47 protein-coding genes and 1 tRNA gene (1 of these 48 running past the window's edge) are annotated in these 57671 nt (G+C 59.6%); 24 read left to right on the top strand and 24 right to left on the bottom strand.

All coding sequences use genetic code 11. From position 1 onward, the window contains the following. A protein-coding gene (locus CAL20_RS10515) for a glycosyltransferase (protein ID WP_094837829.1) crosses the window boundary here: on the top strand, nucleotides 1–1050 show its 3' portion. It extends 105 nt beyond the left edge of the window; only the last 1050 of its 1155 coding nucleotides appear in the window; its start codon lies off the left edge, out of view; it ends in the stop codon at nucleotides 1048–1050. Nucleotides 1051–1119: 69 nt separating this feature from the next. Here CAL20_RS10515 and gspE read toward each other — a convergent pair whose 3' ends face one another. Beyond that, complete coding sequence (gene gspE, locus CAL20_RS10510; protein WP_094820947.1) at nucleotides 1120–2550, bottom strand: type II secretion system ATPase GspE; 1431 nt, start codon at nucleotides 2548–2550, stop codon at nucleotides 1120–1122. After that, nucleotides 2547–5147 carry a type II secretion system secretin GspD gene (gspD, locus tag CAL20_RS10505; protein WP_094837828.1) on the bottom strand — a complete coding sequence of 867 codons (2601 nt, stop codon included), beginning with the start codon at nucleotides 5145–5147 and terminating at the stop codon, nucleotides 2547–2549. Before gspD ends, gspE begins: the two co-directional genes overlap by 4 nt. 336 nt (nucleotides 5148–5483) lie before the next feature. Here gspD and gspF point away from each other — a divergent pair, with 336 nt between their 5' ends. Further along, nucleotides 5484–6692: a type II secretion system inner membrane protein GspF gene (gspF, locus tag CAL20_RS10500; RefSeq protein WP_094837827.1), complete on the top strand. Its 1209-nt coding sequence runs from the start codon at nucleotides 5484–5486 to the stop codon at nucleotides 6690–6692. Nucleotides 6693–6757: 65 nt separating this feature from the next. Here the strand turns inward: gspF and CAL20_RS10495 are convergent, their stop codons facing one another. From CAL20_RS10495 to CAL20_RS10485, 3 genes are read right to left on the bottom strand one after another with little or no spacing between them, the layout of a single operon-like run. Beyond that, nucleotides 6758–7096, bottom strand: a complete 339-nt coding sequence (locus CAL20_RS10495; RefSeq protein ID WP_094838362.1) for a P-II family nitrogen regulator — start codon at nucleotides 7094–7096, stop codon at nucleotides 6758–6760. Between the two features lie 25 nt (nucleotides 7097–7121). Beyond that, complete coding sequence (locus tag CAL20_RS10490; RefSeq protein WP_094838361.1) at nucleotides 7122–8771, bottom strand: NAD+ synthase; 1650 nt, start codon at nucleotides 8769–8771, stop codon at nucleotides 7122–7124. Nucleotides 8772–8809: 38 nt separating this feature from the next. Then, nucleotides 8810–10159, bottom strand: coding sequence for a mechanosensitive ion channel family protein (locus tag CAL20_RS10485; RefSeq protein WP_094837826.1), 1350 nt, complete (start codon nucleotides 10157–10159; stop codon nucleotides 8810–8812). Nucleotides 10160–10294: 135 nt separating this feature from the next. Between CAL20_RS10485 and argH the strand changes: the two genes are divergently transcribed. Both argH and CAL20_RS10475 read left to right on the top strand, forming a co-directional pair. Beyond that, complete coding sequence (argH, locus tag CAL20_RS10480) at nucleotides 10295–11719, top strand: argininosuccinate lyase (RefSeq protein ID WP_094820943.1); 1425 nt, start codon at nucleotides 10295–10297, stop codon at nucleotides 11717–11719. 105 nt (nucleotides 11720–11824) lie between these two features. Continuing rightward, nucleotides 11825–13825, top strand: a complete 2001-nt coding sequence (locus tag CAL20_RS10475; RefSeq protein ID WP_094837825.1) for a PEP/pyruvate-binding domain-containing protein — start codon at nucleotides 11825–11827, stop codon at nucleotides 13823–13825. A 113-nt stretch (nucleotides 13826–13938) separates the two neighbouring features. On the opposite strand, the gene CAL20_RS10470 is transcribed toward CAL20_RS10475, so the two are convergent. Both CAL20_RS10470 and cadR read right to left on the bottom strand, forming a co-directional pair. Next, on the bottom strand, nucleotides 13939–14523 hold the full coding sequence (locus tag CAL20_RS10470; protein ID WP_094821383.1) for a nitroreductase family protein: 585 nt from the start codon (nucleotides 14521–14523) through the stop codon (nucleotides 13939–13941). A gap of 227 nt (nucleotides 14524–14750) precedes the next feature. Then, entirely contained in the window at nucleotides 14751–15185 is a 435-nt protein-coding gene (gene cadR, locus CAL20_RS10465) for a Cd(II)/Pb(II)-responsive transcriptional regulator (RefSeq protein ID WP_094820941.1), read from the bottom strand. Between the two features lie 137 nt (nucleotides 15186–15322). Here cadR and CAL20_RS10460 point away from each other — a divergent pair, with 137 nt between their 5' ends. The 4 genes from CAL20_RS10460 (at nucleotide 15323) to CAL20_RS10445 (ending at nucleotide 20215) form a co-directional block, all read left to right on the top strand. Further along, nucleotides 15323–17740: a heavy metal translocating P-type ATPase gene (locus tag CAL20_RS10460; protein ID WP_179266650.1), complete on the top strand. Its 2418-nt coding sequence runs from the start codon at nucleotides 15323–15325 to the stop codon at nucleotides 17738–17740. Between the two features lie 179 nt (nucleotides 17741–17919). Beyond that, a complete protein-coding gene (locus CAL20_RS10455) occupies nucleotides 17920–18702 on the top strand; it encodes an amino acid ABC transporter substrate-binding protein (protein ID WP_094820939.1) in 783 nt (260 codons plus the stop codon). A 92-nt stretch (nucleotides 18703–18794) separates the two neighbouring features. Further along, nucleotides 18795–19475, top strand: a complete 681-nt coding sequence (locus CAL20_RS10450; RefSeq protein ID WP_094820938.1) for an amino acid ABC transporter permease — start codon at nucleotides 18795–18797, stop codon at nucleotides 19473–19475. Further along, nucleotides 19472–20215: an amino acid ABC transporter ATP-binding protein gene (locus tag CAL20_RS10445; RefSeq protein ID WP_094820937.1), complete on the top strand. Its 744-nt coding sequence runs from the start codon at nucleotides 19472–19474 to the stop codon at nucleotides 20213–20215. Before CAL20_RS10450 ends, CAL20_RS10445 begins: the two co-directional genes overlap by 4 nt. Before the next feature lie 86 nt (nucleotides 20216–20301). Here the strand turns inward: CAL20_RS10445 and CAL20_RS10440 are convergent, their stop codons facing one another. Together CAL20_RS10440 and CAL20_RS10435 are read right to left on the bottom strand one after the other, a co-directional pair. Beyond that, the gene (locus CAL20_RS10440; protein WP_094837824.1) at nucleotides 20302–21264 is read right to left on the bottom strand and encodes a Bug family tripartite tricarboxylate transporter substrate binding protein; all 963 of its coding nucleotides are present in this window, start codon (nucleotides 21262–21264) and stop codon (nucleotides 20302–20304) included. A gap of 62 nt (nucleotides 21265–21326) precedes the next feature. Further along, nucleotides 21327–22121, bottom strand: a complete 795-nt coding sequence (locus CAL20_RS10435; RefSeq protein ID WP_094837823.1) for a GntR family transcriptional regulator — start codon at nucleotides 22119–22121, stop codon at nucleotides 21327–21329. 129 nt (nucleotides 22122–22250) lie between these two features. Here CAL20_RS10435 and CAL20_RS10430 point away from each other — a divergent pair, with 129 nt between their 5' ends. From CAL20_RS10430 to CAL20_RS10405, 6 genes are read left to right on the top strand one after another with little or no spacing between them, the layout of a single operon-like run. Next, entirely contained in the window at nucleotides 22251–23453 is a 1203-nt protein-coding gene (locus CAL20_RS10430) for a CaiB/BaiF CoA transferase family protein (protein WP_094820933.1), read from the top strand. Continuing rightward, nucleotides 23450–24253, top strand: a complete 804-nt coding sequence (locus CAL20_RS10425) for an enoyl-CoA hydratase/isomerase family protein (RefSeq protein WP_094820932.1) — start codon at nucleotides 23450–23452, stop codon at nucleotides 24251–24253. The genes CAL20_RS10430 and CAL20_RS10425 overlap by 4 nt, the downstream gene beginning before the upstream one ends. A 23-nt stretch (nucleotides 24254–24276) precedes the next feature. Continuing rightward, nucleotides 24277–25218, top strand: coding sequence for a hydroxymethylglutaryl-CoA lyase (locus CAL20_RS10420; RefSeq protein ID WP_094837822.1), 942 nt, complete (start codon nucleotides 24277–24279; stop codon nucleotides 25216–25218). A gap of 32 nt (nucleotides 25219–25250) precedes the next feature. Then, nucleotides 25251–26444 (top strand): acyl-CoA dehydrogenase family protein, encoded by a 1194-nt coding sequence (locus CAL20_RS10415; protein WP_094820930.1) that lies wholly within the window; start codon nucleotides 25251–25253, stop codon nucleotides 26442–26444. Nucleotides 26445–26470: 26 nt separating this feature from the next. Further along, entirely contained in the window at nucleotides 26471–27850 is a 1380-nt protein-coding gene (locus tag CAL20_RS10410) for an MmgE/PrpD family protein (RefSeq protein ID WP_094837821.1), read from the top strand. 3 nt (nucleotides 27851–27853) lie between these two features. Next, nucleotides 27854–29353, top strand: coding sequence for a class I adenylate-forming enzyme family protein (locus tag CAL20_RS10405; protein ID WP_094820928.1), 1500 nt, complete (start codon nucleotides 27854–27856; stop codon nucleotides 29351–29353). Between the two features lie 7 nt (nucleotides 29354–29360). Here CAL20_RS10405 and CAL20_RS10400 read toward each other — a convergent pair whose 3' ends face one another. Together CAL20_RS10400 and CAL20_RS10395 are read right to left on the bottom strand one after the other, a co-directional pair. Then, nucleotides 29361–30329 (bottom strand): Bug family tripartite tricarboxylate transporter substrate binding protein, encoded by a 969-nt coding sequence (locus CAL20_RS10400; protein WP_094820927.1) that lies wholly within the window; start codon nucleotides 30327–30329, stop codon nucleotides 29361–29363. 208 nt (nucleotides 30330–30537) lie between these two features. Then, nucleotides 30538–31503 carry a Bug family tripartite tricarboxylate transporter substrate binding protein gene (locus CAL20_RS10395; RefSeq protein WP_094820926.1) on the bottom strand — a complete coding sequence of 322 codons (966 nt, stop codon included), beginning with the start codon at nucleotides 31501–31503 and terminating at the stop codon, nucleotides 30538–30540. Nucleotides 31504–31992: 489 nt separating this feature from the next. On the opposite strand from CAL20_RS10395, the gene CAL20_RS10390 reads away from it, so the two are divergent. After that, complete coding sequence (locus tag CAL20_RS10390; RefSeq protein ID WP_176456481.1) at nucleotides 31993–32823, top strand: tripartite tricarboxylate transporter substrate-binding protein; 831 nt, start codon at nucleotides 31993–31995, stop codon at nucleotides 32821–32823. Here the strand turns inward: CAL20_RS10390 and CAL20_RS10385 are convergent. Then, nucleotides 32810–33769, bottom strand: coding sequence for a LysR family transcriptional regulator (locus CAL20_RS10385; protein ID WP_094837820.1), 960 nt, complete (start codon nucleotides 33767–33769; stop codon nucleotides 32810–32812). The genes CAL20_RS10390 and CAL20_RS10385 overlap by 14 nt on opposite strands. A gap of 244 nt (nucleotides 33770–34013) precedes the next feature. Here CAL20_RS10385 and CAL20_RS10380 point away from each other — a divergent pair, with 244 nt between their 5' ends. Both CAL20_RS10380 and CAL20_RS10375 read left to right on the top strand, forming a co-directional pair. Then, on the top strand, nucleotides 34014–34958 hold the full coding sequence (locus tag CAL20_RS10380) for a Bug family tripartite tricarboxylate transporter substrate binding protein (protein ID WP_176456480.1): 945 nt from the start codon (nucleotides 34014–34016) through the stop codon (nucleotides 34956–34958). A 76-nt stretch (nucleotides 34959–35034) separates the two neighbouring features. Then, on the top strand, nucleotides 35035–35694 hold the full coding sequence (locus CAL20_RS10375; protein ID WP_094820922.1) for an isochorismatase family protein: 660 nt from the start codon (nucleotides 35035–35037) through the stop codon (nucleotides 35692–35694). 83 nt (nucleotides 35695–35777) lie between these two features. On the opposite strand, the gene CAL20_RS10370 is transcribed toward CAL20_RS10375, so the two are convergent. Next, nucleotides 35778–37055, bottom strand: coding sequence for an amidase (locus CAL20_RS10370; RefSeq protein ID WP_094820921.1), 1278 nt, complete (start codon nucleotides 37053–37055; stop codon nucleotides 35778–35780). A 179-nt stretch (nucleotides 37056–37234) separates the two neighbouring features. Beyond that, nucleotides 37235–38200 (bottom strand): LysR substrate-binding domain-containing protein, encoded by a 966-nt coding sequence (locus CAL20_RS10365; RefSeq protein ID WP_094820920.1) that lies wholly within the window; start codon nucleotides 38198–38200, stop codon nucleotides 37235–37237. A gap of 165 nt (nucleotides 38201–38365) precedes the next feature. Between CAL20_RS10365 and CAL20_RS10360 the strand changes: the two genes are divergently transcribed. From CAL20_RS10360 to CAL20_RS10345, 4 genes are read left to right on the top strand one after another with little or no spacing between them, the layout of a single operon-like run. Next, a complete protein-coding gene (locus CAL20_RS10360) occupies nucleotides 38366–39376 on the top strand; it encodes a tripartite tricarboxylate transporter substrate binding protein (protein ID WP_094837819.1) in 1011 nt (336 codons plus the stop codon). A 40-nt stretch (nucleotides 39377–39416) separates the two neighbouring features. Further along, on the top strand, nucleotides 39417–39887 hold the full coding sequence (locus CAL20_RS10355; protein ID WP_094837818.1) for a (2Fe-2S)-binding protein: 471 nt from the start codon (nucleotides 39417–39419) through the stop codon (nucleotides 39885–39887). A gap of 1 nt (nucleotide 39888) precedes the next feature. Beyond that, nucleotides 39889–42792 (top strand): c-type cytochrome, encoded by a 2904-nt coding sequence (locus CAL20_RS10350; protein WP_094837817.1) that lies wholly within the window; start codon nucleotides 39889–39891, stop codon nucleotides 42790–42792. Then, the gene (locus CAL20_RS10345; RefSeq protein WP_094820916.1) at nucleotides 42789–45020 is read left to right on the top strand and encodes a xanthine dehydrogenase family protein molybdopterin-binding subunit; all 2232 of its coding nucleotides are present in this window, start codon (nucleotides 42789–42791) and stop codon (nucleotides 45018–45020) included. Before CAL20_RS10350 ends, CAL20_RS10345 begins: the two co-directional genes overlap by 4 nt. 76 nt (nucleotides 45021–45096) lie before the next feature. Here the strand turns inward: CAL20_RS10345 and CAL20_RS10340 are convergent, their stop codons facing one another. From CAL20_RS10340 to CAL20_RS10300, 9 genes are all read right to left on the bottom strand, one after another. After that, a complete protein-coding gene (locus tag CAL20_RS10340) occupies nucleotides 45097–45795 on the bottom strand; it encodes a class II aldolase/adducin family protein (RefSeq protein ID WP_094820915.1) in 699 nt (232 codons plus the stop codon). Nucleotides 45796–45859: 64 nt separating this feature from the next. Beyond that, nucleotides 45860–46807, bottom strand: a complete 948-nt coding sequence (locus CAL20_RS10335) for a helix-turn-helix domain-containing protein (protein WP_094837816.1) — start codon at nucleotides 46805–46807, stop codon at nucleotides 45860–45862. A 145-nt stretch (nucleotides 46808–46952) separates the two neighbouring features. Then, entirely contained in the window at nucleotides 46953–47945 is a 993-nt protein-coding gene (locus CAL20_RS10330) for an NADPH:quinone oxidoreductase family protein (RefSeq protein WP_094820913.1), read from the bottom strand. Then, entirely contained in the window at nucleotides 47945–48379 is a 435-nt protein-coding gene (locus CAL20_RS10325; RefSeq protein WP_094820912.1) for a PaaI family thioesterase, read from the bottom strand. The genes CAL20_RS10330 and CAL20_RS10325 overlap by 1 nt, the downstream gene beginning before the upstream one ends. Next, a complete protein-coding gene (locus CAL20_RS10320) occupies nucleotides 48376–50070 on the bottom strand; it encodes a class I adenylate-forming enzyme family protein (RefSeq protein ID WP_094820911.1) in 1695 nt (564 codons plus the stop codon). The genes CAL20_RS10325 and CAL20_RS10320 overlap by 4 nt, the downstream gene beginning before the upstream one ends. 54 nt (nucleotides 50071–50124) lie before the next feature. Then, nucleotides 50125–50925, bottom strand: coding sequence for an SRPBCC family protein (locus CAL20_RS10315; RefSeq protein ID WP_094820910.1), 801 nt, complete (start codon nucleotides 50923–50925; stop codon nucleotides 50125–50127). Nucleotides 50926–50933: 8 nt separating this feature from the next. Continuing rightward, complete coding sequence (locus CAL20_RS10310; RefSeq protein WP_218830705.1) at nucleotides 50934–53348, bottom strand: xanthine dehydrogenase family protein molybdopterin-binding subunit; 2415 nt, start codon at nucleotides 53346–53348, stop codon at nucleotides 50934–50936. After that, nucleotides 53335–53829 (bottom strand): (2Fe-2S)-binding protein, encoded by a 495-nt coding sequence (locus CAL20_RS10305; protein ID WP_217903920.1) that lies wholly within the window; start codon nucleotides 53827–53829, stop codon nucleotides 53335–53337. Before CAL20_RS10305 ends, CAL20_RS10310 begins: the two co-directional genes overlap by 14 nt. A gap of 3 nt (nucleotides 53830–53832) precedes the next feature. Next, complete coding sequence (locus CAL20_RS10300; protein WP_094820908.1) at nucleotides 53833–54717, bottom strand: FAD binding domain-containing protein; 885 nt, start codon at nucleotides 54715–54717, stop codon at nucleotides 53833–53835. A gap of 111 nt (nucleotides 54718–54828) precedes the next feature. Here CAL20_RS10300 and CAL20_RS10295 point away from each other — a divergent pair, with 111 nt between their 5' ends. The 3 genes from CAL20_RS10295 (at nucleotide 54829) to CAL20_RS10285 (ending at nucleotide 56993) form a co-directional block, all read left to right on the top strand. Next, a complete protein-coding gene (locus tag CAL20_RS10295; RefSeq protein ID WP_094820907.1) occupies nucleotides 54829–55728 on the top strand; it encodes a polysaccharide deacetylase family protein in 900 nt (299 codons plus the stop codon). A 246-nt stretch (nucleotides 55729–55974) separates the two neighbouring features. Then, nucleotides 55975–56757, top strand: a complete 783-nt coding sequence (xth, locus tag CAL20_RS10290) for an exodeoxyribonuclease III (RefSeq protein WP_094820906.1) — start codon at nucleotides 55975–55977, stop codon at nucleotides 56755–56757. Nucleotides 56758–56917: 160 nt separating this feature from the next. Next, nucleotides 56918–56993 (top strand) — tRNA-Ala (locus tag CAL20_RS10285). An 84-nt stretch (nucleotides 56994–57077) separates the two neighbouring features. On the opposite strand, the gene CAL20_RS10280 is transcribed toward CAL20_RS10285, so the two are convergent. Further along, nucleotides 57078–57671 (bottom strand): transposase (locus CAL20_RS10280; RefSeq protein ID WP_143277046.1); only part of this gene is annotated, 594 nt, incomplete at its 5' end.

Raw genomic sequence — 57671 nt, 5'->3', positions numbered from 1 at the left:
GTGGCGGTTCCTGATGGCTGCGGCCTGGCGCGCATGGCGGGCGATATAGCCAATGTGCGAATCATTGCACAAGAGTATCCCAGCCGCTTTTTCAAGCGCCTGCGTGCCGCCCGGCAACTGCGGCGCGTGATTCGGGAACAGCAGATCGACGTTATTCACGTCAACGGTTCGGCCGATCACCGTACCGTGATGCAAGCCTGCGCAGGTTTAGGCCGCAAGCGGCCTCGCGTCGTCTTCACCAAACATAACGATCTGCCTATCTCGGCCATCGGCGCGGCTTGGCGCGCCCGCCTCTGCACTGACCATGTGATCGGCGTATGCCGCTATATCGAGCCCATGCTGCGCCAGTCACCCTATGCGCGCCGGCCTATCAGCATCATTGCCAATGGAGTATGCCAACAACGGTTTCACCCCTGGTCCACAGACGGCGCACTTTCGGCCAGGCAGGCACTGTTGGGGTCACGCGCAGCCGATTGCCGATTGCTGGTGGGCAGCAATGCCGGCACCAATGACTACAAAGGCTGGATGGACATGGTGCATGGCCTCGCCTTGCTAGGCGAACAGGCTCGAGGCGTATACGTAGCGTTGGCGGGCGCCTACCCGGATGCCGAGCAGATGCAGGCATTACAGGCAACCGGGCTGGCGGACCGCGTCATTTTTACGGGACCGCTGGATGATGTACGGCCTTTCCTGGCGGCACTGGATCTAGGCTTTGTCCTGTCGTATCGGGTCGAAACCATTTCGTTTGCGTGCCGCGAGATGATGGCCATGGGCTTGCCCGTCATCGTGTCCGATCAGGCCGGTCTGCCGGAAAATATTACGCCCGGCCACGATGGCTGGATTGTGCCCCGCCGCGACCCGCAGGCCGTGGCTGAAGTGATGCGGGGCGTGTTGCAAGACCATGCCAGTCTCAAAGCCATGGGCCAGGCTGCGCGGCGCAAAAGCATTGAGGAGTTCAGCGTCGAAGCCTTTTCCCGGCAGACCGAGCAGGTTTATCTGAGCTTGGCACGTGCCGCCGAAACGCCCAAACTGCAACCGCGCCTGAATTAATCGTTTCCGCTCGACGTGGGAGTCGGCAGGGTAACTCTGCGCCCGGCCTACGCACCCGTCAAGCCACTTTTATGACTCTCGGGTCACGCGCAAGATTTCCTCCGGCGATGTAGCGCCCGCTTCCACCCAGCGCTGCCCGTCATCGCGCAGTGTCCGCATCCCATTGCATAAAGCCTGCTTGCGTATGGCCTGCTCATCACGCCCTTCGTGAATCAAACGGCGTACATCCTCGTCCACCGTGAAGAGTTCATGAATCCCGGACCGTCCGCTGTACCCAGTGTGATTACACGCTTCGCAACCGACCGGTCTATACACTACCGTTCCATCGGGCAAGGTCTCTGGAGTACGACACTCTGGGCAGAGCTTGCGTATCAAACGCTGCGCCAACACCCCCAGCAACGACGACGCCAGCAAGAACGGCTCGACACCCATATCGACCAGACGCGTCACCGCCGAAGTCGCATCGTTCGTGTGCAGCGTCGCCAGCACCAAGTGCCCCGTCAATGACGCCTGCACCGCAATCTGCGCTGTTTCCAGATCCCGGATTTCCCCGATCATGATTACATCCGGGTCCTGGCGCAAAATTGCACGCAGGGCCAGCGCAAATGTCATATCGATCTTGGCGTTGACTTGCGTCTGGCTGATGCCTGGCAAGTCATATTCGATGGGGTCCTCCACCGTCAAAATATTGCTCGTCGAAGCATCCAGCCGCGCCAGGGCCGCATACAAGGTCGTCGTTTTACCGCTACCCGTAGGCCCCGTCACCAACACGATACCGTGCGGCTGGCGGATCAGATGATCCAACTGCGCCAGCACCGATGGGCTCATCCCCAGTTTTTCCAGCTGCAGACGCCCCGCCTCTTTATCCAGCAGACGCAGCACCGCACGCTCGCCGTGCCCGGTCGGCAAGGTCGATACCCGTACATCAATCGGACGCCCGCCTACACGCAACGCAATACGCCCGTCCTGCGGCAAACGCTTTTCCGCAATATCGAGATGCGCCATGATCTTGATACGCGAGATCAGTGCTGAATGCAGCGCTTTGCGCGGACTGACGACATCGCGCAGAACGCCATCTACGCGGTAACGCACCACCGAATGCGTCTCATAAGGCTCGATGTGCATATCGCTCGCACCGTCACGTGCCGCCTGCGCAAACAAGGCATTGATCATGCGGATGACAGGCGCATCGTCCTGGGTTTCCAGCAGATCGGCGACCTCTGGAATGTCCTGCATCAGACGATCCAGATCGATCTCGTTTTCCGCCACGCCCATCACCGAGGCGGCATCGGCTGTATCGCTATAGGCGGCATTCAGCAAGGTTTCCAGAACATCGTCTGACACCTCGGTCACAGGCACCTCACCGTGACAACGCAGGATTTCGCGTATTGCCCACGACGGCGTACGCGCACTCGTCGTCAGTTTCGACGCTCCTGGACGCAGTAGCAGCACCGCACGCTGCGCGCGGGCCCAACTGTAAGGCAAGGGATAAGCGTTCACAGATGCGTCACCAACTCGGCGCGATAACCCAGTTCCTTCAACAACGCGACAGCGGTATCCACCGTCGTTGCGTCGCGCGCCAGTTCTGTGCGTACCACGTATCCCTGCCCGCCAGGCCCCACCTGGCTATAGGCGTTCAAGCCGCTCGTGCGTACACGCTGCACAATGCGATTCGCTTCCGCCTCATCCTGGACCGAGGCGAATTGCAGAACGGTGGTGTTCGAATCCTTTTCTGCGTAGAGTGCGGAAGGATCCGTCGCGATACTGACGCCCAAAGGCAGGCTCGCCCGAATAGGCAAGCTCGGATCCGAGCCGCCAAAGGGCTCCGGAAATTGACGCACGGCAAATGTCTGCACCGTTGTCGGCGGCTCACGGCGCATCGTGGTAGCCAGCGCTTCCGGGCGCATGTCGTAATCGGCGCCACCTACCGCCGGCACATTCGCCGGCGGCAGCAGCGGCGCTTGCATATCAGGCAGGAGCCAATGTTTGCCGGGCTGCGCCTGACTTTGCAGACGGCGCATATAGTCGTACCGGTTGACCGTCACATTCGCGCTATCGCGCTTGTCACGCACCACATAGGGCCGCAAGAACACCATCAGATTCTTTTTGGTGCGCGCCCGCGAGTCATAGCGGAACAATGCGCCCAGTAAGGGAATCTCGCTCAAACCCGGCACGGCGTTGGTCGACGTCGTGACGCTATCCTCCAGCAAGCCTCCCAGCACAATGATCTGGCCATCGTCGACCAGCACGCTGGTATCGATGGCGCGCTTGTTCGTGACGATGCCCGTGGTCGCGCTGGAGCTGGCTTGGTCAATGCTGCTGACCTCTTGATAGATGTCCAGCTTCACCGTTCCGCCTTCGGAAATCTGCGGACGGATATTGAGCTTCAGACCGACGTCCTCGCGTTCGATCGTTTGGAACGGATTGCTGCTGCCGTCGCTGCCAGAGGTGACATATTGACCGGTCACAAACGGCACAGTCTGCCCGACCAGAATACTGGCGGACTCGTTGTCCAAGGTCAGCAGATTCGGCGTGGACAGAATATTGGCTTTACCCGTATCGTTCAGCGCCCGTGCCAACACCCCCAGATTGATGAGCTCATTCCCCAGCACATCCACGGTGCCCTTGACGACGCCGAGCGTGAGACCGCCTGCCAACTGGTCAATCGTGGTCGCACCCGTCGACGATGTACCGATGCCGCTGCCACCGAGGTTGGTACCGCCGACAAACCCGCTGCCATCGTTCAGATTGCCGCTGCCCGTCATCCACTGGATACCGAACTCTGCCGCGGCTTCATCGTTGACCTCGACAATCAAGCTTTCCACCAGCACCTGCGCGCGACGCTGGTCCAGCTGATCGATCACTTCGCGCAGGCTGCGATACAGCGGCTCGGGCGCCGAAATGATGAGAGTATTGGTTGACGGGTCCGCCTGGATCGTGGCGCCCCCGCCAGAATACGACACTGCCTGAGATGAGCTCGTATCGCGCTCAATCTGTTCCATGCTCAGCGAATTGCCAGACGAACTGCTGGAGCCGCTTCCCGTCGAACTACGGTTCAACGACGTATTGCGCGATGAGGCATTGCGATTGCTGCTGGTGCTCGTGTTGTTGCCCTGCGCCGTCGTCTGACCTGCCATCGCATTGGCTGCATTCGCCGCATTCAAAGACTGGCTGTTCAGCAACCCGCCCAGGACCTCGGCCAGGCGCGCGGCCTGCGCGTTGCGCAGATACACCACGTGCAGATTTCCGGGGCGTGATTGTTCCGAATCCAGCTTGTTGATCAAATCGCGTGCCAATTTAGTACGTGCCGGGCTGCCGGAGCGAATCAACACGCTGTTCGTGCGCGGATCCGCCACCATGGAGATACGCTGCGTCTGATCGCTGTTCTGCGCATCCAGCAACTGCGTCGCCAGCGATGCCAGATCGCTCGCCACGCCATATCGCACGGCCACGACGTCCGTATCAATTGCACTCGGGACATCCACACGCGCGATCACCTGCGCAATGCGGTCGAGATTGTCCGCGTAATCCGTCACGACCAGCGTATTGTTGCCGGGATAAGCATTGATCGGATTGTTGGGCGGCACCAACGGGCGCAGCACCGGCAACAGATTCGCGGCGTTCTCGTATTTCAACGAAAACACGCGCGTCACGATCTCACTGCGTTGCGCCCCACGCGCGAACTCGGCCACGGACACTGGGGCAGGCGCACCCGAGCGACGCAGCGCATCGGTAACGACCGGACTGCCCTGCAGTTTGGCATCGGACTCCGGCACCACACGCGTCACGCCGTCGACCTCCACAATCGCATAGCCCTGCATACGCAATGAACCCGCCAACATATTCAGCGCGGTCGTACGATCAACGGGGCGGTCCGACACCAGCGTCAACTTACCCTTGACGCGCGGATCCACCAGATAATTGCGTTGCGTGAACAACGACAAGGCACGCAATACGGCGGGAATATCCGTATCGACAAAATTCAAACTCACCTTGTCATTAGTGGCCTGCGCCTGAGCGTAGACGACCGGCAAAGGCATCGCGACTTGAGCGATGGCAAGCAGACAGGCCAGAGTAGTTTTTCGAACGCGACGCATGAACTCTCGGTGACTAAAAGCGTAAAAAGACAACGATCAGCAGCAACAAACATGCAACAAATCAACGGGTGAAACCCACCTGAAAACAATGAACGAACCATCTGTCCATCGCTATCCGACCGCAAGACAAAACGCCCGACATTGCGCCTTGGACATGACACTTTCATGACAGGCAATGTGATTACTTCGACTACGGCAACGTTTCCGGAGGGCAAACAGATAACTCGCGACAATGAATTTCGCGGCCGAGTATACGGGGTACCTCTGCAACACTATTGTCATAATTCGGCGTCAATCTGGCGGCCTATAAATTCAAGAAATTCCAGACTTTTTTGCATGCCCTCATTTCGCTACGAAGCCACCGATCTGGTGGGAAAGATCGTCCACGGCACACTCGATGCTGAAACCGAACGCGGTGCACGCAACCAATTGCGCGCCCGCGGATTGTTGCCCTTGTCTACAACGCTCGCCGCCTCTCGCCATGCAGCGGGTACCAGCGTCCTGCAGCGTCGCCTGTCCGATGGCGAACTGGCATGGTTGACTCGGCAGTTGTCCAGCCTGCTCGCGGCCCGCCTGCCGCTGGACGCTGCACTCAGCGCAACGTTGGAGCAAGCCGAAAGCCGGCACGTCGCCGGCGCGCTGACGGGGGTGCGCGACGAAGTCCGTGCAGGATTCCGCCTGGCGGATGCGCTGGCCACCCGCCCGCGCGATTTTCCAGAAATTTATCGAGCGCTAGTTGCCGCCGGCGAAGAGTCCGGTGATCTGGCACAGGTCATGGAAAAACTCGCCGATTACATCGAGGAACGCAATGCCCTGCGCGGCAAGGTGATGACGGCTTTCATATACCCCGTCGTCGTGGCCTGCGTATCAGTCGTGATCGTGGCATTCCTGTTGGGCTACGTCGTACCGCAGGTGATCACCGCGTTTGACCATGCGCACCAGCAACTGCCGTTGTTGACACGAGTCATGCTCACGCTCAGTGATTTCGTGCGCGACTGGGGGCTGATTACCGGCGTGGCTGCTGTTGCCCTGTTTGCGTTATGGCGGCTGACATTGCGCTCGCCTGCGCGCCGCATCGCCTGGCATGCCCGCTTGCTGCGGATGCCGATGGCGGGCCGTTTCGTGTTGGGTGTGGATGTGGCGCGTTTCGCCTCCACGCTGGCGATCTTGAGCGGCAGCGGCGTCAGCCTCCTGGGCGCGTTAAATGCGGCGCGCCGCACCCTGGGCAATGATCGCCTGCGTAGCGCCGTCGACGAAGCCACAGAGCGTGTGCGCGAAGGCGCGCCGCTGGCTGCCGCGCTCGCCGCGCAAAAAGTCTTTCCGTCTTTGTTGATTCACCTGATTGCCAGCGGCGAGAAAACCGGCCGTCTGCCGGAACTGCTGGAGCGCGGTGCGCAGAACCTGTCGCGCGATCTGGAACGCCGCGCCATGGCGATGACCGCCCTGTTGGAACCCATGCTGATCCTTATCATGGGCGGCTTTGTGCTGCTGATTGTGCTGGCAGTGATGATGCCGATCCTGGATATGAATCAGCTCGTGCGTTAAAGGAGGGAGCTCATCCCTCCCCACCAACATTGCGCCGGGCTCATCTCAGCCCAGGCGACTGTCACTTACAGGGCTTGTTCACCGTTCTCACCAGTACGGATACGAATAGCCTGTTCGACCGGCGAGACGAAAATCTTGCCGTCACCGATCTTGCCGGTACGGGCGGCCTTGATGATGGCCTCAATCGCGGGCTCGACCATCTCGTCGCCCAACACCACTTCGACACGAATCTTGGGCAGGAAATCGACCACATATTCAGCCCCTCGGTACAACTCGGTATGCCCTTTCTGGCGGCCAAACCCCTTGACCTCGGTAACCGTCAGGCCGCTGACGCCGACTTCGGCGAGGGCTTCGCGCACCTCGTCGAGCTTGAATGGCTTGATGATGGCAGTGACTTGTTTCACGTTATTCTGATCCTGAAGAAAAAACTTAAACGGTTTCCCGAAATCCATTGGTGACAGGATAGCGCCAATCCCGGCCAAACGCCCGCGGCGTAATACGGGGCCCCGGAGGCGCCTGGCGGCGCTTGTATTCGTTGATGCGAATCAAACGCACGATCTGCTCGACGGCAGGCTGCGGAAAGCCTGCGGCAACGATCTCGGCCGCCGACTCATTGCGCTCCATATAGCGCTCCATGATGCCGTCCAGAATGTCATACGGCGGCAAACTGTCCTGATCGGTCTGGTCCGGGCGCAGTTCGGCCGAAGGCGGACGCGTGAGAATGCGTCGCGGAATGACCTCCGTTTCACGGTTGCGCCACTCGGCCAGGCGATAGACCAGGGTTTTCGGCACGTCCTTGATCACCGCGAAACCGCCCGCCATATCGCCATACAGCGTGCAATAGCCCGTCGTCAGCTCGGATTTGTTGCCAGTGGTCAGCACCAGACGGCCCGTCTTGTTCGACAGCGCCATCAACAAGGTCCCACGCACGCGAGCCTGGATGTTCTCCTCAGTCGCATCGATGGGCAAACCGGCAAACTGCGGCGCCAGCATGCTCTCGAATGCCTCAAAGGCCGGAGCAATGGCGATATCGTCGTGTTGCACACCCAGCCGCTGCGCCATATCAGTCGCGTCCGTCTGGGAAATATCGGCGGTATAGCGCGACGGCATCATTACTGTACGCACGTTTTCCGCGCCCAGCGCATCCACCGCCACGGCCAGCACCACGGCCGAATCGATCCCGCCGGACAGGCCGATGATCGCGCCAGGAAAACCATTCTTGCCCAGATAATCCCGCACGCCCAGCACCAGCGCGTTCCAGACTTGTTCTTCGAGGCAATAGGGCTTGACGTCGGCATGGGCGGATATCGGCCGTACTGCGCCCGCGGCATCCACCTCGACCACATTCACGCCTTCGGTGTAATCGGGCAGGCGTGCGGCCGATTGTCCCTGGGCATCCAGGGCGAACGATGCGCCGTCAAATACCAGCTCGTCCTGCCCGCCCACCATATTCGCGTAGATCACCGCACAACCGGTGTCCTGTACGCAGCGGCGTGCAACTCGCAGACGCTCGTCCTGCTTGCCCGTGTTATAGGGCGAGGCGTTAGGCACCAGCAGCACCTGAGCCCCGGCCTGCGCCGCCGCCCGTGGGGCGCCTTCGAACCAGATGTCTTCGCAGATGTTGACACCGAAACGCACGCCTTTGACCTCAAAGACCAGCGCATCATCAGCGGCAATGAAATAGCGTTGCTCGTCGAAAACCGAATAATTCGGCAATTCGCGCTTGCGATACACCCCAACCACGCGCCCTTCGCACAGCACCGTGGCTGCGTTGTACAGGTTTTCACCCTCAGCCAGCACATGACCGACCACCAGATGCAGTCCAGCCAAGCCGGCCGCATCCCGGCGCAACTGATCCAGCGCAGCCTCCTGGCTATCGACAAAATGCGGCCGCAGCAGCAGATCCTCGGGCGGATAGCCCGTCAGCACCAGCTCGGGTGTGACCAGAATATCGGCACCCTGCTCGTGCGCCGAGCGCGCGGCCTTGAGGACACGGGCGGCATTACCGGCAACATCACCCACATAAGCGTTGATTTGCGCGATTCCAACGCGGGCAACGCGGTTTGACGACGGTTCCAAAATGGGGATTCCCAATCGGTTGAAGACAAAAGAAAAAATTATCGCATGCCTGCGCCGCCGCCCGGCTCCCAGCCCGCCTCGGCCGCCCCCGGATGCCCCTGCAAGGCGCGCTCTCGCATCAATTCGTGCTGAATGGCCCGCCCCAGCCCGTCGCCCATGGCGCCGACGTCGGCCCCTGAGGGCTGCTGGTACAGGCGCAAGCCCAGCTCAGGCAGAATCGCCAGCATATGATCAAAGATATCGCCCTGGATCCGCTCAAACTCGACCCAGGCCGTCAGCGCCGTAAAGCAATACACCTCCACCGGAATCCCGTCTGACTGGGGTTCCATCATGCGCACCATCTGGGCCATATCGTGGCGGATTTCGGGATGCTGCTTGATAAATGCCAGCGCATATGCCCGAAAGGTGCCTATATTCGTCAACCGGCGGCGATTGGCAGGGACCAGAGCCAGATCACTGCCCAACTGACTATTGGCCTGCTGTATATCCGTTTGTTTGGCCGTCAGATAATCGCGCAACAGGCGAAACCGCATCAGCCCTTGGGCCTCGTCATCGGTCAGAAAGCGCACCGAGGTCGCATCGACCCGCAACGTACGCTTGATCCGACGCCCGCCGGACTCGAACATCTGCCGGTAATTACGGTAGCTTTCCGAAAACAGCTTATAGGTAGGCACCGTCGTCACGGTGTTATCCCAGTTTTGCACCTTGACCGTATGCAAAGCGATATCACGCACAAACCCATCGGCATTGGCCTGCGGCATCTCGATCCAATCGCCGATGCGCAGCATGTCGTTAGAGGTCAATTGAGTACTGGCCACAAAAGACAGCAAGGTGTCCTTGAACACGAGCAGCAACACCGCAGAAAGCGCACCCAGACCGGAAATCATCCAGAGCGGCGAACGGTCCAGCACAATAGACAGCACCAATACGGTGCAAACGGCCACCAGCATCAGTTTGCCGATCTGGATATAGCCTTTTATCGAACGGGTTTGCGCCCGCGTCGTCGCCGAATAGGTGTCCTGCAACGCGCTCAACACGCCGCCGATGGCCATAAAGACACAGATCCATGCCGCTGCGTGCGCCAGCCGGCCGACCACACTGACGGCCTGTTCCATGTGCGGCACGAGGCCTACGCCCAATGACACCACCGCAAACGGGACGGCATACCAGGCATTATGATAGGCGCGCCGCCGATGCAGCGCCTTGTCCCAGTTTTCACGCCCGGTCAGAATGAGCAACCGATGAGCGCAGAACAGCACGATCCGCGCTACTACCCACTGCGCGATCAACGCCGTCACGACCAATGCGCCGATGCCTACCAGCGTCTGTGCCCAAGCCTCGTGGGGTACGTACTCTCCCAGTCTGACCACCAAGCGATCCCAATCCAAAGCCTAGACTCCTCGTCATTGCGGATTGCGAAATTATCTAACAAGTCGTCCTCGTCCGGGTCTACGGGATCGGGAGATGGCAGCCGGACACGCCGCCACCGCTGCCGCCGCCCTGGCTCTATAATCCAGCCCATCATGGCAAAAACACCCAACTCCGACCAAAACCAGTTCGCCAACAAGGCGCAAGCCTGGTCCGCCCGGTTCTCTGAGCCGGTTTCCGATCTCGTCAAACGCTATACCGCGTCCGTGGACTTCGACAAGCGCCTGGCGCGCTACGATATCCAGGGTTCGCTGGCACACGCCGACATGCTGGCGGCCCAGGGCATCATCAACGCCCAGGATCTGGCCGACATCCAGCGAGGCATGACCCAGATCCTGTCCGAAATCGATGCCGGCACCTTCCAATGGCTGCTCGACCTCGAAGACGTCCACCTGAATATCGAAAAACGGCTGGTCGAGTTGGTGGGCGATGCGGGCAAACGCCTGCACACCGGCCGTTCGCGTAACGACCAGGTCGCGACCGACATCCGCCTGTGGCTGCGCGCCGAAATCGATAACCTGATCGAACTGCTGCGCCAACTGCGCCATGCCCTGGCCACCGTCGCCCTGGAACACGCCGGCACCATCATGCCCGGCTTTACCCACCTGCAGGTCGCCCAGCCGGTCACGTTTGGCCACCATCTGCTCGCCTACGCCGAGATGTTCGGCCGCGACGCCGAGCGCCTGGCCGACTGCCGCCGCCGCGTCAATCGCCTGCCGCTGGGCGCAGCCGCCCTGGCCGGCACCTCGTTCCCGATCGATCGCGAGCGCGTGGCCAAGACGCTCGGCTTTGACGGCGTGTGCCGCAACTCGCTGGACGCCGTATCCGACCGCGATTTCGCTATCGAATTCTGCGCCGCCGGCGCCCTGATCATGACGCACGTCTCGCGCCTGTCCGAGGAACTGGTCCTCTGGATGAGCCCGCGCGTGGGCTTCATCGACCTGGCCGACCGTTTCTGCACCGGCAGCTCGATCATGCCGCAAAAGAAAAACCCCGATGTGCCCGAGCTGGCGCGCGGCAAAACCGGACGCGTCAACGGCCATCTGGTCGCCCTGCTGACCCTGATGAAAGGCCAGCCCCTGGCCTACAACAAGGACAACCAGGAAGACAAAGAAGGCCTGTTCGACACCGCGGACACTCTGCGCGACACGCTGACCATCTTTGCCGACATGGCTGGCGGCATCAAGGTCAAATCGGACAACATGCGCGCCGCCGCATTGCAAGGCTTTGCCACGGCGACCGATCTGGCCGACTACCTGGTCAAACGCGGCGTGCCTTTCCGCGATGCACACGAAGTCGTAGCCCATGCGGTGCGCGACTGCGAACAACGCGGCTGCGACCTGGCCGACCTGTCCACGGCCGACCTGAAGGCCTACCACGCCAGCATCGACGAGGACGTTCACCAGGTGCTGACCCTGGAAGGCTCGGTGGCAGCACGCAAGCACGTCGGCGGCACTGCGCCCGAGCGCGTCGCCGAAGAAGCGCAACGCGTCCTGGCTGAAACAGCACAGCAAGGCTGATTTTCCGCACGCCTGGCTGCTTTACTTTCGAGGCCCTTGTATATCGCTCTTTACCGGGCGGTATTCAGGGGCCTTACCTTATTCCCGCCAACTCGCACCAAGACCATGATTCGCTACGTTCACGCCGCCGCGGCGGGCCTGGCTCTGCTGGCGGTGATCACCAGCCCAATTACCCTCGCGCAGACCGCACGCAAACCCTCTTCATATGAAGAAAGCAAGCGGCAGTTCCTGCCGCCCGAGTCTGGTGCTGCCTCAACCGAGCCAAATAACGGTGGAACTGCGGCGACAACACCTAATCGCGCTCCGGCCTTTCTAAACCAGATCCGTACCCAGGCCGATTTCCAACAGCTTGCCCGCGTCTACAACACCGGCACGCCATTGGAAATCCCCCATGTGATCTTCGTCATCGACCGCAAGCGGAATAATCGGCTTTACTACATCAATACCCCACGATTCGATCTGCATGAAAACTTCGTGCGGCAGCAGGGCCTGCAGCGCAACCTGGACAGGGCTACGCTGAACGCCCAATACCGCTCCCCCAACCGCCGGTTCCTGTTTGGCACCATCAGTTGGCAACGCGATCTGCCGGGCTATACGTACGAATTCTGGGAAGGCGATCGTCTCACGCTGGACCTCCTGCGCTTGGCCGACACCACCTTGCGTTCTGCTTTTTACGCGCCCATCCGTTTCAAGACCAATTCGACAGAGCACGAGCACGCCGCGCAACTGGCCAGTCTGCCTTTTGTGACCCAAGAGGCGCTGATTCGCGAGCAATCTTTTCTGCCGCTGAACGAAGGGCGCGCACAAGGCAAGCTACGCATCATCCGGTCAGTAGAAAACACGCCCGACATCGCCCCCACCGATATTGTCGTCTTGGACGAAGTCCCCATTGCGCTCTCACCCGTTGCCGGCCTGATCACTCAGCGTCCATCCACCGTGTTGTCGCACGTCAATCTGCTGGCCAAGGGATGGCGCATCCCCAACGCCTATGTCCGTGATGCCGTAAACACATTGCGCGACTATGACGGCCAATGGGTGGAGCTCAGCGTCACGCATAACGGCTATGACCTGCAACGTATCGCCCAACCTCAGACCCCGGCGCCCAAGCCTGTCAACGCAACATTGCCTAAACCCGATCTCACGGTCAAAGCAATCAAACCGCTGGCCGGTCTGAAAACACGGGACAGCCGCTTTTGTGGTGTAAAAGCGGCCAATCTGGGCGCGCTTTCGTCGGCATTGGCCCCTGCTGCCAGCGTACCTGATGGCTTCTGCATCCCATTCGCGCAATACGCCGCGTTCATGCATAAGTTGGGCGTTCCCGAACGCGTGGCAGCGCTGGAACAACGCCCCGACTTTATCAACGACGCCACCGTACGCCGCGCCGAATTGGCATCCCTGCGACAAGACATTATTCAGGCCCGTCCCGACCCGGCCCTCATCGCCACGTGGCAGCAACGCTGGCAAAGCCAACTACAAGGGCGCGGCGTCTTCGTGCGCAGCTCATCGAACTCCGAGGATCTGCCTGGTTTCAGCGGCGCAGGCCTATACACCACCGTTCCCAACGTCACCCAAGCCGACGCGTTCACGCAGGCCGTACTGACCGTATGGGCCTCGGTGTACAACTTCGAGGCCTACGAGGCGCGGCGTGCTGCTGGCATGCCGCACGACAGCGTCGTGATGGGCGTCCTGGTACAACTGGCCGCCGCCTCGGACAGCTCGGGCGTCATGATCACGCGCGATCCCTTCGATGCCTCGCGGCGGTACATCACTTATCTCTCGGCCAAACGGGGGCTGGGAATCAAAGTCGTCGAGGGCAAGCGGCAGGCCGAACAAGTCATGTATTCGAGCTGGTCCAAAGCCGTGCAGGTGTTGAGCCGTTCCGCAGAGGATACGCAGCTCGTCGCGAACGCTTCAGGCGGTGTACGCGAGGTCCCCATTCAGGGCGAACGCCAGGTCCTGAACGACGCCTTGATCGTGCGATTGGCAGCCGTGGGCAAACAGATCAAGCAACGGCTGGGGAACGTGGATCAGGATATCGAATGGGCCGTACAAGGCGACAAGATCCTGATCCTGCAGGCCCGGCCGTATATCGACGGCCGCCGCTAGCGCCCCCCGGGGTCTGCCACGAAGGACTGTGGCCGGCCTCGCTTTGAGGGTTTTGGCGAGGTATGGCCAACGCGATCCCAACGGTTCGCCTTGGCCCCATTACTCGATGATAATCAGACCGGACCAGTCCACTCGGTCACGAATTCCCGGAAATCCGGCCGCTCCACGGTCGGCACTGCGCAGCCCGGCGTCCCGATCGCCAAAAATCCCAGGAAACGGTAGTCCAACGCATCCAGGCCCAGGGCGTTCTGGACTTCCTCGAGATAGGTCCCCATCCCTGTACTCCAGAACGCGCCATAGCCCAGCGCATGGACACCGTTCAGGATATTCATCACTGCCGCCCCCGTGGCCAGCAGCTGTTCCTGCTCGGGCACCTTGGGATTGTCGTGATCGATTTTGTGCGCCAGGCCGATGAACAACGGCACTTCGCTCATCCATTGCCGCACGGATTTTTCTTTCTCGGGCGTCATACGGGGATCGCCGCTGCGCTTGACCGCATCAAGCGCCAAATCGGCCAGACGGCCAATCGCTTCGCCGCGGATCAGCACGAAACGCCAGGGACGCAGCTTGCCATGATCAGGCGCGCTCATGGCGGCCTGCAAGATCTGATCCAGTTCTTCCTGCTTAGGCGCAGGCGCACGCAGAAACTTCATCGAACGGCGCGAAGCCAACGCATGCAAAGGAGAAACAACAGTCATGGTCCAACCCATCAAATTAAAAAAGCCATCCTGAGCGTTCGGCTTGCCGCCGCCCAAGGCGCGTTTTGGCCCGCGGGCTACCCAGGGGCAAAACTCAGTCGAGAAACGTTCTCATCATACCCTCAGGTGGGCGCCGCCCCCCTGAATTCCCGGGTCAGCATTGCTGGCAAGCTGCGCATACCCAGTTTTCCTCACGCCCCTCGTCCGCTGGGTCTGAATAAATCCCCTCACCCCAAGTGGGTATGCCGCGCAGGCCGCTCTTCCACCTGCATCTCCGACAAACCATGCAAAATCCCGCAGTCCTCTGCATCCGGGTGAGCAGACAGACAGCGCTGCCGGATTTCGGTCAATTGCGTCTTTAGCTGCATCAACTCGGTAATCCGGGCATCGACGTGGGCAATATGGGCGTCGAACAGCTCATTGATCGGGCCGCAGCCCGCCTGATGATTGTCCGCCAACTGCAAAATCGTCCGAATTTCTTCCTGCGTCATATCCAACGCGCGGCAATTACGGATCAACAGCAGCCGCTCCAGGTGCGGCGCGCCATAGCTGCGGTAATTATTCATACCGCGCTCCGGCTCGGGCAACAGGCCCTCTTTCTCGTAATAGCGCACGGTTTCAACCGTCGTGCCGGCGGCTTTCGCGAGTTCACCGATTTTCATCTGGACCTCCTTCAGGCTCCCCTGCCGCGCAACCTGCGCACCGCACGAGAGCAAACACCAATTCAAACGCTTGACCCTATAGTAACTCCAGGGTGTGAAATAGGCTCTACTCTCCTGACATAGACGGAATTTGACCTATGCCTAATTCGTCCGCCTCTCACCGCAGTTGCTGCGGCGACAGCCACGAACACAATGCCGCGACGGCTCACCAGCACGATTCCAGAACCGCCCACGAGCACGCCTCCTGCGGCGGCCATGATCATGCACACAGCCACGGCAGTGACAAGGCAACGGCCCATGCCGGCCACACCCATGAAAGCAGCGAGCTCAGTTGCTGTGCCGCCGACGCGCCGGCCCCGAGCGTATCGACCCTGACGGCAGGTCCCGGTCAGCAACTGACGCGCCTGCGCATCGGTCAGATGGACTGCCCGACCGAAGAAACCCTGATCCGCAAAAAGCTGGACAGGCTGTCAGGCGTGCACGACGTTCACTTCAACCTGATGCAGCGCATTTTGACTGTTGTTCACGCCGAAGGATTGCTCGACTCCATCGTGAGTGCTATCAAATCGCTGGACATGACCCCCGAGGTCCTCGCCCAGGACGATGCGGGCGGCTCAGCGCCACCGGAAAAGCCCTCCTCGCGCACCGGCTATATGCTGGCCGCGGGAGGCGTACTGGCCCTCCTGTCCGAGGCTGCGCATTTCGCCTCCCTCCCCACGGCAATCAGCGCCGTCCTGGCGGTAGCCGCCATTCTGACCTGCGGCCTGGGCACCTATCGCAAAGGCTGGATCGCACTGCGCAACGGCAACCTCAACATCAATGCCTTGATGAGTATCGCCGTCACCGGCGCCGTCCTCATCGGCCAATGGCCCGAAGCCGCCATGGTGATGGTGCTGTTCAACATCGCCGAGCTCATCGAGGCCCGCGCGCTCGACCGGGCGCGCAACGCCGTGCGAGACCTGTTGGCGCTGACCCCGCAGGTCGCCACCGCACGCCAGCCCGATGGATCGTGGAAAGAAGTCCCTGTCGCCCAACTCCGTTTAGAAGACTGGGTCCGCGTGCGTCCGGGCGAGCGTATCGCCGCTGATGGCATCATCGCCGAAGGTGCCTCCGCCATCGACCAATCCGCGATCACCGGCGAAAGCCTGCCGGTCGACAAAACCGTCGGCGATACCGTTTTCGCCGGTACGGTCAACACCACGGGTGCATTCGACTATCGCGTCACCGCTGCCGCAGGCAACACGACATTGGCGCGCATCATTCATGCCGTCGAGCAAGCCCAAGGCGCGCGCGCGCCCACCCAGCGATTCATCGACCGATTCTCTCGCGTCTACACGCCAATCGTGGTCGTACTCGCGATCCTGATCGCCGTAGTGCCGCCCCTATTCATGGATCAACCGTGGATGGACGCGATCTACCGCGCGCTCGCCCTGCTGATCATCGCCTGCCCCTGCGCCCTGGTGATTTCCACCCCCGTCAGCGTCGTCAGCGGCCTGACCGCGGCCGCACGGCGCGGCATCCTGATCAAAGGCGGCGTTTACCTCGAACAAGGCCGCAAACTGACCTGGCTGGCGCTGGACAAGACCGGCACGCTGACACATGGCAAGCCGGTTTGCACAGACTTTGTGGTCCCAACCGACGCGGCCTTCCGGTCTGCGCCGTTGGCCGATGCCGGGCTCGCCGCTGCGCTCGAATCGCCCGCGGCTCGCCTGGCGGCCAGTTTGGCTGCGCGTTCCGATCACCCTGTCTCGCGCGCTATCGCCCAGGCCTACACCGCCGCCTACCCGGGTGCCACGTTGCCCGAGGTACAAGATTTTGCCGCCCTGCTGGGACGTGGCGTACGTGGCCGTATCGGCGATCAGACCCTGCACCTGGGCAACCTGCGCTTGATGCGCGAACTGAACGTCGCAACGCAAGACATCCAGGCACAAATCGAAACCTACGAAGCCCAGGGCAAAACCGCCATCGCCCTGACCGACGGCACCCGGATACTGGCTCTGGCCGCCGTTGCCGACACGTTGAAGCCCACCAGCCGCGCCGCCATTGCGAGCCTGCACGAACTTGACGTGCGTACCCTGATGCTGACGGGCGACAACAGCCTCACCGCGCGCGCCATCGCCGAACAGGCCGGTATCGACGAGGCCCACGGCGATCTCCTGCCCGAAGACAAACAGCGTGCGATCGAGGCCAAGCTGAGCGACAGCGGCCAGGTCGGCATGGTCGGTGACGGCATCAACGATGCCCCCGCTCTCGCCCGCGCCAACATCGGTTTCGCCATGGGTGCGGCGGGCACCGGCACGGCCATCGAGACGGCCGACGTGGCCCTGATGGATGACGATCTGCGCAAAATCTCGCAATTCGTACGTCTATCGCGCGCCACGCACCGTATCCTGATGCAAAACATCATCTTGGCCCTGGGCATCAAGGCTGTATTCCTGGTGCTGGCCGCCACCGGTCACGCCACGCTCTGGATGGCCGTATTCGCCGACGTGGGTGCCAGCCTCTTGGTAGTCGCCAATGGATTGAGGCTGCTGCACACCAGCTCAAGCAGATAACCGTTCAAGCTCCAGGAGTTGGCGCCAGCACACAGAGTTTTATAACCATAAGAAATATTTTCAACATTTTTTATGTGTTGTGGAAGAATAGGCAGCTTGTTAGAGTCGTCGTTTATGCTCAGTGAGTGGCTCACAAGGCCACCTCTGCGCCCATAACAACATCACTCGGAGCGTGACCTATGAAACCCCTGCGTTCGATTCTGTTGGCCGGCCTGCTACCCCTGACTCTGGCCGTATCCGCTCACGCCCAGGATGATCTGGCCAACATCAAATCTGCTGGCGCAATCAAGATCGGCACCGAAGGCACATATGCCCCGTTCAGCTATCACGATGCATCGGGCAAGCTCACCGGTTTTGACGTAGACATCGGCCGCGCCATTGCAGAGCGCCTGGGCGTGAAAGCCGAATTTGTCGAAGGCAAGTGGGACGGCCTGATCGCCGGCCTGGACGTCAAACGCTACGATGCCGTCATCAACCAGGTCGGCATCACTGACGCCCGCAAGGCCAAATACGACTTCTCCGATCCTTACATCGCCTCCGAGGCAGTTTTGATCGTGCGCGATGACAACACCGAGATCAAGAGCTTTGACGACATCAAGGGCAAGCGCTCGGCCAATACCTTGACCAGCAACTTCGGCAAACTGGCGCAGAAATATGGTGCCCAGGTCGTCGCCGTGCAGGGTTTTAACGAGGCCATCGACCTGCTGCTTTCCGGCCGTGTCGATGCCACCATCAACGACAACCTGTCGTTCCTGGACTTCAAAAAGCAAAAACCGAACGCCAAAGCCAAAATCGTCGCCAGCGATAAAACCGCCGAATTCAGCGAATCCGGCGTGCTGATCCGCAAAGACAACCCCGAGCTGCGCGCCGCCATCAACAAGGCATTGACGGACATCAAGGCCGACGGCACGTATAAAACCATCTCGGAAAAATACTTCGGCACGGATCTGTCCGCGAAGTAAATCCGCTATGACGGAAGACGGCACATGCATGATGCTGTCTTCCTCTGCCCTCAACGACGCACCCCGATCTCACTCACACGGACCCATCTATCGTGCCTGCCTGGTTGCAGTTGATGATCGATTCATTCTGGCCGCTGCTGCATGCGGGGCTGGTGTTTACTGTGCCGCTGACGCTGCTGTCTTTCGCAGGCGGACTGGTCCTGGCATTCATCGTGGCGCTCATCCGGCTGTTCGGCCCGGCGCCGCTGGTAGCGATCGTACGTTTTTATGTCTGGCTGATTCGAGGCACGCCGCTGCTGGTGCAGCTATTCATTATTTTCTATGGCCTGCCCAACGCAGGCATCGTGCTCGATCCCATGCCAGCCGCGTTGATCGGCTTTATCTTGAACGTCGGCGCCTATAACTCGGAAGTCATTCGCGGCGCCATCGAGTCCATCCCCAAAGGCCAGTGGGAGGCTGCCTATTCCCTCAGCATGACTCGCGGCCAGGCCATGCGCCGCACGATCCTACCTCAAGCCGCCCGTGTAGCCGTACCTCCATTGGCCAACTCTTTCATCGCTCTGGTCAAAGACACCTCGCTGGCAGCCGTACTGACCGTACCTGAAATTTTCCAGGCTGCTCAACGCATTGCCGCTGTCACTTATGAACCCTTGATTCTCTACACAGAGGCAGCCCTGATCTACCTGATATTCAGCTCGGTATTGTCCGCCGCGCAGACCCGCCTGGAACGCCGTTTCGGCCAGCATGCCGTTTTTAGCGAGGGCAAACGATGATCTCGCTCACGCAGATCGACAAACACTTTGGTGATAACCACGTGCTGCACCAGGTCGATGTTGCGCTCGCCGAAGGCAGCGTCACCGCGCTGATCGGCCCATCAGGCAGCGGCAAGAGCACCTTGCTGCGTTGTGTGAATCTGCTGGAAATCCCCGACAGCGGCACGCTGCGCGTGGGCGAGGAAGTCCTGCAGTTCGAGCCAGGGCATAGACCCTCTCGCGAAGCCGTACAACGCATCCGCCTGCAAACGGGCATGGTGTTCCAAAATTTTCAGTTGTTTCCGCACCAGACCGTCATCGATAACGTGATGGAAGGGTTGATCACCGTACAGAAATGGCCGAAGGCTCGTGCCCGCGAGCGGGCCGAGGCGCTGCTGGCGAAAGTCGGCATGCAAGACAAAGCCAACGCCTGGCCCTTGAATTTATCGGGTGGACAGCAACAACGCGTCGCCATTGCCCGTGCATTGGCGCCCTCGCCTCGCGTGCTGTTATGCGACGAGCCAACGTCAGCGCTGGACCCAGGCCTGGCGGCCGAAGTCGTCGATGTGCTCAAGCAGCTCGCCAGCGAAGGCATGACGATGCTGATGGCCACGCATGATCTGCGCCTGGCCGCGGCGATTTCGCGCGAAGCGGTGTTCTTGCAGGATGGCCGCGTGGTCGAATCAGGCGCATCGGCCGAGTTGTTTACCCGGCCGAAAGATCCTCGTACGGCGGCGTTTATTTCTACTTTGACGCAGTGATCAAGACTGCCCGGGCATCACTGCACCCTTGATCACGTATGCATGAGTAGTGCGCGGGCGTATCCCGGCAAGAGCACGGAACACTGTTACTCCAACTTCACATTCGCTGTCTTTATCGTATCTCCCCAACGCACGATCTCATTCTGAATGTACGACCCGGTTTGATCGGGAGAGCTCAGCATCACTTCGGCCCCTAATGCTGCGAACTGTGCCTGCAGCGCCTTGTCTTTCAACGCCTGCTGCATGGTCTGGTTGAGCTTCTCTACGATCGGCGCCGGCGTGCCTTTGGGCACCAGCAATGCGGCCCATGTCTGTGCGTCAAAACCCGGTACGCCGGCACGATCCATGGTCGGGATGTCGGGTAACGCCTTGGAGCCATTTCGGCTGCCTACAGCAAATACTTTGAGCGTGCCCTTTTGCACATGAGGCATGATGGCGGGTCCCGACTCGAACATCATCGCCACATCCCCCGCCATCAGCCCCGTCAAGGCGGCGGATGCGCCGCGATACGGCACGTGCATGATGTTCAGGCCCGCTTGGTGCTTGAACATTTCCATCGTCAGATGGTTCGTCAACCCCGTACCGCCCGAACCGTAATTCAATTGCCCCGGATGCTTTTTCACATAATCGATAAGCTCTTTGAGATTATTCGCCGGAAAATCCGCACGCGTGACCAAGAACTGCGGCACCACTACCACCATCGACACAGGCGTGAAGTCTTTCAACGTGTCATACGGCAGCGTGGTGTATAGCCCCGGATTGATCGCCAGCGGGCCGCTGGAGGCCATCACGAGCGTGTAGCCATCGGCCTCCGAGCGTTTGGCCCCCTCCATCCCGATGATGCCGCCCGCCCCTCCTCGATTATCAACAAAGAACGCCTGTCCCAGCGCGTCAGTCAACTGTTGGCCGATCGCCCGAGCCAGCACATCTGTCGTCTGACCGGCCGGGAACGGCACGATGATTTTTACGCCTCGATCCGGATAATCCGCTTGTGCGGGAGCATGGAGCAAAGCGCCTAGGCATAACAGTGCTGCGAGTACTCGTTTCATGGAAGGTCTCCTCCGTCCGTTTTTTTCCGAGCACGCGGCAAGCCCGCCGACAGAGAATCAACTCATGGTTCGTCTCCACGTTCCCAGTCGGTCTGCAGCTTGAAGCGATCGGCAATGTAAAAGTTTTCAGATACCGTCAGCAGACGGTCTTGCGGGTCAAAATACGCGCGCAGCATGTGCAAGGCAGGACTGCCGCTTTCCAAGCCGAGCTGGAACAATGCGTTCTCAGGCATCAGCGTGGCCTCGATCTGCTGGCGGATCCGGTGGATCTCCTGACCATAATCGTCCTGCAGCATCTTGTAGATGCTGGGATGATTGCCATGCAGTTTTTGCTTAATTCCCTCGAATTCCGGGCGGATGTACACGCGCGTATACGAGATCACACGGCCGCTTTCGACCAGACAGCGGTTGGTGTGGAACACCAGCCACTTCGAGCCTGGCTCGCAGCGCAATGACTCCGCCATGGCGTCGTCAGCCACAGCCAACGTTTCGCCAAAGACTTCCAGACGAGTCTGATCGGTATAGGCCAGCAGGTCTTTCATCCTGCCCAGGCCGGCGATATAGCTGGGCTGCGCTGCCCCGGGCTGGGCCGAGGTCACTACCGTGCCGATACTCGGGTACCGCACGATCATTCCCGTATCCACGAGCCGGCGCGTCGCCTCACGCACGGTATGCCGGCTCACGCCGAACGTGGCGCTCAGCTGAGCCTCGGTGGGCAGGAGTGACCCCACAGGATATTTCCCCGCCACGATGTCATTGAGCAGGCTTTGATGCAGCCACGCGTATCGCGGCTGTGTCTTGCTGCGTGGCGTAGCACGTGTCGGCTTGGCCGGCGGGTTGTTGTTCTTCGATGGCATGCAATTCCCTTTCGGAAAATTTATGAAGTTAATGTACGTACATTCAAATTAGATGTAAAGTAATCAATGTACGTACATTAAATAAAACGCTTAACCCTCATACGAGGGGATAGGACGGAGACCTCATCCATGCAACAAACGAGTGCTGCCACCCATAGTGTGCCAGCCACGTCTCCCTTCAAGGGATTGGTCGTGGTTGAACTGGGCCATAGCGTGGCCGCTCCGTTTGCCGGGCAGATTTTCGGCGAATTGGGCGCGACAGTCATCAAGGTGGAAAAACACGACGGCGATGCCGCCCGGTCATGGGGCCCACCCTTTCAAGACGGTGCCTCCACCATGTTCCAGGCGCTCAATCGCAACAAGCAATCCGTCGTGTGCGACTTGCGCGACGCGGAGCAAACCGGCGCGCTCAAGCGTCTGATTGCCGAACGCGCGGACGTCGTGTTGCAGAATCTGCGTCCTGGGCAAGTTGAAACGCTGGGCCTGGATGGGGCCGCGTTGCTCGCGCTCAAGCCGTCTTTGATCTATTGCAACATGGGCGCGTTTGGGCACACCGGCCCATTACGCCATCGGCCCGGCTACGACCCCTTGATGCAGGCTTTCGGCGGCATCATGAGCACCACGGGCGAGGCCGGCCGCCCCTCGGTACGTGTCGGCGCGTCCATCGTCGACATGGGCACAGGCATGTGGGCCGTCATTGGTATTCTGGCTGCGCTCTGGCAGCGCCAGGCCACCGGCCAGGGCCGTATCGTCGATGTGTCGCTCTTCGAAACCGCCACCTCCTGGGTGTCGCTGATCGCCTCGCAGGTATTGGTCTCGGGTGAAGCGCCCTCGCGCTATGGCTCGGGCACGGCCAGCATCGTTCCCTACAAAGGCTACACCACCGCCGACGGTGAAATCGTCGTGGCAGCGGGCAGCGAAAGCCTGTTTCGCAGTCTGGCACGTACTGTGGGTCACCCCGAATGGATCACAGATCCGCGCTTTGCCGACAACCCCAGCCGCGTGCATCACCAGGACGCGTTGTACAGCATGCTCGACGAGATATTCGAACAGCATCCCACGCATTACTGGCTCGAAAAACTGGAAGCGGCCGGCCTGCCCTGCTCTCCAGTACATGACATGAATCAAATGCTGGCACACCCCCAGACCCAGGCTCTGGGCCTGGTGCAGCGCGTGCCAGACAGCGAGATGAACTTCATCGGCCTGCCGCTCAGTTTTGATGGACAGCGGCCACAACCGCGCTTTCGTCCGCCCACACTGGGACAGCATACCGAACAATTGTTGGGCCAGACTCTGTCGCACAAAACTGCCCCCACGGAGACACACTCATGAACCAGGCTTTTCCTCATTACGACACCCTGACCGTACACATGGAAAACGAGCACGTCTTGCTCGTCACGCTCAATCGTCCGCAGGTAGGCAACGCGCTCAATACTCAAATGGGCCATGATTTGCTGGATGTATGGAACCGGCTGACAGAGGACGCGGGCCCTGTGCGCTGCGTGGTGCTGACAGGTGCAGGCGAGCGTATTTTCTGCGGCGGCGGTGATCTGAAAGAGCGCAATGGCATGAGCCGCGAAGTCTGGCAACGCCAGCACGAATTATTCGAACGCATGTACTGGACGCTGGTGGATTTACCGCTGCCCGTGATTGCCGCTGTTAATGGACATGCCTATGCCGGTGGCCTGGAAATGGCGCTGTCCTGCGACTTTGTCTACGCCAGCCGTCAAGCGCGCTTTGCGCTGACCGAAGTGACCTTGGGCATCATGCCGGGCGCCGGCGGCACACAGAATCTGCCGCGTGCCATCGGCGAACGCCGCGCCAAAGAAATCCTGATGACGGGCCGCCCATTCGACGCACAACAAGGCCTGGATTGGGGATTGATCAATGCACTGCACGAACCTGCCCAGGTATTGCCAGCCGCGCTGGAGACAGCCAATGTCATCGCGGGCAATGCCCCGCTGTCCGTTCGTCAGATCAAGAAATCTGTGCGCTATGGCGGGCAAATGGAATTACGCACCGCATTCCGTTTCGAGATCGAAGCCTATAACCACCTGATCGACACCGATGATCGTCGCGAAGGCGTGTTGGCTTTCAATGAAAAACGCAAGCCGGTCTTTAAGGGCCGCTGATCCAACCGCCAAAGGAAAACATCATGTCCAGAGAAGTCATCCTGCGCGAAGTCGGCCTGCGCGATGGTCTGCAAAGCGTCTCGACGTTCGTCGACACCACCGACAAGATGGAATGGATACGGCGCGAGGCGGCTGCGGGAGTCAGCGAAATCGAAGTCACCTCCTATGTGCCGCCGAAGCTCCTGCCCCAGTTCGTCGATGCCGAGGCAGTCACCACGGAATCGCTGCGCATCCCTGGCCTGACCGTAGCCTCGCTAGTGCCGAACTCACGAGGTGCGCAACGCGGCATCGAATTAGGCGTGCACAAGATAAATTTCGTCATGTCGGTGAGCGAAACGCACAACATGAAAAACGTCCGCCGCAGCCGGGAAGAATCCCTGGCGGACTTCCGCAACATGGTCGAGCTCGCGCGCGCCCAGCCGCCGGCGCAACGGCCGGTACTCTGCGGTGGCTTGGCGACTGCGCTCGGTTGCTCGTACGAGGGTCGAGTTCCCGTGAAAGATGTGGTGCACTACGCAGTTGCGTTAGTCGAGGCCGGCGCCGACGAGTTGATCATTCCCGACACCGTGGGCTATGCCAACCCGGCGCTCGTACGCCAGGTGTTTAAAGCCGTTCTCGCCGAAGTCGGCGACGTGCCTGTGGCCGCTCATTTCCATGACACACGCGGCACCGGCTTGGCCAATCTATTGGCGGCCCTGGACTGTAGCGTACGGGCTTTCGATGCATCCCTTGGCGGCTTGGGCGGATGTCCTTTTGCGCCAGGCGCCACCGGCAACATCGTCATGGAAGACGCCGCCTACATGTTGGAATCCATGGGCATAGACACGGGCATCGACCTCTTGGCGCTATTAGAGGTCCGCAGTGTCCTGCAGCGCGCGCTGCCCGATGTGCCCCTTTATGGCGGCCTGCCGCGCGCGGGATTGCCGCGTGGTTTTGTCCCTGCCCGTCAAGCCCTCGCCGCCTGAATCATCGCCCCAAACTCATCTGACCACACGCTATGGACAACATCTCCTCCTCTCCAGAAGGCCTCACCCTGCCTTTGGGCGAAGACTTTCCCGATGTGCGCGACAGCGTACGACGCATTTGCGAGCAATTCCCAGGGGAATACTGGCGCCGCCTGGAAGAAGAAAACCGCTATCCAGACGAATTTGTCGCTGCACTGACGCAATCGGGATTCCTGGCAGCGCTCATCCCTGAAGAATACGAAGGCAGCGGCATGCCATTACGCGCCGCCGCCGTCATCCTCGAAGAAATCCACGCTGCCGGCTGCAATGCGGGCGCCTGCCACGCACAGATGTATACGATGGGCACGCTGCTGCGCCACGGCAGCGCTGAGCAAAAAGCACGCTATCTGCCCGCCATCGCACGCGGCGAACTGCGCCTGCAAGCCTTCGGCGTCACGGAGCCCACCAGCGGCACCGACACCACCCGCCTGAAGACCCGAGCCGTACGAGACGGCGACAGCTACGTCATCAATGGGCAGAAAGTCTGGACCTCTCGTGCCCTGCAATCCGATCTGATGCTGCTGCTGGCTCGCACCACCCCCTATGACGACGTGGCAAAGAAAGTCGATGGTCTTTCCGTCTTTCTCGTCGACATACGTGCTGCGTTGAATAATGGCATGGAAATCCGCCCGCTCAAAGCCATGATCAACCACAACACCACCGAGGTGTTTTTCGACAACCTGCGCATCCCGGCCGACAGCTTGATCGGCCAAGAAGGCCGCGGATTTCGCTACATCCTGGACGGCATGAACGCCGAACGCATCCTGGTTGCTTCCGAAGCCATCGGCGATGCACGCTGGTTCACACGCACATCAGTGGCCTACGCCAATGATCGACGTGTCTTTGACCGCCCCATTGGCCAAAACCAAGGCATCCAGTTCCCGATCGCACGTGCGTATGCGGAAACGCAGGCCGCCGACCTGATGCTGCGCAAGGCTGCCGCCTTGTTCCAGGCGGGCATCCCCTGCGGCGACGAAGCCAATATCGGAAAAATGCTGGCGTCCGAGGCCTCCTGGCATGCTGCCGAGGCTTGCCTGCAAACGCATGGCGGTTTCGGTTTCGCACGCGAGTACGACGTCGAGCGCAAATGGCGCGAAACCCGCCTGCTGCAGATCGCGCCCATCTCGACGAATTTGATCCTGTCGTACATCGGCCAGCACATTCTCGGCATGCCCCGCTCGTTTTGAGCACGAATGGATTCCACGGAGCTCTCATGCACGCACTCACTCAAGCGTTGGCGACGTACATCGCACAGCCTGAATTCGGCGCCCGCGAAAGCGAAGCCCTCGCCATCGCCCGTCAGGGCATGACCGACACCATCGCCGTCGCCCTCGCCGGACATCAGGAGCCAGTCGCGCGTATCGCGTTGGAGTATGCGCGGTCTACGCTAAAGTCCGGCGCACAGAGCGCTCCGCTATGGTTTGGCGGCGCGACGCTGCCATCGCCGCAAGCCGCATTCGTCAACGGCGTCGCGGGTCACGCACTGGATTACGACGACGTTGCGCTTTCCGGTCACCCCAGCACCGTGCTGACGCCAGCCATCCTCGCAGAAGGCCACGCCCGAGGCGCCTCGGGCGTCGAGTGTCTCCGCGCCTATGTCGTAGGCTATGAGGTCTGGGCGGAATTGGCCTCGCGCGAATCCGACCCGTATCACATCAAGGGATGGCATCCCACAGCGGTATTCGGCACCGTCGCCGCGACGGCAGCCTTGGCCTATCTGCGCAAACTGCCGGCCGCCGACATCGCTCGCGCATTGGCCATCAGCGCCAGCCTGGCCAGCGGCCTCGTGGCGAACTTCGGCACCATGACCAAACCACTGCACGCAGGCCGTGCCGGCGCCCTGGCTTTTGAAGCGGTCACGCTTGCCGGGCTGGGATTGAGCGCGGCAACCGACGCACTGGAGCATCATGCGGGGTTCCTGGCCGCCCTATCTCCGCACGGTCATGTCGATCGCGAGCGGCCCTATCGGCCCGGCGACCCACATATCCTGACCACGCGCCTGTCCATCAAGAAATACCCCGTCTGCTATTCCGGCCATCGCGTCATCGATGCCGTTATCGATATGGCAAACGCAGAAAACCTGGATGCCGCCAAAGTCGCGCGCATTACGGTGGGCATCGGCCCAGCCCAAGCCTCCATGCTGCGCAATGCGGCCCCCGTCACCGCATTGGAAGCCAAATTCAGCGCGCAGTTTGCCGTAGCCGCTGCGTTGCTGCGACGTAAAGTGAGGCTAGCGGAACTGAATGACGAATTTGTCAACGAGCCCGCCATGCACGAGCTCTATCGCAAAGTCGCCGTCGAGATCGTCAAGGCACCGGATCCAGAAGACGCCGCTTTCGCCCTATACGACACGGTCGCTATCGAAATGCAGGACGGCCGCATTCTCCGCTCAGGCGAAATCCGTTATCCGCGCGGACATGCTCATTTGCCGCTGACCGAAGCCGACTTGCGCACCAAATTCGATGACTGTCTTGCCGTATGGCGCGCTCAGGCCGGCACGAACGCCGGAGCAATCCCATCGGCTGGCACGCTCTATGATCGATTGACCAGCCTCGGTCAGATCGACAACATTCGCACCCTGTTTGGAAACTGACCAATGACGCGTACCGACGATATCCCCTGGTCGCTCGAACTCCATACCCTGGCCCAACGCTACCCTGAACAGGTGGCCGTCGACGACGGACGCGCTACCCTGACTTACGCGGCGCTCAACGCCCGCGCCCATGCGCTGGCTAACGCCTTGTTAAACGACGGCGCACAGCCAGGCGGCTGTGTCGGCATCTACTTGCCCAACGGTATCGATGCAGTCTGGGCAGATTACGGCGCCACCATCAGCGGCGTCTGCCTGGTGCATCTGAATGCCGCCTACACGCGTCAGGAAATTCAATGGGGGCAACAGTTGGCTCCCATGAGCCATATCATCACCAACCGCACCTATGCCGACACCGTACGCGATCTGGGAGCGCGGCTGATCCTGTGCGAGGACATCGCAACACTTCCCCATCCCGATGTGTTGCCCGCAGTTCGTGCCGATACGTGGGGCCGAATCATTTTCTCTTCGGGCACCACGGGCAAGCCCAAAGCACTGGTGTATGACCAAGGGCGCCGCTGGCTGGCAGCAGTTCTGCTGCGTGCCGTACTGCCCTTTACACCCGGCCCTGGATCACGCGTGCTGCTGATGACGCCCTATGTGCATGGGGCCTCGATGCAGGCGCGCGCATGGCTGGACTACGGCGGGACCGCGGTATTGCTCAATGGCGTCGACCTCGAGGCCGTGGGCCGCGAATTGCGCAGCGGCAAGCTCGACGCGATATTCGCCCCTCCTACCGTGCTTGCCAAACTGGCTGCGGCCTTCGAGGGCGAACACTTCCCCAACGTACGCTGTGTTTTCACCGGCACCCAGACGCTCACGCCCAGCCTGTATGCGCGTGCACGTGCGCTCTTTGGCCCCTGCGTACGCGTCACTTATGGCAAAAGCGAAAACGTCAACCCCATCACCGTACTGGATCCTGCCGCCACCGAAGCCTGCTTTGCATCCGATGGCGGCGAAGGCGCCTGCCTGGGCTGGCCTGCCCCGGGTGTCCAGCTGCGCATCAACTCGCACGACGAGATCGAACTACGCTCGTCGCACATGTATATCGGCCATATCGATCAAGACGGCTTCCACTCACCGGACGCCGATGGCTGGCATCGCACCGGCGACCTGGGCCGCATCGACGAACGAGGACGGCTGTGGCTGCTGGGCCGCATGGCCGACGTCATCAAGACGGGGGGCTATAAAGTCTATCCCGATGAAATCGAAGCCGCGCTCGCCGGCACACCAGGATGTGGCGACATCTGTGTCGTCGCATTGCCCTCCGACTACTGGGGCGAGACCATCGTCGCCGTCGCAGAGCGTGCCGAAGACATCTGGATAAATCATGCACGGCAGCAGATCGAGAGCCTTGCGCGCTACAAACATCCCCGCGCGCATATCGCCGTCGCTGCCCTGCCGCGCAACCCTCAAGGCAAAATCAGCCGACATGCCGTACGAGACCTGATACTGTCCGAATACGTACTGCACGACGGCCCCTATCCCACCCTGCAAAAACGTTGACAGGTGTTCAATCGACCTTGGCGTTAGAAGTCTTTACCGCTTTGCCCCATACGGAAATCTCCCGCGCGATGAATTCGCGCGTGTCTTCGGGGCTGACTGACACCGTGTCCGCTCCCAAGCCGGCGAGTTTATTCTGGATAGCCGGGCGGTTCACCACATCGCGCGTCACCGCGTTGAGCTTGTCTATGACGGGTTTAGGTGTGCCTGCGGGCGCCATCAAGACAATCCACGCTTGCGCTTCATAGCCTGGGACCCCTTCAACCGAGACAGGTTTCACGTCGGGAAACGCCCGGGCTGGCTCTCGGCCACCCACGGCTAATACCTTTAACGCACCAGACTCGACATGCGGTTTGATAGCAGGGCCGGCCTCAAACATCAGCGCCACATCGCCGCTCAACAGCCCCGTCAACGCCGCCGATGCGCCCCGATATGGCACATGCGTCATATTCAGTCCGGCTTGGCTCTTGAACATTTCCATCGCCAAATGGTTGGTCAATCCGCTGCCGCCCGAACCGTAGTTCAGTTGGCCGGGATGTTGCTTGATATAGTCCACCAACTCACGCACATTGTTGGCGGGGAAATCCTTGCGCACCACGAGAAACAGCGGCACCATCGCGACCAGCGCGACAGGCTCGTAGTCTTTCTGGGCATCGTATGGCAGCTTGCTATAGAGCCCGGGGTTGATCGCCATCGGTCCACTGGCCGTCATCAATAACGTATAGCCATCGGCCTCCGAGCGCTTGGCAGCCTCCATGCCGATGATGCCGCCCGCGCCGCCTCGGTTATCAACAAAAAAAGCCTGCCCCAAGGCGTCACTCAGTTCCTGTCCAACGGTACGGGCAATGACATCCGTCGTCTGCCCAGCCGGGTATGGCACGATCATCTTGACGCCGCGCTCGGGGTAGGCTGCATGCGCCGTCACCGTACCAATTCCCAATCCAACACCCAGCAATAACGCCGCTATTGCTCCACGCATCCTCTGCCTCCTTATTGGTGGTTTCGGGCGCTGATCTACGCCAACGTCCGTACATAAACATATCACTTATTAGAGATTATGTACGTACATTGTTATGACGCAGTGCGGCATTACTGAACACCAGGGGCTATACGGGCGTTGACTCCATAGTGATCGTCGCGGCATCAGACACAACCGGTCCGTTCCGCGAATCATTGGGCTGCAAGATTCAATCCACCGTCGCACCCGTGAACTTCACGATTTCTGCGTATCGTGCGATATCTTTACGCACGAATTCGCCGAGCTCCTCAGGCGTGCTGCTCACGGCAGTTGCCGCCTCGCCCTCTAGCAGCTTACGAAAATCCGGTGTATCCACTGCCTTGCGCGCGGCGCGGTTGAGCTCGGCTACTACCTTGGGCGACAATCCAGCCGGCCCAAACATCGCGAACCAGGCATTGGATTCGAATCCCTTGATCGTGTCGCCGATCGGCGGCACGCCCGGATACTGCTGCAGTTCGGCGGTGCTGGTCACGCCCAATGCTTTCAATGTCCCGCTCTTGACCGGCGACAAGGCATTCATCGAACTCGCAAACATCATATCCACCTGGCCGCCCAGCACATCCGTGAGTGCTGGCGCCGTCCCCTTGTAGGGCACGTTCAAGATGTCCAGCCCAGACATCATCTTCATCCGCTCGCCCGCCATATGCAACGACGAGCCTACAGCACCCAGCGCCATGGTGTATTTGCCGGGGTGCGCTTTCACCTCCTTAACAAACTCGGCCATGTTCTGCGCCGGAAAATCCTTGCGGGTGACCAAGACGCTGGGCACATTCGCCAGCATACTGATCGGCGTGAAATCCTTGATCGTGTCGAACGGCAGTTTGCGATACAGCGATGCGTTGATGGAAAAACTGGTGAATGTGACCAATAGCGTATTGCCATCGGCTTTGCTCTTGGCGACATAATCAGCCGCGATATTGCCGCCTGCGCCGGGTTTATTTTCAACCAACACGGTGCGCTTTAAATCCTGGCCCATGTGCTGCGCGATACTGCGCGCGACGGTGTCTGTCGTACCGCCTGGAGGCGCTCCTACGACGAGTTTGATCGTGTTGCTCTGCGCCAAAGTGGCTAGTGGCATGGCACAGGCCGCAATCATGGCACAGCGGCTCAGCCCATGGAAAACGGTATGCAGCATGGTGGTCTCCTCTTTTCATGTTGGTGTACGCCGCAAGCATAATGGCTAGCCGCCGCTCCAGAAATAGAACATTAGTCGTAGGACATAGAACAATCTGCGTGGCGGCAGGAGCGTACCGTAGCGGAGGCACGTCGGCATCAGGCGCTTGTCCCAAGCCCAATGTGATCCGTTCCTGCGTTTTCTCGCCGAAATCGTCCCAAAAATGGAATTTATTGCAAAATTAGCCTTTATAATTAAGAATTAACGCTCTGCTCCATAAACGGAACGAGTGCGAGCAGCAGAGAAATATCGCTTGACCTTCCCCCGAACCACCTTCTCGGCGATCCCACACCCATGCTGCCCAAGGTCTTTCTGCTTGCTTGCCGTACAACAGCGCTTTGTTTGGTAGCGCTACTAGCCTGTGGTTGGCCTGCTCAATCTCGTGCTGACTACCCGGATCGGTCGATCGTCATCATGGTCGGTTTCGCACCCGGAGGCGGAACTGATACCGTGGCGCGCGTACTAGCGCGCGAACTCGGGAGTCAACTCAAACAATCGGTCGTCGTCGAAAACAAGCCAGGCGCCGCCGGCGCGATAGCGGCGGCACAAGTGTCCCGAGCACCGGCTGACGGCTATACGTTATTGCTTTCCGACCCCGCATTCGTTGTCAATACCGCCTTGACCGACAACATCGGCTATGACCTAAAGAATGGTTTTGCGCCTGTGTCGACGGTGACCATGTCTCCCCTCGTGCTCGTCGTCCCGCCATCATCTAAAGCCAGCAACGTCGCTAATTTGTCCACGATTGCCAGTCAACAGCCAGGCGGTCTGAATTTCGCCTCGTCGGGCGTCGGTACCACACCTCATCTGGCTGCCGAAATGCTGCGATTTGCCACGAATGCGCCATTTACTCACGTGCCCTATAAAAGCACGGCCCTGGCCATGACCGATCTGGCTGCGGGCCAACTGGATTTCTCGTTCGCTACCATCGCCTCCGCAAAGCCCTTCATTCAGAAAAACTCAGTACGCGTGATTGCTACGACAGGATTGAAACGCAGTAGTCTATTCCCGGATATACCGACCGTCGCGGAACGTTTTCCGAACTTTGAAGTACAGTTTTGGACGGGTTTGTTTGCCCCGGCAGGCACTCCGCCCGACATCGTCAACCGTTTAAACAGCGCAGTGAAAGCGGCTCTGTCCAACCCAGAGGCCATTAAATCGCTGGAGCAAACGGGCGGAATCGCCACCCATTTGTCTGTCGAGAAGTCGACTCAATTCTTTGATTCGGAACTTCAGCGATGGACCGCACTTATCCAGAAAGCAAAGATCAAGCCTGAATAACAGACGGAAGAAAATCTGTTCCGATCCTGGTCGTCAGGGATGGCTGCCGAGTCGCCGCCATAACGATGGCACGTTCGATCAGCCACACAAACAAAGGGTCCATCCATGGTTGCCTTCCGTCTCCCGTCGCGCGGGTCACAACGTTGAGTGTGCTCTTTAAGACCCCTCCTTCTATGCGACGTCCCGCCAACCGTCCCGCCTTGATCTCGTGAGCAATACTGCCGTACGGCAACACACTGCATGCCGTGCCGCGCAACAGCAGATCCCGAATACCGGCGATAGACTGCAACTCATAGCGCACGGTGAGGTCCTCTGGCGTGCGTCCAGCAGCGTGTGCCAACACCCTTCGCCCGATATCCTGGGACGATCCCAACGCTAAATCACGGCTCAGAATGTATGCGAGGTCTACGGTGGCAGCATCGGGCGCGATATCGGGGCGGCATGCGAATAGCATTTCTTCTTCCATGACAGCGGTCAGTGACAGCGCCGAACGGGGCACGATGTCGTACGCCAACGCCACATCGAGCTCGCCGGCCTCTACCGCCGTCGCCAATCTGAAACTGGGCTCTTCCCATAGGCGCAGATGGCTGCCGGCAGCGTACTCACCGAATGCGAGCTGCAGATCCGTACCCATCAACAGCGTCAGACTGGGCGTGAGTCCCAACGTCAATGTCTGCGATGCACCCTTGCCCAATGCAGCCACCTCGCGCTGGGTACGCTCGACCAGATCAATGATCTCCAGACTGCGGGCGTATAGCCGCTCGCCTGCCTGTGTGGGATTGACGCCTCGGGAATGACGATCCAGCAACGACACATCCAGCTCGGCCTCCAACGCGCGGATATGTTGGCCCAACGCGGGCTGCGCCATATGCAGGCGTTCCGCCGCGCGCGTGACGTTGCGCTGTTCGACGGCGGCAACAAAACAACGAAGCTGTCGGAGATTCATAGCCTCAGCAGAATCAATATAGCTGGTTCAAGGATGAAGCATCCATACGATGCCGAAAACGTCGAGCCGACAAAGACGAAATGGCAGCAGGCATATCAAAGTCTTCTCGCTCTCAAATGAAAACAGTCTTGGACAGTGTTGCCACCCCTCATTTCAAATAGTGCTAGCCAATCGTGATCATCAATGGGAGAGTCCTGTGTATTGGAACCGAATCCTCAATGTTTGTGTAGCGGTATTAGCACTAATGGGAAGCCAAGCCACATCACCGGTCCAGGCGGAGCCCAAAGCCTACCCTACCCACGCGGTCCGTATCGTCGACGCCTTTCCCGCCGGCGGCAGCACCGATTACCTGGCACGCCAAATCGCCACACGTACGGGCAATGAATGGAATGTCCCGGTCGTGGTGGAAAACCGTAGCGGTGCTGCGGGCCAGATTGGGACAGGTAGCGTAGCCCGCTCCGAGCCTGATGGATATACGCTGCTCGTCATACCGAACGAATTATGGTCCGTCGCGCCAGTTCTCTACGGCAAACGCCTGCCCTACGATACGCATAAGCAGCTCATGCCGGTCGCGCCGGTCGCCCAGGTACCCATCGTGGTCTCGGTGAACTCGTCCCTGCCGGTGTCGAACATCAAAGAGTTCATCGCCTATGCCAAAGCACATCCAGGCCAATTGACTTTTGGGTCGGCAGGCATTGGCAGCATCCATCACCTAGCGGCCGAGTACTTTGCGGCGAAATCTGGGGTTCCTCTGATGCACGTGCCATATCAAGGCACAGCGCCCGCAGTCAACGATTTGCTGGGAGGACAAATTTCAGTCGTGTTCTCACCGATCAGCTCTGTCCTGTCTCATATTCAAGCGGGGAAACTCAAAGCAATCGCGGTAGCGGGCGAAAAACGAGCATTGGCGCTACCGGATGTCCCCACCGTGGCTGAATCCGGCGTGCCCGACTACACGACCACATTCCGCGTCAGCCTGTTAGCCCCACGTGGCATTCCCGACGACGTACGCCAAAAATGGTTCGATCAAGTACGCAAGGTAACGACCTCAGATGACGTACGGCAGGCGTTGGCAGTGCAGGGAATCGAACCCGATGTCATCGACTATGCCGCCTGGCTAAAACGCTTTGACCAGGACGCCGAACAATGGAAAAAGGTAATCCAGCAAGCAAATATCCGGGTGGAATAATTCACGCCGGCTAGGCGATAACTGGAGCCCCTATGGCGATTAGCTCCCCATGAGCTGTTAACGGAGATGAAACACAATGAATGATCTGGCCAATAGCCTGGATTCCCGTGATGCAGAGTTCTTTCAAAAGCGAGGCTTTGGAGGCCGTCTTGGATTTGGAACAAAACCTGCATTGATTGTCATCGACCTGAGCAATGGCTTCACCGACCCATCTCAACCTCTGGGATCAGACTTGAGCAAGCAGATCGACGTCACGAATAAACTGACCCGAGTGGCACGCCAGAAGCACATTCCTGTCATTCTCAGCATGGTTCGATACGAAGACGCGAAACTGCGTGACGCGGGGATCTGGCATCAGAAAATGCGCGGACAATCTACCCTGCATATCGATGGCGAGGGCTATCAGCTCGACCGCCGTCTGGAACGCGCGGATGACGACGTGCTGCTTTACAAAAAATACGCGTCCTGCTTTTTTGGTTCGGACCTCATGTCACGCCTGGTCAATCGAGGTATCGATACGCTGATCATGACCGGCACTGCAACGAGCGGCTGCGTACGCGCAACGGCTGTAGATGCGGTTCAATTGGGGTTCAGACCCATCGTGGTCGCCGAAGGCGTGGGTGACCGCTCTGCCGCATCACATCAACAAAGCCTGTTCGACATTGATACCAAGTATGGTGACGTTGTGAGCGTAGCGGAAACGATCAAGTATCTCGAAACGGTTGATATGAAGTGAGCGCTTTAGGAAGTGCGCGCGATTATTTGAAGTGCGCGCACTTCTATATGGGCTAGCAAATTTAGTTGTGGACGTTATTTGGATTATTCTCCGGTCAACAACATCCCGTGCAGTGCAGTAGCCCACGACAATAGCTGGTGATCAGACTCATAGCGCCCGACCAGTTGCACGCCTATCGGCAAGCCGGCATCCTCAGTATCCATAGGTAGATGCAGACAAGGCCAACCCAGTGCGGACCAGATCCGATTGAATGCCGACGTCCCCGTGCTGGCCAGCCCTTGCGGGGCAACCCCAGGCGTACTCGGCGTCACAAGCAGATCGGCATCGCCGATCAGTTCAGCCCATCGATCCCGCCAATAAAGTTGAGCGTGGCGCTGGGCGAGATAGTCTTGCGCAGCAATGTTGAACCCTTTGCGTACCGTCTCCAGCAGGCTGGCACTGACCTGGTCAGGGCAACGCTGTACAACGGGGCTCAAGCTGCGCGCGAATTCATAATGCATGATTGTCGCGTGGATCTCCGCGATTTCCGAGGCTCGATCAAAGGGCACATCGACGCAACGGATCCCGTGGCGCTCGAAAGCCTCGCGAGCGGCCGCTAATGCACGTTCACTCGCCTTCTCGAGCAGATTATCCGGATCGCCGCGCACAATGGCTACGGTGCGCGGCGGCGTAGCCACCCCAGCATCGGGCCGAGGATACGGTAACAAGACATCGGCCAACAGACGCGTATCCGCCACCGATCGTGTATGCCAGCCGATCACATCTAGCGATTCACACGTCTGACGCAGCCCGTCCCGGAATACGGCGCCAAACGAAGGCTTGAATCCCACCACCCCGCAATAGGCTGCGGGCCGGATGATGGACCCACCGGTTTGCGTACCCAACGCAAAAGGAATCATGCCCGCCGCCACGGCAGCGGCCGATCCACTGGAAGAGCCTCCCGGGGAATGCCCCGGGGCCCTGGGATTCTGTGTCGGCCCTGGTCGGCGAAAAGCGTATTCTGCGGTCACGACCTTGCCCACCGGCACTGCGCCCGCCCGTCTCAGCAACGCGACACAACTGGCATCGAAAGCACGCGGTACATCCGGTTCGGCAGTAGACCCGCAACGAGTAGGCATGCCTGCCACGTCGATGACGTCTTTGACGGCGAAAGGCACGCCTGCCAGCGGCAAGTCGGCAGGCATGGTTGACGCTGCCTCACGCAGCGTCTCGGCGTTCTCGATATATATCCAGGCCTGTACCTGGGCATCACGTTCACCGATGCGGGCTAATGCCTCGTTCATTGCCGCCTCGCGACCATCAACGGTCCTCGAGACAATCTCATGCAATGTCGATGCCAATTCCAGGCCGGGTTTTTCCATAGCAGCAAATGTCCGCAGCGTAGTGCCGGTGCCAGCGTTGCGGTGCCTGGCCTAGGGTGATAGCGCACCACCGACCGATTGTTAGGGTGATCTGGAAATATACCAAATTTGGTACACACCCTATAAACACGGTAAACCCTGGTATTTCCCATTGGCGCTTGGCATGAAAAATTTTCTATTTATTTTTGTTGATGGGCGGGCTCTGCATCATCTATGAATGCCTTGCCGAGCCAATCGGTAAATGCACGGATGCGCGGCGTATTTCCCCTGCGCGTCAGCAGGTAATACGAGGCATCGAACGGCACCGTAACGGCAAACGGCACGATCAATGCCCCTCTGGCGAGTTCGGCGCGGCAAAGCTCGGGAGTACTGACCAGCAGCCCCTCACCACGGACCGCCGCCTCGATGGCCAAGGCCGCATGAGTGAACCGGTGTCCGCCCTCAGGCGTGGCGGGCTCCAGATCCGCAGCGCGCAGCCATTGTTCCCAGAATGACATCGTGCCGTATTTCACGCCCCGCTCGTCATGCAGCCAGGGAAAGTTGAACACATCCGCTGGCGACTGCAATGCACGCCCGCGCTCCAACAACGCCGGACTGCACATCAGCGCCAGCGACAGCGGCACGATCTCACAGATTTCTACATCCAGCTCGGGCCTGTCGCCATAAACAATCACGACATCGGCATTCTCTACCCAGTCCTGCAAGGTGGCGGCTTCGTCCCGTGCCGACCGCAGCGACAAACCGGGCTCGCGCATACGGGTGGTGACGTTTAAATCAACCTCGGGATGCAACGCCAGAAACTGATGAGTGATAGGCATGAGGAGCCTGAGCGTAAAGGATGGCGGCGCGCTCAGCGACAGAACCCCGACCTCGCGAAACTCCGCCAACACATCCATCGCCTCGCTCAACCCTTCGAATCCCCGCCGTAGAGACGGCAGACAGCTTTTCCCGGCTGCGGTCAGGATCAGGCTGCGATGCCCTCTATCGAACAGCTTGACGCCGAGCACGGCCTCGAGCTGCTGGATCTGATGACCGACAGCGGTAGGCGTGACATGCAGTTCCGCAGCCGCAGCCTTGAAGCTCATATGACGTGCGGCCATCTCGAAGGCGCGCAAAGCCGTGAGCGGAAGCTGGGAAATATGCATGGTTGAGATGAAAAAAATTTAGCCAAACCCAAGAATAAATCGTTTGACCCATTTTTGGTACATCCGTATTGTTGCGGTACTGATTTACACCGGAAATTTTCGTCTTGACTCGCCACAGAAGAACGCGAGCGTTGAGGGGACGATAACTGTCTATCGGAGTGACGAATGTCCAAATTTCTATCTTGCTGTATCAGCCGCCGTACCTTTTTTTCGGCCTCGCTGGCTGTCGCATTCGCGGCAACTGCCGCTCTACCCGCCACCGCTGTCGCAGCGGAAAATAACTATCCAAAAGATCGGCCCATCACATTGGTCGTCGGATATCCCCCTGGCGGAGGTGTCGATTCGGTCACCCGTCTGTTGGCCCGGCAACTCGAGCAATCGCTGGGTCAAACGGTGGTCGTGGAAAATCGGCCAGGCGCGGGCAGCATCATCGGAACCAACACCGTCACGCGCGCCAAACCCGACGGCTACACGCTACTGGTGGCAGACCCTGCGCTGATTATCAATCCGAGCCTGATGAAGTCGGTGTCATATGTGTATGAGCGCGATTTAGTGCCCGTATCAATGATCACCAAATCACCGCTGGCATTGGCCGTGCCCGTATCGTCGCCCGTAAAAACGCTGGCGGATCTGATCCAGGCAGGCAAAGACGGTAGTAAGTCGTTGAATTTCGCGTCCGCTGGACTAGGCACGACGCCGCACATGGCCGGTGAATTACTGAAACTGCAGACGTCGAGCAATTTCACGCATATCCCCTATAAGGGCAGCGGCCCCGCCATGACAGACCTGATTTCCGGTCAGGTCGACTTCGCTTTTGCTACGTTGCCCGCCACGACTCAGTATCTGTCCCAGGAACGTCTGCGCGGCTTGGCGGTGACATCTGCTGAACGCAGCAAATTTTTACCCAAGATCCCGACCGTCGCTGAGACGCTGCCCGGATTTGACGTGTATTTCTGGACGGGATTGTTCGCTCCCGCAGGGACACCTGCCCCCATTCTGGAAACGCTCAACGCCGCGGTGAAAAAGGCCTTGGAAAGCGACACGATGAGATCCAGTCTGGACCGTACGGGTGAAACTGGCTCTTATATGTCCCTCGCCGACACCAAACAGTTTGTCAATGACGAGTCTGTCATGTGGGCGAAAGTCATCAAAGACGGCAAGATCAAAGTGGATTGAGCGGGACAAGCAACCAACAGACAGCCTCCCGAAAAATGCTATGCAGTTTGATTTGAATGTGAATAACACGGCAGTGCGCGTGGACGTGGAGGCCGACACGCCGCTGCTCTATGTGTTGCGCAACGATCTGGAGCTGAATGGCCCCAAGTATGGCTGTGGCCTGGGTGAATGCGGCACTTGCACCGTTCTCATCAATGGCGCGCCCGCGCGGTCCTGTGTGGTGCCAGTCAAAGCCGCATCGGGCCGTGCTGTCACGACACTGGAAGGCCTGTCTACACCAGACGAACTCAGCGTCGTACAACAGGCTTTCATTGACGCACAAGCGGCGCAATGCGGCTACTGCGTCAATGGCATGATCATTTCCGCACACGCACTGCTCAGCCGCAATCCCCGTCCTAGCCAATCAGAGATAGAAGACGCATTGCGCTACAACCTCTGTCGCTGCGGCACTCACCGGGAAATCATTGAGGCCGTGCAGTTGGCCGCGCGCCGCCTGGCGGGGGAAAACTAACATGAGCGCCGATTTGCCAGACACCTTCGACGCCGATGATCAGAGCCGAACCTGGACAGCGGTTGTACTGCGTGCGCCCGATGCCAGTTGGGACGGTCTGAGCTATCGCGGTTCTGTCGTCACTGCGGTAGACACGCACGCTGCCACACAAGCCGATCACCCGGTCAGAGTGCTGCAAGAAAAGACGTTTGTCGCCGTCGTATCGCCCAATGAATTGACCGCCAAAGCGGTGGCCACGGGCCTGCGTATCACATGGCAAAATACCGCGCTGCCTTCGAGCACGCAGCAGCAGCAGCAGCAGCAGCAGCAGCAGCAGCCCAATGGCGTGACATACACCTGGACGACGATGCCGGGTGAGATCATCGATTCGTCCCAGGCATGGGCACAGTGGAGGGATGACGGAACACTCGAGCTCTTGGCAGAGCATGCCGCCCCGCACCGCCTTTGTGCCGAGCTATCCAGGCTGTTCAGCATCGACCGCTCGCACATCCGTCTGCTGCAACCGACCTCGGTATCGTCTAACGAATATACGTCCGCTGCCCATGATGCCGCGATTGATGCGGCGCTGATCGCGCGCATGATCGGGCGGCGCGTGACGGTCCGCGCGCGGCCCACGCGGTATGTGGAGGATTTGAACGTCACCATAAAACCGAACCGTAGCCGCGCGGACGCATCAGGCTGGACCTTGACATCATCCCTGCCGCTCGCCGAGCACTCCGCATGGACCCTGCTGGCGGCCCTGCCGGCTACGTCTACGCCACCGGCGCTCGGCGGCAAGGTGATCATGCCGTACGACTTGACGTTGGCGATCTCGCCATCACAAGCCGCCCTGACGCCAAATGACACAGTACCGCAGGCAGTGGCTGAACTGGCCAGCGTGTTTGCGCTGGAAAGCTTTGCCGACGAAACCGCGTGCGAGCAGACGCAGGACCCTGTTCAGTGGCGCCTGGAACACCTGAACGATCCCCAAGGCCGCGCTCTGATCGAGGCCGTCGCACAGCGCGCAGAATGGGGAGCTTCGCTTAAAGATAGACCGAGAAAAACAGCAACGTCACGGCATGGACGCGGTTTCGCCTACGTTGTCACGCAAGACGAAGACGTCGCCAAACGCGCCTGGTCCGCCTGGGTCGTAGATATGGAGGTCGACCTCGCCTCAGGGCAAATCGATCTGACAGGCCTGACAGTCGGTCACCACATCGAGGGCATGACCCAAGCCCCCGCACTCAGCGCCGAGCTGCAAGAGCGCATCTCGCATGCGACGGCGCAGTTGCTCGGGTCAGTACGATCGCCCGATGACTGGGGTACCGCGACGACGGTTCCCGCCATCCAAGTGGCCGACGTTGCGCCCCGCACGAACGCAGTCATGCCCACTGAACTGTCGCGTAGCACCGCACTGACGCTGCCGCTGGCGGCGGCCATTTCCAATGCCATCCACGATGCGACGGGATTGCGCCTGCGCCGCGCGCCGTTTGATGGCATCGCGCTGCAGCGTGCGGCATTAGAGACGGGACTAGCCTCCGATGGGCCGGCGGAGCCGGGCGACAGGAGGCGTCCCACCTGGCGTCGATTTGCTGCCTGGGCAACACCACTGGCTGCAGCAGCGGCAGGACTGAGTGCCACGGCATTGCCTTGGCGAGCGGCAATCCCCCCTGTCACGCCCGACATCAGCCTGTATTCCGATGCGGCGATCGAGCGGGGACGGCTCATCGCCTCGGCGAGCGATTGCGTGGTATGCCATACCGCACCGGGCGGCAAGGAAAACGCCGGCGGCCTCGCCATGGACACGCCATTCGGTACCATCTATTCCACCAACATCACGCCCGACCCAGTCAACGGCATCGGCACATGGAGCTACGAAGCCTTTGACCGCGCCATGCGGCATGGCATCAGTCGTGATGGACGGCATTTGTACCCGGCGTTTCCCTACACGTCCTTTGCCAAATTCTCGGACTCGGACATGCAGGCGCTCTATGCCTACATCATGTCGCAGCCCGCCGTGCCGGCCCAGCCACCCAAGACAGATCTAGCCTTTCCATACAGCGTTCGCCCCTTGATGGCCGGCTGGAACCTCCTTTTCCACGATGCCAAGCCCTTTGAACCGAGCCCCGATCAGTCAATGTTGTGGAACCGCGGCGCTTACCTGGTCAATGGCGCCGGACATTGCGGTGCCTGTCATACGCCGCGCAACGCCTTCGGCGCTGAACAGCAGAGCCCGGCACAGTTTCTGTCGGGGGCCACGATAGAGGACTGGGACGCCCCCGCACTCAATGCCTTGACCAGCGGCACACAACCTTGGTCGAAAGCAGAGCTTTATACGTATCTTCGTACGGGTCATTCCGCTCAACACGGTGTGGCCGCCGGCCCTATGGCGCCTGTCATTGCGGGACTCGCCGAATTGCCTGATCGGGACATACTGGCAATGGCGACGTACTTGACGGATTTACAGGGGGTTGTTGATCAACGTACGCACTCGGCCGCGTCGTCGTCTGCGACGGCGGCCGCACCCGCAACCGCAACCGAAAATACAGCACAAGCGCTAACGCTGTCGGACATAACCGGACAACGCATTTATGAGGGCTCGTGTGCTGCCTGTCATGATCAGGGACGCGGTCTGCCGCTATTCGGTGTACGCCCGGATCTGGCCACCAACACCAACCTCACTGCCGCCCGGCCCGACAACCTGATTCATATCATCCTGCGGGGCATTACGGAACCGGCGAACGACAATCTGGGCTACATGCCTGGATTCGCCCACTCACTGGACGATAAACAGATCACCGACCTCGTGCACTATCTGCGAGGACGCTATGGTGCGAATGAACCCCGGTGGACAAACGTCGAATCGACTGTTGCCAGATTGCGCGAACACGGACATGACGCCGCCGTGCAGGAGGTTAAACCATGAGACTCGTGCAAGATCGGCAGCCCGTATCGCGCGAACGGCTTGACGCGCAAGGAGAGCCTCCAGCTCGCCACGCGGTGAACCGCGTCTCCAAATCCCGCGTCAATACCTTCATCGAGATCACACCTGAAGGCGACATCATCGCGTGCAATGGCCACGTAGACCTGGGCACGGGAGTACGTACCGCGTTCACCCAGATCGTGGCCGAAGAAATGGACGTCCCCATGCACCGCGTACGCATGGTGCTGGGCGATACGGACCGCACACCGGACCAGGGTCCCACCACGGCCAGCGCATCGATTCAGAGCGCTGCCGTGCCCCTGCGCCGAGCTGCGGCGCAGGTACGAAAAACCCTCTTGCAACGCGCCGCGCAGCAATGGTCTTGCGATGCCGATACGCTCACCGTGGCAGACGGAATCATCACGGGCCCGGGCGAACAAACGACAGACTACGGCAGTCTTGCGCGTGGCGAACACTTTGATATCGACATCGACGCGAAAGTCGATCTCAAACCTGCCGACCAATATCGCATCGTGGGACGTAGCGTCGCACGCGTGGATATTCCCGCCAAAATCAAAGGCGAGTTGATCTTCGTTCATGACTTGCGGTTACCCGGCATGCTGCATGCACGCATGGTCCGCCCGCCTTATCCCGGGCGTGATAGTGGCGCCATGATTGGACAGTCATTGATTGCCGTCGATCGCGAGTCGGTATTGGATATTCCGGGCATAGTAGCGGTCGTGGTCAAGGGCGATTTCGTCGCTGTCGTCACACGCCGGGAGGAACATGCCATCCGTGCCGCCCGGCAATTGAAAGTGCAATGGGCAATGCCGCCAGCCTTGCCCGATCTGAACGATCCCGAGGCAGCGGTGCGTGCCAACCCGAGTAAAGAACGGGTACTGCGTGAAGACGGAAACGCCACCGACTCGCTGTCGGCTCGCACGGACACGCATTCCGCGACGTACGTATGGCCCTACCAGATGCACGCATCCATCGGTCCATCCTGTGCGGTAGCGGATTATCGGGACGGTGCCATTACCGTATGGAGCGGATCGCAGAATCCGCATTTTCTGCACGCCGACATCATGGCATTGCTGGATCTGCCCGACTCGGCCGTACGCATCGTGAGAATGGAAGCCTCGGGCTGCTATGGCCGCAACTGCGCTGACGACGCCGCCGCCGAAGCCGCCCTGATCTCGCGCGAAGTAGGCGCCCCCGTCCGTCTGCAGCTCATGAGGGAGGAAGAGCATAGCTGGGAACCCAAGGGCACCACTCAGATCATGGATGTACGAGGCGCGGTCACCGGCCCCGACACATTGGCGTATGAGTTCGTCAATCGCTACCCGTCGAATAACGCGCCCGTTCTCGCGTTGATGCAAACAGGCACGATTGCCCCAGACCCCATCGTCGAGCACAAAGGCGATCGCACTGCCGTGCCGCAGTACCGATGCAGCGATGTACGCATTGCTGTGCAGGATATGGCACCGATCGTACGGGCCGCCTGGATGCGCGGCGTATCCGCATTGCCGAACGTCTTTAGCCATGAATCGTTCATTGACGAACTGGCGCATCAGCATGGCGAGGATGCTGTCGCATTCCGCCTGCGCTTCATGGAGGACCCGCGAGCTCGTGCGCTGAGTATTGCACTGGCCGAGCGTGCGGGCTGGCAGACAGGACCGTCCCCCCGTTTACATGCGGATCCGCAACGCCCGCACATACGCAGGGGACGTGGGTTTGCCCAGCATCAATACGTACATGGCACCTTTCCTGGCGTAGGGTCGGCTTACTGTGCCTGGGTTTGCGATGTCGAAGTAGACCTAGAACGCGCTACCGTGCGCGTACTGAAAGTATGGATAGGCTACGACTGTGGTTTGGTGATCAACCCGGCGGGTGTGCGGCATCAGATCCACGGCAATGTGATCCAGTCGGTCAGCCGAGCGCTAATGGAGCGCGTGGCATTTGACGATGCTGGCGTCGTATCGCGTGAATGGGGTGGGTATCCTATCATCAGATTCGGGGATATTCCGGATATCGATATCTTGATCATGCCGACCCAGGACCAACCTCCATTGGGGGCTGGGGAGTCTGGGTCAGTACCGAGTGCCGCGGCAATCGCCAATGCGATATTCGATGCTACCGGGCTGAGGTTGCGCCGGGTGCCGTTCGACTCAGCGGAGGTCAGGCGAGGGCTAGATTTGGTTAAACGTCGAGCCGAGGCAATCGGACCGTAAGCGCCTCACGACGCGGTCAGCTGCCCGCTTCAACGTCCAATAGAACTCAATCCCCCCGCCAACCGGCGAGCTATCATCACGCCTCACCCACCCACAGATCCCAAGCCCGATCTATAGCCGCCGGCGGCACTTTAGCAGCGAGCTCAATTTCCCCATCAGTCAGCCCCGTCACCGTCCCAATCGCCATAGCACGATACTGAAACTCCGCATTCTTGCAGGCCGAAACAGACCGAAATACCAGCTCCCGCAAACCAGTACCAACGACGGTCGCGCCATGATGCCGCATTAACACCATCGAAGCAGAACCCAACGCACGCGCCAAGGAAGCCCCCTGCTTTCCGTTAGTCACGAGCAGGTTAGTATCGCCAAACTCGTCTCGGCTATCCCACATGGGCACATGCCGGCCAATCAGCGCACCATGCTGATATACCGGAACAATCGATACGCCAGCCACGCAAAAAGGCAGCACCGACGGACTGTGGTGATGGCAGATCGCCATCACGTCCGGACGCGCGCGATACATCTCGCTATGGATAAAGCGCTCGCTGTATTGCGGCACCCCTACTCCGTCCAGAGGCACGGCCTCACTGTCATACTCGAGAATGTCCGCATCGCTCACCAGCTCAGGCGCTTTCGATTTCGACAATAGAAAATTATCGGGCCTATCTGGATGCCGGACACTCACGTGACCGAACGCATCCAGCACACCGGCCCTGGCCAGAATACGATTGGCAAGAACAAGCTCCGTACGGCAGATGTCGATATTGGTTGTCATGGCGGCTCTAATCAATATGGTGTTTGAGTACAGTTGCAAAATTGCCGCGATGACACCGCGGCCACTATTTCGACGAACGTGCAGCGCGCTTTCGGCCGGGTTTCGGATCGGGTTCTACAGCGTCCGTAGCGTTCTCCGTTGCCGCAAGCAACTCACGCAAATGTGCCGCCGCAGCCTCACCTTTGATGGCCGTTCGCCAAGCTTCTTTCACGATCTTTTCGTGCAGCTTCAGTGCCTCCGGGGCCGAAGTCAGCATCGCCACGCCCACTCGGATATTGGGCTGTTCCCCCAAGCGGAACGGACTGATCGTCAAAGTACGACGCTCTGCTTGCCGGAAAATCTGGAATCCGTTGTGCGGCAAAATGTCGGTAACCAAACCGATTTGCACACCTAGATCGTCGGCCTCCAGCAGCGTGGCCAAATGCTCTATCTCGGCACGCGCCTTCTCCTGCCGTTCCCGGCGCACTGCCTCTGGCAGATCCCGTTTTCCCATCAGCCCCATCTTGAGAAAACGCTCGATCGAATCCGCCGAGATCAGATTCACGATGCTGGGCCGCCGGCGCCGGTAGGTCTGTTTACGCGCAGCGAGTATGTCGATGACCTGGCTCACGTCAGTCATATATTTGGCGCGATGCGGATAATCCTCGGGCACGGACTCGCGCAACGACTGGTCGAGCACGGTAATAAAGTCATCCGACGCCAGCAGGAACGACACAGGGCTGGCTAGCACAATGATCTGATCCGCCCGTTCCTCCAACTGACGGGTACGCTCGAAATAGCTCACCGCGGAAGCCAGATATTCGATGCCGACCCCCATCAGCGTGGGCATCGAGACGTCCAGCAGCTCGGAAAGCCGCTCCAACGTATCAATTTTTGCAATATCGCCCTTTTCCACACGATACAGGGCGGTACGTGAAATCCCGATGCGTTGTGCGACCTCGTCGGCGCTGAATCCCGAGGCCATCCGGAACGCCCGGACCCGTTGACCGATTTCTTCATACTGCGAAGGCATTTTGACTCCCGTAGTGTCTTGCCGAGCATACAGACGCATCGGCGAAAGGGACTGAGATCATACAATGGTGACCCAATTTTGGAACACTCCCCTTCTTTAGACACGTGACGCCGCGAGTTTTCATGCTCACGCCAGCCGGCCGGAATCAATCCTGGGGCACCAGAATCAGCCGCCCCCCCGCCTTACGCGTTTCCAGGGCACGTAACGCTTCGCCGACCGATTCGAGGGAATAGGTGCGGCTCGGCGTCTTCACCAGCTTTCCTTCGCTATAGAGGCGGAAAATCTCGGACATGCAGTGCGCCATTTTTTCGGGGGTGCGCTTGCGATAGTCACTGACTTGGACGCCACTGACCTCAATATTCTTCAACAACACGTAGTTGACCTTTAGCGTGGAAATGCGCCCCGCCGCAAATCCGATCACCACCAGACGTCCGCACCATGCGACCGCCCGGATGGCGCCGTCAAAATAATCCCCGCCCAGCGGATCCAGCACAATGTCCGCGCCTTTACCGTCAGTCAGAGCATAGACTTGCTCGCGTATGCTGTCGCGCGGGTTGTCGCGAGACAGATCGATCCACGCGTCGGCGCCGGCCTGCGTGACGAGATCGGCTTTGCCAGGTCCTGATATGCCGGCAATGACCTTTAGCCCGTAGGCCTTGGCCAATTGCAGCGCGGCCAGGCCCACCCCGCCGGATGCGCCCATCACCAGCACGGTCTCGCCCGCGACGGCGCGGCCACGGTCACACAGCGCGAACCAGGCCGTGTCATACGCCAGCGCCATACTGGCAGCCTCGACAAAGGGCAAACCCTCCGGCATACGGAAACAATCGGTGGCCTTGACGACCGCCTTTTGTGCATATCCCCCGTGCTCGGCGAGTGTAAGCACGTGGTCGCCTACGCGGGGCTCCGTCACACCCTCGCCCACAGCACACACGATACCCGTAGGCAGTTTGCCTGGCACGAAAGGCCGATCAGGCAAAAACTGATATTTCCCCGTGACGACCAGAGTGTCGACGAAGTTGATTGCCGTCGCCTGGACGTCGATCAATACCTGGCCAGGTTCAGGCACGGGATCGGGGATTTCCTCCACACGCAAGGCGTCTACCGGGCCAAACTCGCGGATCAATACAGCTTTCATCACTGCTCCTGTGCGTTCATATTTAAACTGCTGAAGGTCCCACGGCCTGCAGCGATCAGCTTGTCATGCTGACCCCGGATCTCGATGTCGACGCGCGACACGGCCTTGCCCACTTTGAGAGTGCGTGCGGTCGCGATCAGGTCATCTGCAGGCGCCGGCCTCAGGAAATCAATGCGTAGATCGATGGTGGGAGCCATCCTGCCGATCTGCACCGCAACGGCTGCGTGCCCCGCCAGATCGATCAAAGCGGCAATCACCCCGCCATGGATTTCCGGGCTGTTTTCCGCTCGACCGAATACGGGCTTGTACGGCAGCCGGATCACTACGGTGCCGTTATCCGCGTCGGCCGAGAGGGCTTGCGGTTCCAACACGGTATGAAACGGTGGGTGTGCCAACTCGTGGCGCAGCCGATCCAGGGTATCGCGCTGACTCATGAGGCCACCGTCGTGCTCGCCTTGAAGCGGACAGGCTCAATTGCCAAACGCCCCTCGCGTACGTCGTCCGCGAGCCCGCGTTTGAACATTTTGCCGCTTGCTGTCAGCGGTATTTCATCCAACGCGATGAAATACTCAGGCATGTCATAGCGCGACAAACCCGCCTCGTCCAAATGCGCCAGCAACGTATCCGCATCGACAGACCGGCCAGGTTTGAACATGACTGCCAGGCAGACCTTTTCTCCCATTCTCGGATCCGGCACAGGCAGTGCCGCAGCCCGAGCGACGGCATCATGTTGCATGGCCAAGTTCTCGATTTTGGCCGGATAAATATTGTGCCCGCCACGAATGATCAGGTCTTTCTTGCGGCCGGTGATCACCAGATAGCCGTCTTCAGTGAGCTTGCCCAGGTCGCCCGTCATGAACCAGCCAGAGGCATTGAACGACTCTTCGGTCGCCTGTTGATTATCAAAATAGCCCAGCATGAGGCTGGCACCTCGTCCGCCAATCTGGCCGATCTGGTCAGGGCCGATCTCGGTATCCGGATCCTCCGTGGAGAAAATACGTACCTCATAGCCAGCGCACACGCGGCCCGACGTGTTGATGATCCGGTCCGCACTATCGTCGGGTAGCGTGTAGTGATGCGAGCAGGCCTCGGTCATGCCGTAGCCGCTTTGCGGCTTGACGCCGTGCTCGATCAAGCCCGCGACCACCTCCGGCGGCGCAGAGGCGCCAGAAATCCGGAAACCCTCCAGACGCCCCAGCTTTTTGAGGCCCCGCTGGCGCAGCTCGTTCAAAATGTCGATACCGTGAGTCGGCACGCCAAAGAGGAAAGTCGTATTGGTTTCAATCAATCGGTCAACCAAGCTCGCGCCTCGAGCCAGATCGTGCACCACTAATTCAGCGCCCGTGGCAAAGGCGCTGATCATGGCGCCCAAGCCAAGGTTGTGGCTGAGGGGGCTCATCGTATACAGCACGGACGCAGGCCCAAATTTCCAATCATGGGCAATAGCACGGGCATTCGCCAGCAAGGTATTATCACTATGCATGACGCCTTTGGGTTCGCCAGTCGTCCCCGAGGTAAAGGCCAAATACACGACGCGATTCGGATCCGTGCAGACAGGCACATCGACCGCGCCAGCCTGGACGTCGCTAGCGGCATGCTTTCTCGAGGCCAGCAGATCCCCCGATCCCGCATTGTCGGCGAGATCAATCACCAGCTTCAGATTTTCCAGATCCGCCAACATTTTAAAAATGTCGTGACGCGTGGCGTCTGCGCCCCAGCCTTGCTGGCCAATGAAGGCCGCTGCGCGCACCCGGCGCATCAGCACATTGACATCCCCTACCGTGTGATCGCGATGCAATGAAGGGCAGCAGGTATATCCATTGCGCGAGCATGCCAACCACACCACTGCGGTCTCTACGCGGCTGGCTGTCCACAGACCCACACGCTGACCAGGCTGCACGCCTGCGCCGTGCAGACGTACCGCCAGCGCGTCCGCGCAGGCGATCAATTCTTTGTAAGTCAGCCGATTCGCGCCGTCTCGAATCGCATAACTATCCGGACTGCGCTGCGCCTGCGCCGATGCGGCCGCATAAATCGTCTGGTCGCGCCAATGGCCCGAGGCATAGTAGCGCTCGATCTCCTCTGCGCTCAGCATGGTAAGTACCGTGCTTTTTTTGATCGACATGAATGACACTCCTGATAGCGTTGGCTGCAAGACGCGTGCAGCCCGTGATTTGTATTAATGCGTACGGCCGCCGAACCACCCTCGAACGGTGGCCCACAACGACGAAAAGATGAGCGAGAGGCCGCCTATCGGTTTGGCAGGCGCAATGGGAGGCAGCGTGCCAGGAGCCCCTGCAGGCGGTTGACCGGATCGTTGCTGCGCAGCGGCTGCGGCGAGACCTGCGGCGTGTCCGGCATTGAATCCGGCGCCAAAGCCATCGCGGTACCCCTGGGCATAAGCCGGCTCCGTCGCGACCGAGCGAGATGCCGGCTCGCCCACGGCAGGACCTGGCAAGGAGGAGACCGGTGCAGCCTCCTCCTGACGAGGAGCGCCCGATACGCCATACACCTTTTCGTGTTCTTTGATCTGCTCGATGCGCGCCTCGAGATTGCGAGCGAACTGCGCCACGATCTGGTTGGCCACATTCTGAATCAGCCCCACGCCGCGGCCATACTGCGCTACCGCGCCGGCCAATGTCAGGTCTGTGGTAATGACAATTTCAGAGCCGACGGCACTCGGCTGACAATGAAATTGAATGCTGGCCTGCGCTGTGCCGCGCCCCTTTGCGTCGGCGCCCTCGGCCTGCACGATTGCACGCCGACGTTCGTCGTCGATCTCGGTAAAGTTGGCATCACACAAAAAGACCAGCCCCACAGGCCCCAGTCTGACCGATACTTTGCCCTTGAAACGGCGGTCATCAATACGCTCGACGATCTCCGCCCCCGGCATGCAGGGAACTACCGCCGGCAGATCCATCAACAGCGGCCATGCCTCTTCCGGCGGAAGCGATACCTGGAAATGATTCGTGAATTGCATCTTGTCCCTTACTTGGAGTCCACCGCATTGCCCGCGGCTGCGTCACGTTGTGTCTGCGTCGATCGACCTTGGGTGAGATAACGCAAGATGTCTTCAGGCAATACCGGCAGCCGATTGACCGTACCCGGCATGCCCAGTGCGTCGTCGATGGCCGCGGCAATCGCAGCGCCCGCGGCGTTGGTACCGCCCTCTCCTGCGCCTTTCAGGCCCAGGGGATTCAATGGACTGGGCGCGTCCTCGGTAATGAGGACATCGACGGGAGGCATCTCGTGCGCCGTGATCATCAGATAGTCGGCAAAGGTCGTGGACTGAGGCTGCCCATTCGCGTCGTACGTAAATTGCTCGTAGAGCGCACCACCAAGCCCTTGGGCTAAACCCCCGACAATCTGGCCTTCGATCATTTTCGGATTGACCGCGCGCCCCACGTCATACGAAACCCAATACCGTTCGATATCCACATGCCCTGTTCCTTCGTCCAGACGCACCTGGGCAACGTGTACGCCGTACGGGTAATTCATGTGTTCGCTATAGAACCAGCCCTCCGCGGACAGACCGGGCTCATGGCCATTGCTCGTCTTCTGACTGGGATGCAGATAAGACGCCACCTGCGCCAGCGTGACGCCAGGTTTTCCGTCATCGTCCAACGATTTGATAACCCCGTCACGCACGTACAACCGGTCTGCCGACACGCCCAGCATCGTCGCTGCAACGCCGAAGGCCTTGGCGCAGATTTTTTTCGCAGCGATCTGCGTGGCAGATCCTGACATCACCGTGACGCGCGAGGCATGGGCGCCGTTACCAAACTCGATCTGGTCGGTGCGGCCTTTGATCACGCGAATCTTGCGGTAATCCACGCCCAGCTCATGTGCGCAGATCTGCGCCAGCGCAGTCTGCATCCCTTGGCCTACGGAGCCTGCGCCGGTAACGAGCTCGATAGAGCCTCCGCGATCGACGGTCAGGCGAACCATATCGGAGGGACCCAATCCGGATTTTTCCACGAACATGGCCAAGCCCAGACCGACACGCTCTCCGGCCTGACGACGATTATTCAGACTCTCGCGCAACGTTTTCCAGTCCACGCGTGACAGCGTTTTGTCCAGCAGACCGTCGTAGTCACCAGAATCCAGCAGCACGTCGACACCCAACGCATCGAGGGGACGCGTGTAGGGCATCTCTGATTTGTCGATCAGATTACGACGTCGGATCTCGATGGGATCAACGCCGGTACGAGCGGCGATGGCGTCCATCAGCCGTTCGCGCACGAAACTGGTTTCGTAGCGGCCAGGCGAGCGATACGTTGCGGCGGGCGTCTTGTTCGTCAATCGGTAATGGCCGGCGACCTCATAGGCCGGAACGCGGTACGGTCCCAGCAACAGTCCCGCAGACATATCCGCGACGCGTGGCCCGTGCGTGCGCACATAACCGCCCTGGCTATGGAAAAAGCGATTGCGTATTCCCAGAATATGCCCGTGTTCGTCGATAGCGGCATTGATAGAGTGATACTGTTCGCGCGAGTGATTCGTCGCCAACAGGTTTTCGCGCCGGTCTTCGATCCACTTCACTGGCCGGCGTAAACGCAGGGCGCCGAGACAAACCAGTACGTCTTCGGGATAAAGTTCGCCGCGCACACCAAAACCACCGCCCACATGGCCCTCATACAGATGAACCGTCGCGGGCGCACGGCCTATCATCTTGGCCATTTCATCGCGGTTCCAATGCGATTTCTTGGCCGCGCCATGCATTTCAAGCACATCCCTAGACGCGTCATAGCGAGCGATAGCGCCTCGGCATTCCAGCGGCACACCGCTGTGACGGCCGATAGACAAATCAAGTGATACGACGGCCCAGGCAGCACTGAAAGCCGACTCCAAATCGCCGTATCCCTTGCGGATCACGGTAGGTTCGGTGTTCAACCCCGGCAAGAATTCCTGCGGCGGGTCACGGGCATCCATCAATGCCGGCAACGGCTCGATATCCATGCGCACCAGTGCGGCTGCGTCTTCTGCGATATAGGGATCAGTTGCAAAGACAACGGCGACGGGCTCACCCACGTAGCGTACGTGGCTTTGCGCGAGAATAGGTTGGCAATACGGCTCCAAACCCTGGACTGTCGTGGCGCGAAATGGAATAGGCGGAATATCGGCCACATCGGTGCCGGTCCACACCGCAATGACGCCGGGGACCTGCAGGGCCTCGCTCGCATCGACATCCCGCACGCGACCATGCGGCACCTCGGAGCGAACTACCCGCATATGCAATTGACGCGGGAAATTTACATCCGCGGCAAAGCAGCCCTCGCCTCGCACCAGCGCGTCGTCTTCCAGTCTGGTGACCGATTTGCCGATCACCGCATCCGCGGTCTCTGTCCGCTGAGCCGTTGTGCTGGTATCGGGATCCACCATGGCAGAGTCACGCGCATTCATGATGGCCCTCTTTATTCAAGATGTCTCGCGCTTGCTTCACTGCGGCAATGATGTTGTGATAGCCCGTACAACGGCATAGATTGGAAGACAAAGCATCTACGATTTCTGCGTCGCTGATGTCCGGATTACGCTCCAGAATGCCCTGGGCCAGCATCAAGAACCCCGGCGTACAAAAACCGCATTGCAGCGCATGCTGATCGACAAAGGCCTGCTGCAAGGGACTCAGTTTCTCGCCACAGGCCAGGCCTTCGACAGTGCGCACAATTCGCCCGTTCGCCTGTACCGCAAACATCAGGCATGCACGAACAGGATCACCGTCAACCAATACGGTGCAGGCGCCACACACACCGTGTTCGCAGCCGATATGCGTGCCAGTCAGGCCGCATTCATCACGCAGCACGTCCACCAGGCTCTGGCGAGGCTCGACCCGCAAATCCTGAATCTCGCCGTTTACATTGAGCGTTATATCGAGTTTGTCCATGATTTATTCCCCCTTGTTCGCGGCCAGGAAACGGGCACATGCTTTCGTCAACGCTCGACGAACGACGGTATTGACCAGATGGCGGCGGTACTGCTGCCCCTCCTCGCTGATGTCGGAGGGAATTGCATCTGCGCTGGCACGCCAGGCAACGGCGTCAATGAGGTCTTGCGTCACGGACTGGCCCTCGATCATGGCCTCGGCATCGGTCATCCGGCGGGGCGTGGTCTCGACTGCGCCCAACCCAATCCGGACATTGCGCACGCGGTCGCCGTCATGCTCAACCACGACCAGAGACATCGCCTGAGCAAAATCGCCCGCGCGCCGGCTGACTTCTTCGAAACCAAAGGAACAGTGTTGAGACAGCACGGGCAGCGATACCGATTCCAACAGCTCATTGGCCGCCAGCGCTGTCGTCATGTAACCGAGGAAAAACGACGCAGCCGGCACCTGCCGTGCCTCGTCCTGGCTGCGTACCTGCATGGTCGCGTCGAGTGTGACACTGACCAGACACCATTCAGAGGCCGGGTCAGCATTCGCCAGGCTCCCGCAGAAAGTGCCACGATTGCGTATCGGCAAATGCGCGATATGGCGCACGACGGTACTGAGCAATGCGCCGAGCGGCCCCTCGACGACCGGCTGATGAAAAGCCGCATGGCGAACACAGGCACCGATTTTCAAGGTTTCCCCCTCGGCGACAAGCTGCTGCAAGGAGGCGATACCGTTGATATCGATCAGATAGGCCGGCTGCGCAAAACGCAATGCCATCGCAGGCACCAAGGTCTGGCCGCCAGCCAGGATGCGGCCGTCCTGATCCGCCACATCGGCCAGCATCATGACCGCCTGTTCGACGGAACTGGGTTCGTAGTACGTAAATTTGCCGGGCTTCATTGGATCATCCGTTTTACGCTGGATTGTCGCTATATTGGAATGATAACCAATTTTGGTACACTGGTGCTACCGAATTTTGTTCGATGCAGTCCTCTTCCCAAAGGAACTCTCATGCAGCTGCCTCACCACAACCGTTATGCCTACCGCCCCATTACGGAACGCCCCGCCTACACGTGGCCCGAAGGCAAGCGCCTGGCCTTCTTTATCGGGCTGAACATCGAACATTTCGCTTTCGGTGCTGGGTTGTCCCATTCTCTGTCAGTGCCCCTGCCGGCGCCGGATCAGCGTGCCTTTGCCTGGTCGGATTACGGTAACCGGGTCGGCGTCTGGCGCATCTTTGACATGCTGGACGATCTGCAGCTGCCGGCGTCCCACTTGATCAACACCACCTTATTCGAATATGCGCCTCAGATTCTGGAACGCATCAAGGCACGCAAAGACGAGGTCATCGCCCATGGCCGCACCAACGCGGAACGTCACGCGGGCATGTGGGAAGCCGATGAGGCCCGCTTCATCGCCGAAGTGCGCGACGACATCCGCAAACATTGGGGCCAGGCCCCGACAGGCTGGATGGCGCCGTGGATGTCGGTGACGCCCTCTACCCTGGACCTGCTGGACGAAGCGGGGTTCAAGTTCGTCATGGATTGGCCGGCAGATGATCAGCCCCTGTGGATGAAGACGCGCAAAGGGCGAATCATGTCTGTGCCGTATCCGTTTGAACTCAATGACTCTCCGCAGATGCTCGTGCGTCATCAAAGCCCGGACGATTTCGGCCAAGCCATTATTGATCAGTTCGACGAAATGCTCGAGCAGAGCGATAAGCAACCGCTGGTCTTCAGCTTGGCTCTGCACGCCATGATCGTGGGGCAACCCTATCGGCTGCGCTCCTTACGCCGGGCGCTGCAACACATCGTCAATCACCCGCAGCGCGACAAAGTGTGGTTCACCCACCCTGGCGAAATCTACGCGCATTGCGCAGCATTGCCGGAAACGACGATGCCGGCTCCCTGAGCTGGTTCCTAAGTGGGCAGACGACATATTCATACTGGTAATTTCTTTCGATCAAGACCTTTGTTGGCGGGCACAATTTAGGCAGCGGAGAACAGTCTGCAGAAGCGCTGATACTATGGCGTAGACGCGGCACGCAGAAACCTGTTGCCGCGCCTTGGATATGGGTAGCCAACTGATAGGCAAGCCCATAAAATCAAGGCGCAAAAACCCGCCAAACAGTTGAAATAAAAAGATTTTTGATACGGAATGAAATTAGCTACTTGGAACATCAACTCCCTGAAAGTCCGTCTGCCTCAAGTCCTGGACTGGCTTTCAGCCAACCCCGTCGACGCCCTCTGCCTCCAAGAGCTCAAACTCACCGACGACAAGTTTCCGTTGGACGCCTTCACCAAGCTCGGCTATCAAGCCGTCTGGGCCGGGCAAAAAACCTATAACGGCGTCGCAATCATCTCGCGCGAAACCGGCTCCGCCATGGTGCGCAATATCCCGACGATGGACGACCCGCAACAGCGCGTACTGGCCGTCACCCTGCCCGCGCCGGGTGGCGACGTGCGCGTCATCTGCGCCTATTGCCCCAATGGACAATCGCTGGATTCCGAAAAATATCCCTACAAGCTGGATTGGTTTCAACATTTGCGTAATTGGGTAGCTGAGGAATTGAAAAACTACCCACGCCTGGCGCTGCTGGGCGACTACAACATCGCCCCTGCCGACGAAGACGTGCACAATCCTGCCAAATGGGTAGGCCAAGTACTGGTCTCCGAGCCGGAACGCGAGGCCTTTCGTGCATTGATCGATCTCGGCCTGGCCGATTCGTTCCGCAAATTCGAACAGCCCGAAAAATCCTTCACCTGGTGGGATTACCGGCAATTCGGCTTCCGGCGCAACGCGGGGCTGCGCATCGACCATATTTTGCTGTCCGAGCCTTTGATCAAACAGTGCACCGCCTGCGTCATCGACAAGGAACCGCGCGCGAACGAACAGCCCTCGGATCACGCGCCCGTGATCGCGACGCTTAATCTCGACTGAGGGTTTTCTCGGGCTGCCAGACCCTGGCGCTAGCAGTCCGCCGCCCGCTCACGACTCCGCCCGCTCTTGCGTGCAAAAAAGCCCGCAGATGCCGACTGGATTGAGCCCGCGAAACCGTGCACCCACCGCATCCAAGATATGCTATATTTTGATGCTTATCGGGGCGGTAGCTCAGCTGGGAGAGCGTCGCGTTCGCAATGCGAAGGTCGGGAGTTCGATCCTCCTCCGCTCCACCAATTCAGGTTCTAGAGTGATCTAGGAAATTCCAAAACAGCGCCCTTAAGGCGGGCTCTACCCCATAAACGGGGGATGGGCATTCATCAGACTCGGTTAATCACACCGTTCCAACCGCACTGAGCCAAGACTCTCATGCGGTAATTCTCAAAATTTCTGAACCCAAACGCCCGGCGTGAGAGCATCTCCATCTTCGTATGGAATCCCTCGGTGATCCCGTTGGACTTGGTGAAACGCCACATTCGTACGATCGGCTCCAGCCACGATAGTAACGTCGCGGCCAGCGCCTTGGCCGGACTTTGCTCGAACTGCCGGATCAACGCCAGGAATTTGGGTAGCATTTTCTGGGAGCGTTCGGCCTTCAGGCTCTTCAGGACTAAAAAGCCGTTGAGCTGCTGCTTGGCAAAATACAGCGCCTGCAGCACCGGCATCTGTGCCAGGTACTGGTGCAGGTTTTCCTTCTGCAGGGCGGTCAGTTTCCAGTGATGGCGGCGCATCAGGCTTAATAGTCCACGGTTTCTGCGACCGTCGGGATCGTGCTGTTGCCACAGCTTGAGGAAATGGTGATTCACCAGCCGAATGACGTGGAAACGGTCAGCCACAATCATGGCATTGGGGAAGTACCGTTGGGCAATTCGGCGATAGGTCTCGGACAAATCCATGACGATGACCCGCACGTG

Origin of the sequence: Bordetella genomosp. 4 (assembly GCF_002261185.1) — a bacterium.
In the GTDB taxonomy this organism is placed as follows: Bacteria; Pseudomonadota; Gammaproteobacteria; order Burkholderiales; family Burkholderiaceae_B; genus Bordetella_A.
Note: the sequence above shows the minus strand (reverse complement) of the source record. Positions and strands in the feature narration are given on the sequence as shown.

What these genes read in the sequence shown, in the direction of transcription:
- CAL20_RS10395 (WP_094820926.1), bottom strand. Translation starts at nt 31,503, where the DNA reads ATGCTGCATACCGTTTTCCATGGGCTGAGCCGCTGTGCCATGATTGCG.
- CAL20_RS10350 (WP_094837817.1), top strand. Translation starts at nt 39,889, where the DNA reads ATGAGCGCCGATTTGCCAGACACCTTCGACGCCGATGATCAGAGCCGA.
- xth (WP_094820906.1), top strand. Translation starts at nt 55,975, where the DNA reads ATGAAATTAGCTACTTGGAACATCAACTCCCTGAAAGTCCGTCTGCCT.
- CAL20_RS10325 (WP_094820912.1), bottom strand. Translation starts at nt 48,379, where the DNA reads ATGAGTCAGCGCGATACCCTGGATCGGCTGCGCCACGAGTTGGCACAC.
- CAL20_RS10460 (WP_179266650.1), top strand. Translation starts at nt 15,323, where the DNA reads ATGCCTAATTCGTCCGCCTCTCACCGCAGTTGCTGCGGCGACAGCCAC.
- CAL20_RS10455 (WP_094820939.1), top strand. Translation starts at nt 17,920, where the DNA reads ATGAAACCCCTGCGTTCGATTCTGTTGGCCGGCCTGCTACCCCTGACT.
- CAL20_RS10330 (WP_094820913.1), bottom strand. Translation starts at nt 47,945, where the DNA reads ATGAAAGCTGTATTGATCCGCGAGTTTGGCCCGGTAGACGCCTTGCGT.
- gspD (WP_094837828.1), bottom strand. Translation starts at nt 5,147, where the DNA reads ATGCGTCGCGTTCGAAAAACTACTCTGGCCTGTCTGCTTGCCATCGCT.
- CAL20_RS10470 (WP_094821383.1), bottom strand. Translation starts at nt 14,523, where the DNA reads ATGACTGTTGTTTCTCCTTTGCATGCGTTGGCTTCGCGCCGTTCGATG.
- CAL20_RS10415 (WP_094820930.1), top strand. Translation starts at nt 25,251, where the DNA reads ATGGACAACATCTCCTCCTCTCCAGAAGGCCTCACCCTGCCTTTGGGC.
- CAL20_RS10335 (WP_094837816.1), bottom strand. Translation starts at nt 46,807, where the DNA reads ATGCCTTCGCAGTATGAAGAAATCGGTCAACGGGTCCGGGCGTTCCGG.
- CAL20_RS10370 (WP_094820921.1), bottom strand. Translation starts at nt 37,055, where the DNA reads ATGGAAAAACCCGGCCTGGAATTGGCATCGACATTGCATGAGATTGTC.
- CAL20_RS10425 (WP_094820932.1), top strand. Translation starts at nt 23,450, where the DNA reads ATGAACCAGGCTTTTCCTCATTACGACACCCTGACCGTACACATGGAA.
- CAL20_RS10410 (WP_094837821.1), top strand. Translation starts at nt 26,471, where the DNA reads ATGCACGCACTCACTCAAGCGTTGGCGACGTACATCGCACAGCCTGAA.
- CAL20_RS10380 (WP_176456480.1), top strand. Translation starts at nt 34,014, where the DNA reads ATGGGAAGCCAAGCCACATCACCGGTCCAGGCGGAGCCCAAAGCCTAC.
- CAL20_RS10340 (WP_094820915.1), bottom strand. Translation starts at nt 45,795, where the DNA reads ATGACAACCAATATCGACATCTGCCGTACGGAGCTTGTTCTTGCCAAT.
- CAL20_RS10445 (WP_094820937.1), top strand. Translation starts at nt 19,472, where the DNA reads ATGATCTCGCTCACGCAGATCGACAAACACTTTGGTGATAACCACGTG.
- CAL20_RS10440 (WP_094837824.1), bottom strand. Translation starts at nt 21,264, where the DNA reads ATGAAACGAGTACTCGCAGCACTGTTATGCCTAGGCGCTTTGCTCCAT.
- CAL20_RS10430 (WP_094820933.1), top strand. Translation starts at nt 22,251, where the DNA reads ATGCAACAAACGAGTGCTGCCACCCATAGTGTGCCAGCCACGTCTCCC.
- CAL20_RS10355 (WP_094837818.1), top strand. Translation starts at nt 39,417, where the DNA reads ATGCAGTTTGATTTGAATGTGAATAACACGGCAGTGCGCGTGGACGTG.
- CAL20_RS10475 (WP_094837825.1), top strand. Translation starts at nt 11,825, where the DNA reads ATGATTCGCTACGTTCACGCCGCCGCGGCGGGCCTGGCTCTGCTGGCG.
- CAL20_RS10365 (WP_094820920.1), bottom strand. Translation starts at nt 38,200, where the DNA reads ATGCATATTTCCCAGCTTCCGCTCACGGCTTTGCGCGCCTTCGAGATG.
- CAL20_RS10385 (WP_094837820.1), bottom strand. Translation starts at nt 33,769, where the DNA reads ATGAATCTCCGACAGCTTCGTTGTTTTGTTGCCGCCGTCGAACAGCGC.
- CAL20_RS10315 (WP_094820910.1), bottom strand. Translation starts at nt 50,925, where the DNA reads ATGCAATTCACGAATCATTTCCAGGTATCGCTTCCGCCGGAAGAGGCA.
- CAL20_RS10375 (WP_094820922.1), top strand. Translation starts at nt 35,035, where the DNA reads ATGAATGATCTGGCCAATAGCCTGGATTCCCGTGATGCAGAGTTCTTT.
- cadR (WP_094820941.1), bottom strand. Translation starts at nt 15,185, where the DNA reads ATGAAAATCGGTGAACTCGCGAAAGCCGCCGGCACGACGGTTGAAACC.
- CAL20_RS10405 (WP_094820928.1), top strand. Translation starts at nt 27,854, where the DNA reads ATGACGCGTACCGACGATATCCCCTGGTCGCTCGAACTCCATACCCTG.
- CAL20_RS10420 (WP_094837822.1), top strand. Translation starts at nt 24,277, where the DNA reads ATGTCCAGAGAAGTCATCCTGCGCGAAGTCGGCCTGCGCGATGGTCTG.
- CAL20_RS10295 (WP_094820907.1), top strand. Translation starts at nt 54,829, where the DNA reads ATGCAGCTGCCTCACCACAACCGTTATGCCTACCGCCCCATTACGGAA.
- argH (WP_094820943.1), top strand. Translation starts at nt 10,295, where the DNA reads ATGGCAAAAACACCCAACTCCGACCAAAACCAGTTCGCCAACAAGGCG.
- CAL20_RS10310 (WP_218830705.1), bottom strand. Translation starts at nt 53,348, where the DNA reads ATGAATGCGCGTGACTCTGCCATGGTGGATCCCGATACCAGCACAACG.
- CAL20_RS10345 (WP_094820916.1), top strand. Translation starts at nt 42,789, where the DNA reads ATGAGACTCGTGCAAGATCGGCAGCCCGTATCGCGCGAACGGCTTGAC.
- CAL20_RS10435 (WP_094837823.1), bottom strand. Translation starts at nt 22,121, where the DNA reads ATGCCATCGAAGAACAACAACCCGCCGGCCAAGCCGACACGTGCTACG.
- CAL20_RS10300 (WP_094820908.1), bottom strand. Translation starts at nt 54,717, where the DNA reads ATGAAGCCCGGCAAATTTACGTACTACGAACCCAGTTCCGTCGAACAG.
- CAL20_RS10305 (WP_217903920.1), bottom strand. Translation starts at nt 53,829, where the DNA reads ATGGACAAACTCGATATAACGCTCAATGTAAACGGCGAGATTCAGGAT.
- CAL20_RS10400 (WP_094820927.1), bottom strand. Translation starts at nt 30,329, where the DNA reads ATGCGTGGAGCAATAGCGGCGTTATTGCTGGGTGTTGGATTGGGAATT.
- gspF (WP_094837827.1), top strand. Translation starts at nt 5,484, where the DNA reads ATGCCCTCATTTCGCTACGAAGCCACCGATCTGGTGGGAAAGATCGTC.
- CAL20_RS10360 (WP_094837819.1), top strand. Translation starts at nt 38,366, where the DNA reads ATGTCCAAATTTCTATCTTGCTGTATCAGCCGCCGTACCTTTTTTTCG.
- CAL20_RS10320 (WP_094820911.1), bottom strand. Translation starts at nt 50,070, where the DNA reads ATGTCGATCAAAAAAAGCACGGTACTTACCATGCTGAGCGCAGAGGAG.